The sequence below is a fragment of the Streptomyces sp. NBC_00224 genome, from assembly GCF_041435195.1.
Classification (GTDB): Bacteria; Actinomycetota; Actinomycetes; order Streptomycetales; family Streptomycetaceae; genus Streptomyces.
On sequence record NZ_CP108106.1, the window covers coordinates 1 to 56,861 of the forward strand.

Sequence of the window (56,861 nt, forward strand, 5' to 3'; positions counted from 1 at the left end):
CTACGCAGACATGACGCGCCGCCGCTACGCGGCGGGAAAGATGCCGCGCTCCGCGCGGCTAATTCCGGCTTCGCCGGAATTGCTGCCAACTCCGTTGGCAGCGGCACGAATTGCTCCGCAATTCGGCCTGCGGAATTCGCTCCGCGAATTCCTTTGTCTGGCTGGGGGGTTAGGGGCGGGCCGTTTTCCGGCTCCCTCTGCGTTTTTGATGATCCGTCAAAAACGTGTGATTCAGATCTGCTTTGCTGTTCTGATATCCCGTTCTGCCTCTTCTATTTGGTCAACCAAACTGCCTCGTGTGAGGATTCGCCCGCTCAAGCGGCTACCTCCATGCCCCCTCCCGTGGCCCTGTGGGCCACGCCAACGGCCGCGCGGAGGCTCTGCCGACGCGCAAACCCACGAAGCCCGCCCCGATCCCCGAGGCCGCCGCGCAGCCCATGCCCGCCCCACCCTTTTCTCTCATTCGGGCAGGGAGAGCGGCAGCAGAGGGGATGTCAGCACCCCAACCACGGGTGAATGGGCTTCTGACCTGGGGCAATCGTAGGTGGGTGGTCTGGCGAGGTCAGGAGATCGTTCAGGGGATAGCGCAGGGGATTACGCAGGGGGGTTCCCCCAAGAAGCAAGACACACTATTATATGAAGTCCTGGGGGAGGCGACCCCCTGGGCCGCAGAAGTCCATCGAAGGGGAAGACGTGGAGATCAAGATCTCTGACGGAATCGTCCGCCGGGTGAAGGGCGGTACGGATGCTCCGATGACCGGCCCGGCCATTCAGGCCCGCACGATCGCGAACTTCCTGCCCCTGATCTGCCAGCGGGCAGGAGCGAGCATCGTGCACAACGCCGACGCGAATTACACCGGAATTCGGTTCGAAACCACGGCGGGTGCGGTCGTGCTCGAAATGCCGACCGGCGACCGTCCCTACCGGCTCGTTCACCAGCTGCCGGAGCCCGACGCCATTGGGCGCACCGAAGTGGAGATGCGGCGGTTCCCGCAGATCTACAAGCCGCGTGGGGTCGCGCACATTACGGCTGAATTCCTCACCTCTCGCGGGTTCCTGAAGTAGGCGCAAGCATTCTCCCCCGGGGTTTGGAAGACCTTGCTGTTCGAGCCCCGGGGGGCTCCACGCACCGTGATCGGAAAGGGGACTGATCATGAAGCTCGTGTCGTGTGTGACCGGCGAGGAAATCCCGGCGGGCCGGACCCTTCGTGGACAGGCGGGGGCGGCGGCCGGACAGGCGTGGAAGTTCGAGCGGATCTCTCAGCGGGCCGATGGGACCCACCACGTCCACGTGTCGCGCCCTGGGGGGAAGTTGGGGCGGATCCATCGTGAGTTCCATCCGAGTGCTCTGGGGTGTGAGATCGCGGTGGACATCACGTGGCGCAAGAGCATGGGGCACGCGGCCTACCGGACGTGGTCCAAGGTCGACGACTACCTGTTGGCGGGGATCTTCGCGCTGGTTCCGCTGGCGTTCTTCGAGCATTACCACTGGTCGGAGTTCATCGTCTCCATCTTCTGACCGGTCAGCCACCACGGCGGAGTGGGGCCCGGAACGATTTCGCCTTTCCGGGCTCCCTGTTGGAGGGAAGAGGGATCATGGAAGAGAGCCAGGTGATCGACCGCACCGGCGAGCCGGTGACGCAGGACGAGGCCGAGCAGGCTGAGCACGCACTACGGGAGTGGGCGCGCAGCCGGGGTGTTCCGGGGACGCTGCGGGTGCCGTTGGAGCAGTTCGACGCGATCCTGCCGCTTTTCGTGCTCGGTTGGGCGTCGGCAGTGCGTACGGGGCACACCGCCCCGGCAGTGGCGGGTGTCCCGGTCGACCAGGAGAGCGTACGGCGTGCCTTCCGGCGGCTGAGGTCGGGGCGGGTGGGTGTTCGGCAGTCCGAAGGGCCCACGCTGTGGCAGCAGGTGGACTATCACGGCAGCGTGAGGCGTTGTCACGGCACGTACTGGGTGTGCGCGATCCACACGTACGCAGACCCGTACGGAGGTGTGCCGGAGTTGCGGTACGACCTGTGCGAGGAGGTCGATGTACTCGGGGGTGTGCCCGTGCCGGTGGTGGGGTCGGTGCGTCGTTCGAGCTTGACGCCATTGCCCGTTCACCGCATCCCGGTCTGAGTGTGCTGGTCAGGGGTGGGTTTACCCACCCCTGCAACACACTATTATTGGATTTGTGCGGGGGCCGGTGACCCCGGGCCCCGCACCGCAGAAGCCAACACGAAGGGGAGAACACCGCATGACTCAGCAGTTCGCCGAGCGCGCTATGAGCGTGGCTCCCATGGGCGCCCGCAACGCCGACACGGGCGATCTGGTCCGGATCCTGGAGGACCAGAACCGGCGCAAGCTGGACGTGATCGTGTCCGGGTCCGCGCTGCGGTTCCGTGAGGGCAACGTTCACGTCGACGGCATCGAGTCCCTGATCACCGAGGACGGTGTGACGGACGTCGACGGGATCTACCGGCCCACCGCCGTGGCGGACGAGGGGATCGCGGACAAGCTCCGCATCCCGCTCGCCTACCTGCGCCGCATGCGTACCGAGAACGTCCCGCTGCTGGACGAGAACGTGAACACGTGGCTGCGTGAGGAGCCGGACCGCCGTTACATGCTCCGTGCGTTCCGGGGCGACAATGGCCCCGGCATGGCGCCCAGTGAGGGAGTGGCCCGCGCGCTGCTGTCCGACAGCTACAAGCGGATGGACAACCTCGACATGCTGCTCGCCGCGCTGGACGGGGTCCAGCAGTCCGGCCACCCGACCCGCATCACCGGCTGCGATCTGACGGACCGGCGCATGTACGTGCGCGTCGAGTCCGAAGCGGTCGCCGTCCAGGCCCGCGAGTTGCTGCGCGGCTACCGCTCCCCGTTCGACGAGCGCAGTGGTGACCAGCTGCCGGTGGTCTCGGCCGGTTTCGTGATCACCAACAGTGAGGTCGGTTCCGGGGCGTACACCATCACGCCGCGCGCGGTGATCCAGGTATGCCGCAACGGTCTGACCATGACGCAGGACGTGATGCGCGCCGTGCACCTGGGAGGCAAGCAGGACGAAGGCGTCGTGTCCTGGTCCGGCCAGACTCAGCGCAAGACGCTGGAACTGATCACATCCAAGACCGCCGACGCCGTGCGCACCTTCCTGTCGCGGGAGTACGTCGAGGCCAAGGTCCGGGGAATGGAGGATGCGGCCGGGAAACCGCTGGCCGAGCCGACGAAGACGATCGAGCACGTCACCAAGTCGCTCAGCATCGGTGCTGAGGCCAAGGACAGGATCCTTGCCCACTTCATCCGGGGCGGTCAGGTCACGGCCGGGGGCGTGATGCAGGCCATCACGTCGACCGCACAGACCCTTACCGACGCCGACCAGGCAGCCGCCCTGGAAGCGCTCGCACTGCCCGCGCTCACGGCGGCCGCCGCCCACGGCTGACAGACCCCCGTGCGGGCCGGGCACCTCCCCCAGCCCGGCCCGCACGGGCCTATAGTCCGCCCCGCACCGGTCGGGGCGCCCCAGGCGTCCGGGCGGGCACCGGCCGGCGCCCAGCGCGGAGCGCTCCCCGCCCCTTCCTGAGAGCGCGGAGCGCGCCCCCGTCCCCTGCCGCGTAGCGGCAGCGCAACCCGTCTGCGGAGCAGAGCGCGCGCCCGGAAGACTCCACCGCCCCACGGGCGCGGCCCACCGCCCCCGGTGCTCACCGCCCGTCCCTTCACAAGGAGGACCAGCATGCCCGCACGCCCGGAACTCACCCGTCCCGACGACGCCGCCGCGGCGGCCGCAATGGAACGGTCCCTGACCGCGCTCGCCGCTCTGGTTCTGGCCCTGGGTGACGGCGAACACCAAATCAGTCTCGTGGCCGAACGAACTGACGGGGCGTTCCTGCGGGGTCACGTCGACCTGTCCATCGGCAATCTCTGCACCGATGACATCCCGGTGCGCCTTGCGGTGCTGGACGACGAAGCCTTCTACGCCCTGCGCATCCTGCTCGTGTTCGCGCTGGAGGGCAGCACCGTCCGCAGCGCCGTCCTGGTGGCCACCACCGCCGCTGACCCCCGCCCCCTTGCGTGCGGCTGGACCATCGAGAACGGGTGGCTGCACCCCATCGACACGGCCGAGCTCAAAAAAGCCGTCATCCCCTGCCCCGGCGCTCCCGCCGTGTGGCGAGAGGTCTACGACGCACCGCTCTTGCCCCAGTTCACCGCCTCAGAAGAGGAGGAGGACCGTGGCTGACAGGCCCACCATCACCGTGTACGGCTACCGCACGCGCACCGAGCAGCGCGACGGCATCCGCCGTCGGCGAGCCCAGGCACGCCCCGAATCGCGGGAGTCGGTGTGATCATGCGCTGGCTGATGACCTTGGGTGAGCGCTGCCGCCCCGGCGCCCCCGCCTTCGCCGAGTGTCCCAACCCGCACGAGTCCCGTGCGGTCGCTCTGGTCGACGACGTCGGGCAGCTCTTTCCGGTCCTGCTGGAATGGCAGCGGCTGTTCGGCGCAGAGCTGACAGGCTGGGCTTGCCAGGTTGAGGCGGAAGACATCGAGAACCTTCCGCCGGACGTGGTCGAGAACTGGGGACCCGACCAACTGCGCCTGGACACGATGCCGGGCGGCTACGTGAAGGTGGCCGACTACCGCGACCACCAACCACCGCCCGCCCGCCTCACTCCTGGCTCTTCTCCACTCCGGCGCTGAACCGTGCCTCCCTCAAACCCCAGGTCAAAGGCGGGTTCACACCACCCATGACCACACTATTATGAGTGTTATGGGAGGGGGTGTCCCTCCCACGCACCGCCCCCTCCGGCACCCCGGAAACGACCGAAAGGACCGTGATGATCGAGGAGTTCATGTTCACCGCCAATCCCGGTTCGTTCGGGTACCGGGTCCTCGACCGCCACGACCGCAGCACCAGTTATGGAGTCGTCTGGCGAGATCCCGCCGCATGCAAGTGGGTTGCCGAGTACCCCGCCAGCCATCCGGGCAACGGCGGCGGAATCCCTGGTTTCGCCAGCAGGGAATGGGCCGCGCGCTTCCTGTACCGCTACCACAAGCCCCGGCCCTCCGGCCGCCCCTGACCAGCCATCCGTCCGCCCCACCCCGCTGGTGCAGAAGGGACTTGCCATGGCCACCTTCGGCCACATCACCCCCGAACGCTGCGCCCAGCTCGGCCGCGCTCTCACGTCCGCCGGCCTGTCCTGGCAGGACAACGGCCACCAGGACCGCCCCGAGTTCCTGACCTACACCGCCACCGACCCCCACGGCCGCCGCTGGACCATCAGCCCGGCCACCAGCAACCAGATCACCCCGTCGAAGCCAGCGAGCCTGTGGCAGGCGCGATGCGCCGAGAACAGCCACTCCAGCCCCGTCAGTTCCGCCCGGGCCGTCGCCGAGCACATCCGCTACTTGCCCGCATGACGGGCGCACTGCGCCCCTGGCGCCCAGAGGACTTCGATGATTGGTGCGAGACATGCGGCGCGCCGCCCGGCCAGTTGTGCAAACCACGGTGCAGCACCGGTTACACCGCCGAGGACTTCCGCCGCGACGCCGAGCGTCGGGGCCAGAACGCGGCCGCACCCGCGCGCGCCGATCCCCCTCCACCCCGACCGAAGGAGTGACGTCGTGGCCTCGCCGCAGAACCTGACCACCCAGTCACAGTTTGACGCGTTCGCCGACGAGGTGGCGCGGGAGTTGGGCACGCATTGCCGCACAGCCCCGCCGCCGGTACCGGGAAGGGGTCTGGTCCGCCTCATCGTCGACGGCGACGGCCGCGCCCTGAGTTTGCGCCAGAGCAACCGGCAGCCCGGCCGCCTGACGATCTCTGCGGCCCTGCCGGACGGGTCCCAGGTGAGTCCGCCGTCGATCGGGGTCACGGCCAGCAGCGCCCGTCATGTGGCGCACGAGATCACCCGGCGGCTCTACCCGCTGCACACGCAGGCCGTTGAGCGCGCCGGGGAACTCGCCGCTCTCAGGCAGCGGAGAGCGATGCCCGGCGTACCGTCGCTGACGCCGTGGCCGGTGCACTTCCCGGCGCCGGGGTCACCGAGCGGCATCGGAGCACCAAGATCCTCTGGGAGCACGCGTTCCGCCCGCCCGGGCACAGCGGTCCCGCCTTGCTGGACAGCGTCTTGGTCGTCATCGGGCCCTCGGGCAAGGAGGTGGGCGTCGACGCGTCCGGCCGCCCCGACTGCATGGTCCCCATGCTGGCGGCGTTCGCCGCAGCCGTACGGGCGCGAGACCGCCAGGTCAGTGGCGGGTTCCCCACACCAGAGAACACACTATTATAACTGTTGCGAGGGGGCGTTCATCCCCCTGCGCCGCAGGGCTGCCGCCGCCCTCATGCGACGCGGGCATGCACAGACCGCCGAATCGCGAGCGCTCCGTCGCCCGTCCTCTCCGCCCGCTTCGAGCCCGGGAGTTGCCATGCTCCGCGTACTGCGCCGCCTGGTGCGGCCGTCCCACCTGCGCCTGCCCGTCCGTCCCTTCGGTGCCGGAGTCACCGCGCTCCCGCCCACCGCCCGCGAAGCACTGGGCACCGGTGTCTGCGCCGGGGAGGCCGTGGCCTACAACCGCAGCCGCGTCGCCACCGCGACCGCTCTCACCCTCTATCGCAGCGGCGTCACGCTGCCGATGCCCGACGGTGAACTGGACACCGCCGTGCACGCCCTGGCCTTCCCCTACTCGGTGCCGAGCCCGCAGACGCGTGCCGCGATCCGTGCCGCCCTCGCCGTCCTGGAAGCCGACGACACCCTCACCGTGACCACCGACTGACCAGCAGTCGGCCCGCGCCGTGGGGCTGCTCTCTTCAGGCAGCCCCGCTACGGAAGGAGACTCCTGTGTTCCTCGTGGTACCCGACCCCGCGCACGGACTCGTCGCAGCCCCCCGATGTCCCGATGACCTCACGCCCGACACCGTGGCGATGCTGACCGGCGAGGGATTCGTCTGGAACGGCGAGATCGAGGCGTACGCCCGGCCAACCGGCGACGGCCCCGAGGCCGTGGAGCGCACCGCCGGCGCGCTGCGCGCGCTGGGCCACTTCGTCTACTCCTCCTACACGCCACTGCCCGCCCGCCGAGGACCGCACCACGGCGAGGCCGGGCCGCACACCCCGCTTGTCCGCCCTGTTGCCGCAGAGGGAGTGCCGCCATGCCCCGACGCCGAGCCCAGCCGCCCGTGAGGTACACCGTGGCGGAGCACGGGGGAGTCCACGAGGTCGTGGACACGCTGCACGGGTACGCGCTCAGCAGCCACGCCACCCGCCCGGCAGCGGAGGCCGCTGCGCGGGAGGTGGCTTCCAGTCCGACGGCCGCCGTCGCGGCCGTGGAGGCGCTCGACATGGCTCAGAGCGGTCCGGCGGCCGCCGAGCGGCGGATTCTGCGCCGGTACGGGTATGCCTGGAGCCTGCGCCGGGACGAAATGCTGTCCCTGACGCGGGAGTCCAGCCACCGCCGCCTGGAAGCGCTCGTCCGCGACGGTCATCTGGCCATGGTGTTCAGTCCTGCCTGCCAGCCGTTCTCCACCACACCCGAGCGCTTCGGCCAGTTGTCGCCCCGCTGGGTGCGCGACGCGGACGTGTCCTTCCCGGTCGCCGACCTTGCCCGTCTGGAGCGTGAGCGCCCTGCGCTCAAAGCCCTGCCCGAGCGGGCGTGCTGGGAGCCGTGCGAGCTGCACGGTATCGTGCTGCGGCGGTGTCTGCTGTGCGGGCCGCGCGAGGCCTTCGAGTGCCGGTGGGGCGAGTGCACCGCCAACCGCATCACCGCCTACTGCGAGCGGTGCGCACGGATCGACCCCCGGCGCAGCTTCCCTCTCCCGCCCTATCCGGACCGCGAATAGCGGCAGCTCAGAGGTGGGTTCACACCCCCAAAATACACACTATTATTTTATGTAGTGAGGGTGCGGGCGCACGGACGGCAGGACCGTCCGCCGCGGCCGCACCCCAGGAAGGACACCGCCCGTGAAGCCCGCAGAACTGGACGAACTCCTGACCGCACCGGCCGAGCCGCCCATGCGCGACGCGCTGCGCCGCCTCTCACCCAGGGCTCTGGACGCGCTGATCGTCGAAGCCCTCTTCGCCGCCGAGGAGGGGTGGCGGCAGGTCGTGGTCGACCGCGTCATGGCGCTCGCTGCCCAGCAGCCCGATCAGGGCCGCCCAGTGATCGCCGCCTACATCACAGCGACGGAGCAGCGCACGCCGGAAGGCATGTGCGTCGGCTGGAGCCCGCGCATCGCGGCATTCGCCAGCACCGACGAGGCCCCCGACCTCACGCACAGCACGACCACGGTGACGTTCGTACCGGCGGGCGGGGAGTCCCTGGCCGAAGAGGCGGACGCCGATGCGGAGTTGGCTGAGGCGCTCAGACGGCTGGCGGCCCTGGACCCGCCCGGACACGAGGACGTCCTGCACGTCTACCTGCCCGCCCGGCTGGTCACCCACCTCAAACCCTGACCGCCGGTCCGTGCGGGCGCTTCATGCGCCCGCACGCCGCGCCTTGCCGGTTCCCCTACCCGGCCGGTGCACCAGCGCGCCGAGGAGGTCCCGGCGGCTGAAGACTTGCCGGCCACCACGGGCGCCGACGGACGGGGCCCGCGGGTGCTGTCCGGCCAGCAACTGGGCATTCTCACCCGGGCCATGGACGTGCGGTACGCGCTGCTGCCTTCGGCCGCCCGGCAGCGCCCCGGCTTGGAGGCCGAGACCCGCGCCGCCCACCGCCGCAGTCGGCACCCGAGCCCGGCACCCGAGGAGACCGCCCGCACCCCGCGCCCGAACACGCTCCACACTCCCGGCAGTTGAGTCCGAGGGCGGCAGGCAAATGCGGGATCCCCGCAGGTCAGCGGGTATCTACCCCTTTCAGACTCTCACACTATTATTTTATTAGTGATGCGGGTTGACCCCCGCCGATACGCCGACGCGGCACGCAGAAGGAGCACCCCATGGCTACCGCCGTCCTGACCCCCACCAACCCCACCAAAGAGCACGTCGAACACGAGGAAGACGTCCGGCAGTTCGTCCTCCTCGACCCGGCGCTGCTGGTGCGTGACGAGTGCAACGCGCGCGAGACCGACACCGAGCCGGACGACAAGCTCATCGCCTCGGTCAAGGAACTCGGCGTGGAAGAGCCCGTCAGCGTCCGGCCCCGGCCCGACGGGACCTACAGCGTCTTCAAGGGCTGGCGGCGCGCCCAGGCCGCGCAGGCCGCCAATGCGACCGCCGCACAGGACACCCGCCCCGCCCGCCCCATCAGGGCCTACGTACGCGAGGACCTGGTCGGCCGCGACGGCTGGACGCGGTTCCTGTCCCTGGTGGAGAACGACCACCGCGAGGGCATGAGCGAGCGTGACACCCTGCGGGCCCAGGAACTCTCCCTGATCGACATGAGCGAGGTGGACCAGCGCCGGGCCACCAAGGCCCTGCGCGTCAGCCGTAACGCCGTCCGGCAGGCCAAGGTCGCCCAAGCACTCAACGACGCGACCCTGCGCCGTACGGCGGCCGCAGGCATGGACCTGGAGCAGACCGCCCAGCTCGCCGAGGTCGAACCCGTGCGCGGCGCGGAGAACCGGCTGATGCGGGCACTCCAGCGCGACCAGGACGAGGGGGGCGGCGGTCGCGGCCACTGGGACCAGGAGGTGGCGCTGCTGCGCGCCGAGCAGGCCGACGCCCAGACCCGCGCCAAGGCCGAGGAGGAGCTCAAGGAGGCCAACATCCCGCTGCTGGGCCGGGTGCCGTCCTACGAGAAAGACCCCTCGCGCCCCCTGGCGGAGCTCACCACCGGGCTGGGCAACCCGCTCACCGAGGACAACCACCGCAACTGCCCCGGCCACAGCGCCCGCCTGGACGACGAGCACCGGCCCGTGTGGCACTGCGCCGACCCGGCCGCCTACGGCCACAAAGTCCGCCCGCAGCCCAAGAAACCCCGGACCGAGGCGGACGAGCACAAGGCCGAGGAACGCCGCAGGGTCATCTCGTGCAACCGGGCGTGGAAGGCCGCCGCCGGGCCGCGTCAGCAGTTCATCACCCGGCTCGTGCGCATGAAGGCCCTGCCGGACGCGGCCCGGGTGTTCGCCCAGAACATCCTGCTCACCCTCCCCGGCTTCTACAGCTCCTGGGCCGACAAACGGGAGACCGAGACCGTCGCACGCTTCCTGGGAGTCAAGGAGCCCAAGGCCGACCTCGCCGAGACGGCGGTGCACCTGCCCAAGGCACGCCTGGTGAACGCTGTGTTCGCCCACGTCGCGGCGGCGTGCGAGTACGACATCCGCGAGCCCAAGGCATGGTCGTCCCTCACCGCACCCCAGGCCCGCTACCTGCTGCTCCTGGAATCCCTCGGTCAGGCCGACAACGGCAGCTACCAGCTCTCCGAGGTCGAGCAGCAGGCCCTCACCAGCCACCGGACCGCCGCCGCCTGACCATCCGCCCCTCCCCCTCACCACCCCTGCGGCCGGGCACGGCCCGTGCCCGGCCGGTCGTCCACCTCCGCACAGAGAGGCGAACCAGCATGCCCCCCACGATCGACGACGTCCGTACCTTCATCGGACAGCTGCCCGACGCCGCAGCCGTCGCACAAGTCCAGGAAGCCGCCGCACAGCGACTCCGCGCCATCGACAAGGCCGCCTTCGCCCGCATCCAGTCGGGGCGCCGCGCCCGCATCACCCCCGCACTGCGCTCCAAGCTGCTGCGCGGCAAGACGGGCACCGTGCAGGAACGCAACCGCACCGGCACCCGGGCCGGTTTCCTGCTCGACGAGGAATCCACCCGGCAACTGCGCGCCGACCCGCGCAACAGCCACTACCGCGTCCCCGAGAACGTCCGGCGCTTCCGTCTGCCCGGCAGCGGCGTCCCGCTCTCCTGTCTGGAACTGACCGAGAGCTGACCCCCGGGCCTGCGTCGCGCCGCCCGGCGCGACGCAGGCGCCACCCCGTCCCCACTCCCCAGCCGGGCGTCCCCGCCACCCGGCCCGCGCCCGAAAGAGGCAGCCATGAGCGACTCCCCGCAGGCGGCATCCCCGGTGGACGCCGACGCCCGCGACCAACCCCTCACCCTGGCCGTGCTGCGCCAGCTGCTCCGCAACGACTGGCGCCGCCTGCCCGGCAGCACGCTCGTGGTGCTCTCCGGCGACGCCGAGGGCAACACTTTCTCGCCGTTGGCCAGCTACAGCCACTCCCGGTACGCGCCGACCCTGAGCGGCCTGGTCGGCGACGTCTTCCGCCTGCCCGAGCAGCTGGCCAAGGACCCGGAACTGCGCGAGCTGTTCCCCACCGTCCCCGACAGCGCCGTGCGGGCCCTCGTGCTCTTCCCGCTCGGCTGACCGACCCCCGCACGCGGCGGGGCAGCCCGCCCGGCTGTCCCGCCCTCTCACAAAATCGACGGGTCACCTGCCATGTCCGCTCCCGCACACGCTGCCCCGGACCCGCCCCGCCAGCCGGTGCTGATCATCAGCGACCGACTCGACCACGACCCCATCGGCCTGCTGCCCTGCCCCGTCCCCCTGCACCACTCACCGTCCGCCGTGTTCACCCGCGAGGCCTACCACAAAGCCCCCCTCGTCATCCTGGACGATCGCAGCTACCCCCACTTCTTGCTCCGCCACATGCCCCACCGCCCCGGCCTGATCCTGGCCGCCACCGACCCCGACGACGCCACCGCCTATCCCCGGGCCGCCGCCATCGCCGCCGAAGCCGTCCTGCACGCCGGACAACCTCTCGGCTGGCTGCACCTGCGCCTGCACACCGCCACCGACTTCCGCCACGCCCACTGGGACACCCTGCTCACCACCCCTCCCCCACCACAGAGCAGTTGAAGCGACGCCACGGGCCAGGCGCGCAACCCCATCCCCGCGATTCGAAGGAGCCAGTGATGCCACCGGTCCCCCAACGCTGTGCACGTCGACCGCTGGCCGGCGGGCTGGTCGTGCCCTGGGTGTCCCTGATCCATAACGGCCACGCGGCGTTCGGGAGTCTCGACGCCGAGCGGGCCCGTGCCGCCTTCCTGCACTGCCTGTGCCAGATCTGTGGCCAGTCACTCAACGAGCGGTGCTTCGTGATCGTGCGCCCCGCCGACGTGGCCCAGGGCCATTGCCCGGAACCCGCGCTGCACCCCGAGTGCCTTCCGTACACCGCCGCGCACTGCCCCATGCTCAACGGCACCGCCACCCGCTACCGCCAGCGTCCCGTCCTGGCCAGCCACGCGGCCGGACGGCCCTGCACCGATCCGGCCTGCCCCTGCCCCTCCCTCGCCCCCGACCACGGCGACGCCGCCCGCAACGGCCAACCGGCCGACCGCTACGAGGCCTGGATGATCCACACCCACACCTACCGCCTGGTCTTCCCGCCCGGCCAGATCGACGCGCCCTCGGGCATCAGCCTCGACGTACCCGTCCTGCGCACCCGCGTCCTGCGCACCGCCCCGCTCACGGCCGAACAGGAGCGTCTGATGGCGCTGGTGCACGACCTCCTGGACGGCACACCGTGACCCTTCCCTCCCTGACCATCCCTTCCCAAAGGAGCCTTTCCATGATCACGCCTGACCCGGCCACGCCCGAGGGCGCGGCCGTCATCGACCTGCACGAGCAGATGACCGCGCTCCACGAGCGCGCGGGCGAGTGGCCCGGCGCCGACACCGTCGGCATCCTCGACGCGTGGCTGGCGGGGTTCGACTTCACCAGCCCGCCCGCGCCGTCGCGCACCATCGTCGGCAGCGCCTGGGCGCCGCACCGCGAGGACCGGAACGGGCAGGAGGTGACGCTGTGGGCCGACGAGAACTCCGCGCTGGCCTGCCTGGCGCAGCGTGTGCGCAGCAACTGGGACAACGTGGCCGGGGACGACCGCATCCCGCACTGCCCGCCGATCAGCGACCGTGCGGCCGTCCGCCTGCACTACGGGCCGCGGGCACAACGAGCAGATGAGCGCTACTCGTTGTACGCCGACGACATCGAACTGCCGCTACCGGCTGTCTCCGGCCCCGACGGCTTCCGCTTCCCGGGCGAAGAGATGTGTGCCGAGGCCAACAGTGCGGCCGTCTTCCACCCGATGACGGACCGCGCCGACGAGGGCCTGCCCTGCCTTGAGGTCGCCAAAGTCCTGGTCTTCGCGTACCTGGACGCGGACCGCCGTGCTATGCGGGTCTCGGTGCATCTCGATGCCGCTGACGAGTTGATCGTCCAGCCCAGCGGCACGGTTGCCCTGCTGGTCGAGGTCGGGGACTCCACCGTGTTCTGCGGCGGTGCCGCGCCGACACACGCAGTTCCACCACGGTTGCGGCGATGACTGCGGCGGCTGGTCCGGCGAGGAGGGCCGGCCAAGGGGGATTGACCCCATCCCAACTCACACAATTATTTGGTATCGGAGGTGTTCCCGCATGTCCCCGCCGACCACGCACGTGTCCGGCACCGTCACCAGCGACGTCGAATGCCGCTTCACCGCATCCGGCCTCGCCGTCTGCCGCTTCCAGCTGGCCCAGACCTCACGGCAGTGGGACCCCGCCACGCAGACGTGGCGGGACGGGAACCCGATCACCTACATCTGCACCGCATGGCGGAACCTCGCCCGCAACGCCACCGAATCCCTCACCCGCGGAGTCACCGTCCTGGCCACAGGCCGCATCACCGCGACCAAGGACAACTCCATCCACCTCAGCCTCGACGACCTCGGCATCAGCCTCCGCCAGCGCATCGCCTACACCGAAACCAGCCTGCCCAGCCCGGCCGCCGCCGCCCCCATCACCGCACCCGAAGCGCCCCGACCCGCACCGCCACGGGCTGCTCCCGCTGCGCTCAGCCAGCCGGGCCGCCCTCCCGCCTGGTGGGAGCAGCAGCGGTCTTCCGGCTGGTGCAGCACCACCACCGCGACGGACAACGGCACTTCCCCCCCCCCCCCCCCCCCCCCACGTCGACATCTGACAGCGCTCTCCCGCGCTGAGCTGACCGCCGGCCCTGACTGGCCTCTGCGTGCCGCGCCCGCCACCCAGCATGTGCACACGGACCGCAGTGCCTCGCGGCACGCCGTCCAGGGCACGCACCCCTGCGGCCGCCCTGCCTCCCTCGTCAACAGCCCTCCCCTGCACGGCGGCCCAAGCCCGGGCAGGCAGAGAGGAACCCGCCACGCCTCAGCACGCCGAGTACGTCGAGTTCTTCGACGCCGTCGTCACCGCCCACACCGACGACGAAGACCACGCCCCGCTGCTCCGGATCCCGCGCTCGCGCGGATGGCCCGCGCCGGTGACGTCGCCGACGGCGACCTGACCCTGCCCGCCGTATCCCCGCACGGAGCGGACTACTTCAACGCCTGCTGCTCATCATCCCCGCCCAGACCCGGCCCGGCCCGGCCGCGAAGGAGCCCGTGCCATGCCAAGCACCGCGTACAGCCTCTTCCTGCCCGGCCTGACCGCCGACGACGACCTGGACACCGTCATCAACTGGGGGCTCGGCGCCGACTCCACCGCCTACCTCGCCCGCATGCTCACCGACCCCGCCGCCCACGGCATCGACCTCCAGCGCACCGCCGTCCTCTACATGGCCACGGGCAGCGAGTGGCCCGAAACCCGGCTGCTGTGTACGGAGTTCATGCTCCCACTGCTGCGCCAGCACCGCGTGCGGTTCGTCCAGCTGGCCCGCAACAGACATCTCAAGGCGGACGGGATCACCGTGCTGGACGACTGCCGCCACCCTGAGCAGCTCCACGCCCGTGGAGCGTGGACGCTGTGGGAGGAGATGGAGTCCGTCGGCACCGTTCCCCAGCAGGCCGGGGCGCGCAAGTGCAGCCTCCGGGCCAAGGGCGAGGTCGGTGACCTGTGGCTCGGCCGGGTCTTCGGCGGCCGCCCCTTCCGGCAGATCCTGGGCTTCAACGCCGACGAGCCGGGCCGCCTCTTGAATGACACCACTCACTCGAAGATCCCGGGCCGCACCGGGGTGTTCCCGCTCATCGAATGGGGCTGGGGCAGGCGCGAGGTCGAGGACTACCTCCACCTGCGGTTCGGCGTCCACTGGCCCAAGTCGTACTGCACCTTCTGCTGCTTCCCCGTCTCCATGGGCGCGCTGCCCGCCCACCTGGAGCGCATGCGCACCCACCCGGACATCGCCGGACAGGTGCTGCGCCTGGAGTACACCGCGATGAGCCTCAACCCCAACGCCACGCTCTACGGCAGGACCGGCAGCCTCCTGGACATGCTGGACCCCTCCCAGCTACGGGACCGGGCCTGCCTGGAGGCCTTCGCACGCGAACTCGACACGCCCTGGGCGCTCTACCACGTGCGCCGCCTGTTCCTGCTGACCGCCGACGGCCGACGCCGCCCCGTGATGCGCTCCACCGAACGCGTCGACCTCGGCCACCCCCAGCTACTCGCCCGGCGACTGACCTCCCTCTCCCAGCGGCACCGCGTCGACGTCGAGCACGACCGGCTCTACGGGCGCGCCCGGGCCTGGGTCCGCCCCCGCCAAGACGGCTGGCCGATGGCCGAGGAACTGTTCTGCACCGCCCCGGCCCACGTGATCGACAAGCAGGACGGCGGCTTCGACAAGGCGTGGGACGCCCTGCTTTCGGGCTCCGGCGCGCAGCTCCAGCTGCCCTGACGCAGCCATCCACCTCTCTTTGAAGAGCAGGAACTTCGACGTGATCACCGTGACCGACTTGTTCTGCGGCGCCGGTGGCTCCACTCTCGGGGCCGAGCTGATTGACGGCGTCCGCGTGCGGATGGCGGCCAACCATGCCCGGCACGCCATCGACACCCACCAGCACAACCATCCGCACACCGACCACGACTGCGCCGACATTTCCCAGGTCGTCCCGGCCAAGTACCCGCGCACCGACATCCTGTGGGCGTCACCGGAATGCACCCACCACACCCGGGCCCGGGGCAAAAAGCGCTGCTACGGGGAGTTCAACGACGGGCTGTTCGCCACCGACGGCACGGACGAAGCCGCCATCCGCTCACGGGCCACCATGCACGACGTCGCCCGCTTCGCCGAGCACCACCGCTACCGGGCGATCATCGTCGAGAACGTGCCCGACGCCCGCTGGTGGGGACCCGCAGATGCTCCGGGGTTCGCGTTCGACACCTGGGTGCGCAGCGTCGCCCTGTGGGGCCCGTACCTGTACCGGATCGTCTACCTGGACTCCGCCCATGCCCAGGCCGCCGGTCCCGGCTCCCGCTCCCGCCGCCCGCGGATGTATGTCGTCTTCTGGCGCCAGGGCGACCGCGCGCCCGACTTCGACAAGTGGTTGCGCCCCTACGGGATCTGCCCCGCGCACGGCCGTGTCCATCTGATGCAGTCCTTCAAACGGACGCGGGTGTGCAGCCCGGAGCGCCCCTGGGGCGTCTACGGCGTCAAGACGGGCCAGTATCTCTACCGCTGTCCCCACGTCACCTGCCGCAACCAGGTGGTCGAACCGCCCGTGCGCGGCGCGATCGAGGCCCTGGACCTCACCCTTCCCGCCCAGATGCTCGGGGAGCGGCTCAGGCCTCTGGCGCCCAACACCATGCGGAAGATCAGCGCAGGGTGGGACAGGTACCAGCGGGTGCACGGCCCAGGTGCCTTCATCGAGCCGTACATGGTCGAGCTGCACGGCGGCGGCTCCACGCACCGCCGGGCCAGCGAGCCAATGTCCACGCTGACCGCCGGTGGCATCAACCACGGCGTCGTCTACGCCGATCCGGCCTCCCACGAGCTCCTGCCGTACTACGGCAACAGCACGGCGCAGCCCGTGACCCAGCCGATGCCCACCCTCACCACCCACGACCGCCACGGGCTGATCGGCTACGCCACCAGCCTGGAGGAGTGCCGGTACCGGATGATCCGGGCCCGGGAGGCAGCACGGGCGATGGAGTTCCCCGACACCTTCGTCTTCCTCGGACGGCGCGAGCAGCAGGTCGAGATGATCGGCAACGCCGTCACCTCCAACGCGGGCCGGGACCTGGTCGGCATGGTCGTCGAGGCCCTGACGGGCCAGGACACCGTGGCAGGGGCAGCGGCCCCGCACAGCCAGCCTGTGCAGGAGGCGGCGTAATTGAGGCGGCCCGCGCAGGAACCGCTGCCCATCGCGAACGCGCCGGAGGCAGCACCGGCGTCGTCTTGGTGCCAGCGCTGGCACCGGGGCAGGCATTCGTGGCGGCACGTACGAGAGGGGGCTTCGACCGCCGCGACTACCACGTCGAGGTCATCGCCGAACTGGAGCAGGCTAAGAGGTCCTAACAAAGGCGTTGGACGTGGCGGTGGGTGATGAGGCAGGTGGCGAGTCCGAGGAAGGCTTCGTGGATGTCGTCGCGTCGTTCCCAGCGGATGCGTAGTCGGCGGAAGCCGTGGAGCCAGGCGATGGTCCGTTCCACAACCCACCGGTGGACTCCGAGGCCGGATCCGTGCGGGACGCCGCGGCGGGCGATCACCGGTTTGACACCCATTGCCCAGACGAGACGGCGGTATTTGTCGTGGTCGTAGCCGCGGTCGCCGAGCAGGCTGTCGGGGCGGTTGCGTGGCCGTCCGACGAGGCCGGCAACAGACGGGATCTTCTTCAGCAGGGGTATCAGCTGGGTGATGTCGTTGCGGTTGCCGCCGGTCAGCGAGACGGCGAGTGGGATGCCCTGGCCGTCGACGATGAGGTGGTGTTTGCTGCCCGGACGTGCTCGGTCGACCGGGCTGGGACCGCTTTTGGGCCCCGTCGAGCTGCCCTGACGTGGGAGGAGTCGATCACCGCCCTCGACCAGTCCAGCTTCTTCGCGACCCGCAGCTTCTTCAGCAGCACCAAGTGCAGTTGGTCCCAGACGCCGGCATCGTTCCACGCTGCCAGGCGCCGCCAGCAGGTCATACCGGATCCGAACCCCAGCTCCTGCGGCAGGTACTCCCACTGGATCCCGGTATGCAGCACGAACAGGATCCCGCAGAGTGCCTGCCGGTCCGGTACCCGGGGGCGTCCCTCCACCTGTTTCGGCGCCGGACCCGGAAGCAACGGCTCAATGAGCGACCACAGTTCATCCGACACGATCCAAGGCCGCGACTGACGTTTCCCCACGGCCAGACCAACGACCATCCGAACCAAAAGTCACATGATCAACAACTTCTGTTAGGGCCTCTAAGCTTCGCTTTTATCCCTGAGAGTGGTGGATCGTAGGTCATGCGGTTGTTTTGACTGCTGGATGGCGGGGTGCGGGGCCTCGTCGGCTGCCTGGTGGTCGGCCGGTGGAACGTCCGCAGGGTTGTGGTGGGTTGGTCAGTGTTCCCACTGCTGCCTGAACATGACGAAATCGTCGACGGACCCGGCCAGGTGTGAGCCGATTTGATGGCAGTGGTTTCTCCCAGGGCAGGCGGTGGTCGGTGACCAGGGGGCGGGCGAGGCGGAGTTGGGTGTAGGCGACGAGCACGATCCAGGTCCATCGGTCGGCCTGTTCCGGGGTGCGCGGGCGGGGCAGGGTCCAGTTCAGTGTCTGGCGGGCGAAGCGGAAGGTGTGCTCGATGTCGAAGCGGCGGGTATAGGCCCGCCAGAGCAAATCCGGATCGGGAACCTGGCCGGAGGGTCCCGCCCACCACAGCCACAACGTCTTCGGTGCCCTGGCCCGGCCGGGCAGCCGGTCGACGCTGAGGCGGACCACGGTGCCCGGGACGACAGGGCGAGGGCCACGGCTGCCATGCCCGTCATGCTGCTGGGTCTTGGCGTGCAGGCGGTGCCAGAGCTGCACGGTGACCACGCCGTACTGCTCGTCCGCACATGAGTGGACGGAGTCCGGGGTCGGCCAGGTGGCGGGATCGGCACAGGTGAACTTCGCGCCGTGGCGCCGCGGCCGCCCCGCGACCGTCGTCCTGCGGGGTGGCGGGTCGGCGTAGAAGCACCGGTCGGAGCGGACCCGGACCAGGATCTGAGCCGGACTGCCGGTGAGGTCGAGCGCGAGGCGGACGGAGTCGTACCCGCCATCGAAGACGAACAGCGGGCTCCGAGCGCCCAGTTCGGGACGCCGTTGCAGCAGGCCGCGGATCTGGCGGGCGGCGATGGTGCTGGGGTTCTCGCCCGGGAGCAGGCGCCGGGCATCGACCGGAGCGCTCCACGAGTTCGTGCTCAGCTCCAGGCCGGCCAGCCAGGAATAGGCCCAGCCTGCCACGATCGGCTGGCCCGCCGAGTGCCTGGAGGGGTGGTAGTAGTAACCGCGGCCGGGCGAGCACTCGGCATCACTGCGGACCCACACACTCACATCCACCGCGAACACCGGACACGACACACCAGGCAGCGAGTCGGCCAGCAACTCACGTGCCGCTTCGGGATCCACTCGGCCCTGGGCCAAGGCGGCGTAGGTGCTGCCGTGACCACGTCGGTGCAGCCCGTCCAGCGACAGATACGGCAGCGAGACGACCGGCCCGGCCGCCAGTAGAGCGTCCGTCAGCTCAAACAACGCATCCGCGCGCCGGACCAGACAGGCATACCAACTCCTACGAAAGCGCATCAGGTTGGCTTGCCCCTGGCGGGACATCCCGGGCCCGAGCACACTGACAGCGACGGCCATCGCGTCCTCCCCTGGTCTTCACCTACCTGGAGAGTCCCGCGATGGCCGTTCCATGTCCCACACATCACCCAACCAACCATGCAGGCCCACGGCGCAGGGATAAAAGCGAAGCTAAGGGCCGAATGCGCGGACTCGCTCCGGCTGATGCGCCTGTTCAGCATCACCGATGCAGACCGCCATGCGCTATGTCAGCACCGCCTGCCGGAAGCGCACCGCGAAACTACCCAGGTAGCGGGCCCACCCTGAGCCCGATACCGCTAAAGCCCGTGGCGGGTGTAGCAGCGGATCCGGCATCATCCCCATGTGATCGTGATGCAACCCGTTCTGGAGATCCTTACTGCCGACGACTTCGCGCTTTGGCCGGTTGGTGAGCGCGACTTCTACGGCTACCTCGTACTGGACGGGAAGCTGACTCCGGCGGAGGTCGGCACGGCCGTCATGCGAATCGCCGACTGCAATGACTTCGAGCCGGAGGAGGAGCACGGGCCGTGCCCGACCGACCCGCTCGGCACATTCCTGCACGGACTGCTCACCATGCCTGATCTGTTCGCCGCCGGAGGGTTCCGGGTGACCGACAACGCCACCGTCTTCGTCGAGCCGGGCTGCTGCAACGGCCTGGAGACCTGGCGGGATTGGCTGGAGGTGCTCGACGGCACCGGCTGCTCCTCCTTCGGTCACGATCCGTCCTCGGTGGCCGAACGCGTTGGCGACATCGTCCGGCCGACACTCGACGCCCACGGGACGGACGGCAGCCCAGTGATCGAACTGTCAGTAGACCAGGTACGCAGGCTCGTCTCGGGCGCCCAGCAGGATTTGCAGGACTTCCTCAGCCTTGCCGGAACCTGGGCTGAACAACACCTGCCGGCACACGCTGCCGCCGTCACTGCCGCCCTGGCACGGGCACTGGACCTGGCGCCCCCACAATGACCAGTTTCCTGACCCACCGAGCGCGCGTGCACGACGCCTGCCTTCCCCTCCGCCGCCGGCACAGTGCGCTGCGGACCTGCATCACCCTCTTTGCTCCGTACGGCTTCCGGGCGACCTACCACCACCTCACGCTCAGCGCCGCGATCCCTCGGCGGCTGGAGGCGGACCCGGACGCGCTGGTGCGTGCGGTGGAGGAACTGTATGAGGCGCGGGTGCTGTGGCTCGCGCGGGCGGAGAAGTACGCAGCGCAACGCCGGGCGGAGAAGCGGGCCGGGCGCCGGGCTGTAGTGACCCCGCGACCGTGGTGGCTGCGGAGCTGGTGGGAGGCCCCGAACCGCGCCTGGTACGAAGACCCGTTTCGCCATCCGTCGCTGCGGCTGCCCGAGTACGTCCGGCGACAGAACGCGATTCTGGACGGCGCCGATCTCCCCGGCTGCCCAGCATGCGGCGACGAGAGACCGCTGATGTCGAACTCGACCGGGCACGGCTGGGTGGAACTGTGCCGGGGGTGCGCGTGGGTGCTGGCGCCATGTCCGTGCGGGCAGCGGCACCGGTTCGTCCCGGAGACCCCGTTCAACTGGAACGGGATCTGGCAGCGGGCGCACATGCGCGATGACGGCATGCCTAACCCACACTGGCCTGCGGGCTAGCCAGTTGGATGCGGCACGGGGGGCTTGAGTGTGGCTGATCAGCCGGGTGGCACGCGCTCTTCAAATCATTGCCCGCCGCGCAGGTGATCGTTGCCCGGCACTCCTCGTAGCGAAGGGATATCGCGGACGCTACCGAGAGGGTGCCGGCCGGTCACCACACGTCGATGGACCAGACGTCGCCCCTCTGGTGTCCGTCTGGATCTGGGTCGCCTGACCCGTACGGGTCAGGGTCGGCGACCACGTGGATGCGGGCGGCGGACCCGGATACGCGGTAGCAGTCCATGTCACTCGACGTGTTGTGCTTGTCGAGTTCGATCGTGTGGCCCAGGGCCAGGATGGCGGCCTGCAGTTCCTTGAAGGGGACTCTGGGTGCGAATTCCCCGTACTCCCGCGAGAGCGGGGACGGCACGGTGTTCGGGGACTGGTCGTACAGCAGCCGTTGGATCTTCACGCCGAAGCCGAAGCACGACATCTGCCCTTGCCACCCTGGCTGGTCCGGCGAAAAGTTAATTTCCACGAGCCCGTAGTCCCGCCGCAGTAGGCCACCACCGGGAACATCAAGGCATCTCGCCCCCAGGGCGGCCTCCCAGGCTTCCGGGTCGGCACCGAGGCCAACTCCCAGGACCTCACCGCAAACGGCGACGTGAGCGTAGAAGCCAAAAGCGGACACCCGTCAGCTCCCTCAACTATCCGGACAGGACACCACCTGCTGATCTCGGCACAGGACAGGCGGATCACTTCCCTGCATTCGGTGATCGTACAGAGCGGCCAGTCATGGCAGTCGCCGGGTAAGTTCGTCGCCGTCGTCGAAGTCGAAGTCCCAGGCGGGATGTGTATTTCAGATCAGCCGTGGTCTTCCCATTCCTCCTGGCAGAACCGGGGTTCGCTCACCATGTCCCGTCAGCTAAGCCGGAACCCGCACGTGGGACCGCCGAGCCATCAACAGGCACGCAGGTTTCGGCTTACCAACGTTCAGGATTCCGGAAACCGGCGCGCTTCCGGCCGGACGGCACAGAAGATCCGCCGCCAGGAGCAGGGCCACCAGTACACGGCCGCCAAGCTCACCGCGCTGGGCTTCGCAGCTGCGGCCTGGCGGGGACCCGACCGCGTGGCTGCACGAGGCGCTGGCCGCAACCGGTGCCCGCAGGGTCCGGCACCGCGGTGTTCACCGTTTCTGCGGACAGTTGCTGCGTGTTGCCGCCTGGCCTGTGACGGTATCAGGATGAGAGGGTTGCGGCCGATGGCTGCCGCCCGAGGCACCCTTTCCTGCCGACATTCGCAGCTATACGCTGCGTCTACTCAGGCGCCGGGGAGGAGTTGGGCTTTGGTGGACCAGGGGCAGGCATTCACTGTCTGGTCGTATCGCGGTGCGTATGAAGTTCGATGGATCTCGCTGAAGCGTGCCCTTCCGACGGGGCTGTCCGCATCGGACCGGCTCGTAGTCGACGCCACCGTGCTGGCAGGACACCCGGAAGTTGGAACACTCGCGTCTACCGCCCCCACGCTGCCGGTCGTGGCCGAGGAAGACCTCAAGTCACTCGAAGGCGCCCTGCTGGTCGTGACGTGGCTTCTCGATTCCGGCTTCGACCGCGGCGGCACGCTTTACGTGATCGGCGGTGGAACGGTTCAGGACGCCGCCGCGTTCGCAGCCTCCATCGTCCACCGCGGCGCCCGTTGGGTGTTCGTGCCGACCACTCTCCTGGCCCAGGGCGACAGCTGTATCGGCAGCAAGTCGTCGATCAATCACCGGGGTTACAAGAATCAGCTCGGCACCTTCCACCCGCCGGCCGAGGTCATTGTCGACGACGCGTTCCTGGGCACTCTGGCGCCGCGCGATGTCCAGTCCGGCATTGGCGAGATGCTCCACTACGCCGCTCTAGGAGGCGACACGGTATGGGCGGCCTTCGAGGCGGAACTGTCCGGGGGTTGGGAGCGGCTCAGCACAGCGGACATGTCCGCCCTGGCCAGGCGGGCCATGACGGTCAAGAAGGACTTCGTCGAAACCGATGAATTCGACACCGGACTCCGCAGGAACCTTAACTTCGGGCACACTTTCGGCCACGGGATCGAATACGCATCGAAGGGCCACATTCCCCACGGGATCGCGGTGGCCTACGGCATGGAGTGCGCGAACGCCTACGCCGAGAAGCTCGGCATCCTGGCCCCGGAGGTCCGCGCACGAATCGGCCTGATCATCCGCGGCCTGGTGGACGGGAGCGAACTCCGGGAGGTCAGCGCCTCCCAGATCGTGAGCGGCATGGCGCAGGACAAGAAGCGAGTGGGCGATGAAGCCGAGCTGATCCTCCTGGAGGACCTGGGGCGGCCGGTCAGGGTGAGCGCGCGGCTGGACGGGCACCTCGAACGGTTCCTCGAACACGTCCTTGACACTTGGTGAGCCGAGCGGGCCATGACCGGTACCGCCGGCAGCCGCCGAAACGGAGTGCCCGTGGACCGTTACGCCACTTCTCACGCCTCCTACGCCCGGACCAGGCGTTCACTGGCCCGGGGCGTTTCGTCGGCCATGAAGGCGACACAGGCCCCTGTGCCCATCACCGCCAGCCGGGGCGCGGGCAGCCGCATCTGGGACGTCGACGGAAACGAATACGTGGACTTCACGCTCTCCTTCGGCCCTATGCTCCTCGGCCAGTCCCCGGACGTGGTCAAAGACGCGGTACGAAGCCAGCTGAACCGCGGTATCGGGTTCGGCGCGGGAAACCAGCACGAGGCGCCGTTTGCTGAACTCCTCTGCGAGGTCGTGCCGTCGGCAGAACTCGTGATCTTCAGCAACACAGGCACGGAGGCGGTCCAGGCGGCGCTGCGCGTCGCCCGGGCGGCGACGGGGCGGAGCAGAGTCGTCAAGTTCCGCGGTCACTACCACGGATGGCTCGACTCCATGCATATCGCCATTCCGGGACTGCAAGGGGACGGCCCGGGAACCGCCGGACAGGATCCCCTTGCCGCGCAGCAGGTGACGATCTGCCCGTGGAACGACACCAGGGCACTCGCCGCCGCGCTGGCCGACGACGTGGCCGCCGTCATCATGGAGCCCCTTAACATCAACGGCGGCTGTTTCGCGCCCGAGCCCGGATACCTGGAAGAGGTTCGGCAGCTGACCCGGGAGGCCGGCGCTCTGCTGATCTTCGATGAGGTAATTACCGGTTTTCGAGTGGCGCTGGGCGGGGCGCAGGAACTCCTCGGGGTCGTACCGGACCTGACGGTCCTGGGCAAGGCCCTCGGCTCCGGGTTCCCGATCAGTGCCGTGTGCGGGTCCCGAGACGTCATGTCGGTGGTCGCTACAGGTACCGTTGCGCACATGGGCAACTTCAACGGCAGCCCGCTCGCCGCCGCGGCTGGATTCGCTGGCATCAATCACCTGCGCGAGCACCGTGAAGAGGTCTACCCGAGGCTGGAGTCCGCGATGAAGGTGATCGCCGGAGCGTTCGAGCGAGCCAACTCCGAGCATGGACTACCTGTCCAGTTCAACCACACGGTCGGCGCCGGCTTCGGCTTTGTCGCGGAGCAACCGGTGCGCGAGCACGGCGACCGCCTCCTGTCCGACGCGCAGGCCTACGGCAGGTTCGCAGCCCGTCTGCTCGACAAGGGCGTGTTCGTTCCGGCGCGGGGGCTCTGGTACGTCTCGACGGAGCACTCCGCGGAGGACCTCGCACGCGCCGCCGGCGCCGTACTCGCCGTCGCCGCCGAATTCACCGACATGAGGGGAGACGACCTGTGAAGGCCGTGGTCGCCACAGCGCCCGGGCCCGACCGGGTGGCTCTGCTGGATGTCGAGGAGGTGGCCTGCCGACCCGGGCACGTCATCGTGCGGGTGGAAGCGGTCGGCATCTGCGGGAGCGAGATCCACATCCAGCAGGGCGACGTCTCCTGGGACATGACCTACCCGGTCACCCTCGGCCACGAGTTCTCCGGAGTGGTCGTCGAGGCAGGGGCCGGAGTGACTTCGTTCGCGGTGGGCGACCGCGTCGTCTCCGAGACGGCCGCCGAGATAGACGCCGCGTCCGAATGGGCCCGGACCGGTGTGTACAACCTCGATCCGAACCGTCGCGGTTTCGGCGCACGGGCGGACGGAGGCATGGCCGAACGGGTGGTCGTTCCCGAGCGGTGCCTGCACCGGCTTCCGGACAATGTCTCCTTCAAGCAGGGGGCTCTGACCGAGCCGGTATGCGTGGCCTATCAGGCGACCTGTGTCCGCACGGAGATCCGTCCCGGTGATGCCGTTGCCGTCGTCGGGGCTGGCACTATCGGGCTGCTCAGCGCGTGGCTCGCCACCCTCGGTGGGGCCGGCCCCGTGGTCGTGGTGGGGCTGCCTGGAGACGCCTGGAGAGCCCCGACGATGCAGGCGATGGGGCCGATACGGTTCGCCGCGTCCGTCGAGGAGGCGCGCGCTGCCCTGGAGCGCCGCGGTCGGGCCGGAGCCGACGCTGTCATCGATGCTGCCGGGGCCAGCGAGGCGCTCCGTACCGCTCTGGAACTGGCACGGCCCTTGGGCCAGGTGACGAAGGTGGGGTGGGGGCCGCAACCCTATGCATACTCGCTCGATTCGCTCGTGGCCAAGCAACTCACCCTTCGCGGGAGCTTTTCGCATACATGGACCGTGTGGGAGCGGGTGCTGGCGCTGCTGGCGGACGGCGCCGGCGAGGTGGTCGAGCGGATTGTCGGCTGGGAGGGAACTCTGGACGACTGGGCGACCGGCTTTGGACTCCAGGCCGAAGGAGCTGTGATCAAAGGGATGCTGCTGCCTCGGTCCTGCCCGGCAGGGTGACTGCTGGGCAGGCGCTCAGCGTCCGCCAGCCACGTCCAGAACCGAGCCGACGCAGTACGAGGCGGCGTCGCTGAGCAGCCACAGCACCGCCTCCGCGACCTCGTACGGCGCTGCGGCGCGGCGCAGCGGGATCAGTGGCTCCATAGCGCGGACTCGTGCCGACTGCCCGTTGCGCTCATGGATCTCCGTCAATGTCGTGCCCGGCCGGACCGCGTTCACCCGAATCCCCTCGGCCGCGACCTCGCGGGAGAGGCCAGTCACGAGACTGTCCACGGCGCCTTTGCTGGCCGCGTAGTCGACGTACTCGCCGGCAGAACCGATGCGGCTGGCCGCTGAGGAAACCAGCACGATGGAGCCCCCGGCGTGACCGTCCGCTGTAGACATCCTGCGTACGGCCTCACGGCAACACAGAATAGTGCCGAGCACGTTCACGTCCAGAACGCGCCGAACCCGCTCCGCAGTAAAATCCCGCAGCCGCGACGGCGGGGCGACAACGGCCGCATTCGCGACCAGGCCGCGAACGGGACCGAGAACGTCCGCCGCGCGGAAGAGCGCCAGGACGTCGGGCTCCTGCGCGATGTCCGCCCGCACGGCGACCGCCCGCCCACCGGACTCGCGCACTTCGACCACTAGGGCGTCGGCTCGGTCCTCCGCCTCGACGTAGCTGAAGCAGACGTCCCAGCCGCTCGCCACCGCGCGACGGACGGTCTCCGCGCCGATGCCGCGGCTGCCGCCAGTCACGACCAGGACGCCCCGCTCAGTGGGCACTGATGAACCCCTCGGGCAGGCTCGACGATCCCTCGTACATGAAGGAGCAGTACATGGCGTGCATAACAGCCGAGGCCACGTCTTCCGCGATGCCGGGTTCAGCCGATCCGAGCAGGACCGGATGGTCCGCCAGCCGGGCGGCGGTGCTCCCCGGAGTCCCCACGAGGGCAACGACCGGCATACCGGCTGCCCCGGCTGCGGCGATCGCCTGGTTGACGTTAGCGCTCTCACCGGACACCGTGAACGCGCACAGGACGTCGCCAGCACGCCCGTTGCATTCAAGCAACGCCCTGAGGGCCTCACGGGAGCCGAAATCGTTGACGGCTGCGCTGAGCGCGGCGGCGTCCGCGCTCAGGCACACCGCCCGGAACGGCCTGCCCCCCGAGCGCCGTGTGTTCAACGTCAGTCCGATCGCCAGATGCGAGGCAAGAGCGCCACAACCGCCGTTGCCCACCGTCCATACTGTCGCGTCGCGCTCCCTGGCCTCGGCCAGCACCTCCACGGCCCGCTCGACCGCCGTGACGTCGACAGTCTCCGCCACACGCAGCCACGCATTGATGTATTTCGCCGCGAAACTCACAAGCGCTGCCCCCTGGCCCCCATCCCGGTCGTCCCAGACACCGCAGGACCGGAGACAGCCATGTTAACCACTGATCAGATTCGCGGGCGGGAGTCCTTGAACTGACCGAACATCAAGACCGATCACACAGCCGCCGCGTAGGGTTGGCGGAGCTTCTCGTAAACGGCGCGGAGGAGACCTTCCGGTCCCGGGTGCTACGGAGGAGGACGCGAGATGGCAGCACGCGACATCTACGTTCCGCCTCAGCGCATTGGCATCAGGGCGCTCGACGCTTCCGAGGCGGCGCACGCGAACTCCCTTGCCCGTGCAGCCATCGCCGCATTCAATCTGGATGGCTACACCGTCGCAGAGTTGGTCAGGCATTCAAATGTGACGGCCCGGCTGGTGTCGGCCGCAGGCCCCGCGCTCGCGCTCCGCCTGCGGAGGGGGCCGAGCGTCGACAGCAGGACCGAGTTGGCTTGGCTGAGCGCTGTCCGACGAGGCACCGAGGTGCGGGTTCTGGAGCCCTACGCCGAGGAGTTCGACCGGAACACCCGCACCGTCGCGAACCGCGACGGGACGCCCGTCGAGTGCAGCCTGTTCTTCTGGGCGGACGGGCGACCGCTCGCCGCCGACCTGACCCAGCTCAACTACTGCGAGCTTGGCCGGATGACCGCACAACTCCACGAATTCGCGGCCAGCTGGCAGTCCGCCCCGGGCCTCAAGCCGCTGGTGTGGGACCGAACCATGTACTACGCGGGCACGCAGCTCGTGATCACGGATCCCCGCTACGCCGAGTTCGTCCCGGCTCGGCACGCGAGAGTGGTCGAATCCGTGGTCGGGGAGGCCGATGCCGAGCTGGGCCGACTCACCCGTGCTCCCGACCGCATGTTCCTCCACGGCAACATCGAAATGTGGAACGTGCTGTCCACCGGCCCAGGCGAGCTGAGACTGCTCGACTTCGAGGACGTGATGGTGGGTCCCCCGGTGCTCGATGTCGCGATCACCCTGTTCTACGGCCGTGAACGAACGGACTACACCGCCCTGGTTGAGGCATACGGGGCTGGTTACCGCAGCGTCCGTCCCTGGCCCGTACGCGACTCCCGGCAACTAGCCCTCCTCACCGCCGCCAGGGCGGCGATGCTGCTGAACCACGCGCTGCTGACCGAACGGGACAGGCAGTCGGTGACCGACCGGCTCCTCCCGCTGATCCTCGATGCGGCCCGGTGAAGACCACCTCGAGTGCGCAGACGCCAGGAACGCCCCTCCTATCCCGGTCGCCCAGCCCCTGACGAGTCCTGACGCCGGACTGCCGACCGCCGCACGGTGAGCCAGCATCATCAACTCACCCAAATAGCACTGTGCAAAACAGCCCGCCTCGCGGCGCGAGCCGTGCGGGCATCCCTCTACGCCTCACCGCTCGCCAGCACCGACGGAGTCACCATCATGTTCCCTCGACCCTGCCCGTGTGCTCGCCGCGAGGAAGTCGACTACCTGACAGGCGGTAGCGTCGGACGGAGGGACCTCGCTGTCGGTCATCCTCGCCCAGGCCACGGTCCAGGAGGCAGCATTGGTGAGGTCGAGACGGTGCTCCCAGCGCAGCGATCTCGCGGCACGCCCTCCGTCAAGCCTCAGAACCGGCTCTTCAGGGAAATCGACCTCGTCTCGGCCGTCACTCACGAGAGCGCCGGGACCCCACTCGCGGGCCAGTTCGGCAACGAGTTCACCCGCCGAGCTCGCCATGCTCGGGGGAGCGAAGTTCAGCGCGCGGCCACTGTCGATTTGGCGGAAGAGAAGACGGGACGCAAGCGTGGCCAGCCCCCACACGACGTCGAGCACATGCTGGAAAGGTCGTTCAGCCGCCGGGTCGCGTAGGCGGAATGCCGTCCCCGAACGAAACGCCCGCAGCGCGTTCGGCACGAGCCGGTCCGCTTCGTCGCCGCCGCCGATAACGTTCCCCAGCCGCACCGACGCGATCGACGAATCTGCCGGGACCAGCGCGCGAAACTCGTTGAACAGTGCCTCAGCCATCCACTTCGACGCCGGATACGGCCCTGCTCCGCCGAGCCGTGACCCCTCGGTGAGGGGCGGCGCGCCCGCACCAGCGGGCGCATAGCACTTGTCGGAGGTGACATGCACCAGGGCCCGAACGGCGCCCAGGCGGACGGTCTCAAGGACGGACAGCGATCCGTTGAGGTTCACGTCGAATGTCAGGTGCGGTTCCGTGAACCCGCGGCCGAGAAGGGGCTGAGCAGCCAAGTGGACCACAACGTCGGGCTCGAAGACGCGGGCCGCCGCGACGACCGAGGCGAGGTCGCGGACATCACCCCGGACATCGGTCACTCCTAGAAGCGTGAGCCACTGGGCGCGCGTGGCGCTGGCGGGGTCCTCGGACAGGGAGTAGCCGACCACATCGGCCCCGCACGCGACCAACAGGGAGCAAAGCCACGATCCGATGAAGCCGGAGTGCCCGGTGATAAGGACGGTGCGTCCGCGCAATGCCTCCGGATCGCCTACCACCCCCGGGATCCGTCCGCTGAGCGCGAGTGGCGTTCGTCCAGACGAGAGGGCCGTAGCAGCCAGTCCGCCGTGCCGACGCTCCAGCCGGCGATCCAGGCGAGTTCGCCGAGAACGCCGAGGCGACCACCCTGGCGCATGCGACTGGCCCGGCGCTTGAGCGCATGGACGAGTTTCCGCAGCATGAACCAGTCCCCGCGGGCGAGGTACTTACCGTAATAGCCGCCTTGGCCCCGGCCGTAGGCGAAGCGGACAGCCAGGTAGTTCCGCTCGGTCCGCCAGGCACGGTGGTGGACGAGCGCCGCCGGCTCAAACACGATGGAGTACCCCGCCAGCAACAGGCGATAGCCGTAGTCGTTGTCCTCCGAGGACGGGAACCGGGTGCCGGGGCCGATCCGGGAGTCGAAGGGCCCGATCTCGGTGAAAGTCTCCGCGTACAAGGCGAAGTTGAAGGTTGCCAGCGGATCGATGGTGATCCGGCCGGTGAACTCGGCCGCTTGGTCATCGGTATGCAGCGAGGGCGCGAAAGCACCCTGCTCCTCCGCCGCTCCGGCGAGGACTCGGCCCGTCACCACCGCTCTGGGGCCGGCCTGGAGTAGTGCTCGCACGATCACCTCCAGCCAGTCCTTCGCCACGAGGCAGTCGTCGTCGATGACGACGATGACCGGATGGGAGGCGTATCCGAAAGCCAGGTTGCGGCTCCTGCTGATTCCTCTCGTGTCCGACGTGATGTAGCGGAACACGACTGTGTCCGGCGTCTGCAAGCTTTTCAGGGCCTCGTTCGGTGCGTCGCTTTGATCGACCACGACGATCTCGTCCGGCAGGGTCGAGCCATCAAGCACCGATCGAACTGCGTCGTACAGGAGCCGTGGGCGATTGCGCGAGCTGATTAGCAAGCTCACCAACGGTCGCTCCATCGTTGCCCCCACCTCGTTGGCCGACGGCACAGCGTAACGCTCGTAGGTGCCTGAGTAACGGCGAACGGGTTGAGCCGATGCGGAGGTACTGAGGTCCTAACATCACATGGCGACATATCGGTTGCGTTGGCCTAGAAGGCTCGAGCTGGGGCGGCGGACAGACAACGAGGGGGTGCGGTAACGCGGCGGGGTGGCAGGTCGTCGTGCTGCCGGCCACCGCGTTGCTGGGGTAATGCCCGCTCTGGTCTTGGCCACCGAGGCGACGGCACAGCACGGCACCCGCCGTCGATTGACGCCAAGGTCAGGGACGACGCCGCCGGCTGAGATCGGGGACCGAGGCCTGGGCGGCCACCTGCTGTTCCAGGGCCGCGTTGGTCTCCTTGAGCTTGCTGTTCTCGATCTCCAGGACGTGGACGATCCGAACCAGGAGCTGCGTCTGTCCGCGCAGATCGTCGCGTTCGGCGCGGACGCGGGCCAGGTCCTGTTCCTGCTTGGCCGCGCGGGCTCGCGCCGAGTCGGGCAGCGCTTCGGGGACGGGGGTGCGGGCCTTGACCAGGGCGTAGAACAGGTCCTTGAGGCCGGTGTGCTTGTGGGTGAGCTTGTTGCGGCGCAGTCCGGCCTCGATGGCCAGGGAGACGATGGTCAGTTTGCCGTCGGAATGCAGCGGGGCGCCGATCAGCAGGCGCACCATGGCGTCGGTGATGGCCTGCGCCTCTGCGGCGTCCTCGGTGTCGGCGTGGCCTTGGACGTGGGTGAGGGCCTCGCCGACGAGCTGGGCCAGCGCCGCGCCGTCGTGCGGTCCGGGGGCGGCAGCGGTGGGGGTGTTCATCGTCGCTCCTGGGCGTGGTTGCCGGCGGGCTGCTGCGCGTCGTGGCGGCGGATGATGGCGGTGAGGTGATCCTTGCGCTGCTGTTCGCGGGCGGCGATGGGGTAGGGGTCGAGGCCAGCGTCGGCGTCCGCGTCGATCCGCGCGACCTCGGTGCGCAGGGCGGTGATTTGGCTGTCGGTGCGGCTGATGTTTGCGCACGCCGGGTGGCAGCGGGAGTGGTCGGGGGTGCTGCGACCGCCGTCGCCCGCCCGGTCGCGGTCGGGGTTGCACAGCGCGGTGAACGCGTCGTGGTTGCAGGTCAGGAACGCCTTCGGGTCCTCGTAGACCTGGAGGCGGGGGTTGGCGACCAGCGCGCGCAGTTCGCGTCGTCCGAGGTAGGTCCCGGCGTAGCAGTCGGAGAACTCGGCGGCCGCAGCGCGGTAGCGGTCGGCGGCCGGGCCGCTGACCTTCTCGCCGGCGGCGAGGCGTTCGCTGGCCTCGGTGAGGGTCTCGGCCAGGGCCAGACCCTTCTCCTGGTCCAGTACCTCGAGCATGTCGGCCTTCGAGCGGCCGGCGTAGGACTCCGACATGGCGGTGGCCGCGTGCCCGTACTGCACCGCGAGCGCAATCCGGCCACCGGGCTGGCGGTAGATGAACCAGGCGATGGTGCGGCGGAAGCGGCGCAGGGCGACGGCGCCGTCCGGGTCGTCCGGGATCAGCTCGTGGGGGCGGTCGTGGGCGGCGGCGAGCTGGTTGGCCCAGGCGGTGAAGGCTCGGATCCGTTCCACGGCTGTGTCGGAGGACAGGCCGGTGCGGGGCATGCAGGTGCCCTTGGCGTACCGGTAGAGGGTGCGGGTGAACAGCTGCTCGCCGTCTTCGAGTTCCTCGACGACGGCGATGGCGCGCGCGACGGGCTCCAGCACGATCCACGGGTCCGCTCGCACTTCGCCTTCGCCGATCGCGTTGCCGTCCTCGTCCAGCACGCCCTTGAAGTGCCGGCCGCGGACCTCGAACCGTACGGTGCCGTCATCGCGCTCCACGCGCGTGCAGCAGCCCCGGCGCAGGGCCAAGACTTCCTCGGGCCGCATGCCGGAAAGGTAAGCGCAGCAGATCAGGGCGGCGGTGGACAGGTGCAGCACCAGCACGTCCACGTCATCGAAGCCGATCGCCTCTCGCCACGGGACTGCGCCGATCCGGGCGGCGAGCTGAACGTCGAGGCGCGGTGCGGGGCCGAAGTCGTTCGGGGTCAGCTCGCCGGACAGGATGCCGCGGGCGCGCGCGACCTGGGAGGTGGTCACGCCGAGGGTGCCGGCCAGGAAGGTGTTGGCCATCGGTGGCAACGCACCGCCGTAGCGGGCGCGTACGGCGGTGGCGCCGGGCGCACCGCTGGAGGGCAGCTTCTCGCTGGCCGCGAGCAGGCCGCGCAGGTAGGCCACCGTGGTCTCGGTGCCGCCGAGCGGGGCGCGGGCGGGAATGGCGGCGAGCAGCCGACGGTGCTCGCGGGCGGCGGTCAGGATGTCCGGTGCCAGGTCCAGGACCGTGCGAAGCGCCCACACCAGCAGTGGGGCCATGACTGCCGGGTGCACGATCGCGACGCTGTTCTCGCCGTCCGGGGTGTCGTCATTGGTGCCGAGGAAGTCGGACATGACCGCGCCCGGGTCCTCCCAAGGCGGCATGACCAGGCGGTCGCTCTCGGGCAGGTAGGGGGCGTATGCCCATAGCCGTGAGATCACCCAAAGGGCCTTGGCGTCGGTGCGCCACCGGCGGCCGAGCGGGCGCAGCTGCTCGGCGTAGGCCTCCAGGTCGCCGGTCGTGACCTGTGCGAGTTCGGTGATGCCGCGCCCGTCGAGCCAGGAGGCGAGACGGATCCAGATCTGGAAGTTGTGGCGCAGGGTGCCCGGTTGGGTGGTGGAGCGCGAGGCCCGCTGCTGGAGCAGCACCGCCGGGGTTGGGACGTTCAGCTCGGCGAAGGCCGCGCGCATCACGCCGGGCCGCAGCCCGGCGGGGCAGCGGCTCCAGTCGATGACCAGTGAGCGGTTCGACTCCCTGGGGCTGATCAGCGCCAGGCGCCAGGCCAGATCGCGAAAGCGCGGCAGCTGCTCGGGGTCGAAGCCGGGCCGCAGCCGGTTGAACGGCAAGACGAAGGCGTCCGGGGCCGGGTCGACGACCTCCGGGCCAGCGGGCAGGGGCGAGGAAGCGTTCACGGGTCGAGCCTCCGTTCCAGCATCGCGTGGATCAGCTCCCGCTCGCTGTCGGCCACGGCGGCGACCAGCTGGGGCCGCGCGTCGGTGGTGGTGTAGGTGGTGAGGAAGTCGCCAATCCGCGCGTGGTGTGTCGCCCAGTCCGCGGCCCACACCGTCGGCGTCACGGCCGAGCGCAGGGACTCCAGCGCCTGGTGCAGGTAGGCGATGCGGGGCAGGTCGCGGCCGGTGGCCACCGCGTTGCGGCAGGCGAAACACAGCAGGAACGACACCGCGCACGGCATCCCGGCCGTGGTGTGGTCGGAGTTGAGGAAGTCCGCGCATGAGGCGACCGGGGTGCGCAGCCGGCCGGCCAGGATCCGGCGCGCCACCTCCAGGTCGATCCCGGCCTCCTTGGCCACGAGCTCGGCGCTCACCTCGCCAGCGGCGTCGACCTCCTCGACCAGGCGCATGGCGACCGTCTGCCGGGCGGAGGCCAGAGCCTGGGCCAGTCCGAGCTCCACCGCGCCGCGCGAGGCGGTACGGACGTCCTCGTCCTCCAGCTGGTAATCCCGCTCGTGGGTGGCCTGGGTGTTGTTGCGGGCACGGCCGTGGTGCGCCTGCGCGCTGTGGCGCAGCGCCTGGGCGTGCACCCGAGCGGGCAGGTCGACGCCGCCGTCGCGGACCTGCTGCTGCCAGCGCCGGATCGCGCCCTCCAGGGCCTTGCCGACCTCGTGGTCCCGCAGATTCTCAGCTCCACCCAAGCCGCGGTGGCCGACCAGCAGCTTCGTCGCGGGCCGGCCCAGCGCCTCCAGGGTGACCCGGGCCGGCGCGGTCAGCTCCAACACGTGCCGCAGGGCCCGGCCGCTGGACCCCTCCCCGACGTCGACGAGCATGTTGCTCGCGTGCCGGCGCCGTCCGCGCCGGGCCTTATCCGTGTCGACCTGGTGCACGGCGGGGTCTTCGCGGTCCGCGTTCGGCCACCAAGTAGGCACATCCATCTTCTTGAGCACCGACTGGTTCCACGCCCCGTGCGCGATCAGCAGCACGGCCGCCGCCCCGATCTCCGCCGGCGTCGGAAAGAGTCGGCTCAGCGAGGCGGCGTTGCCCTCGAAGCCGCACGCGCGATCCGCGTACGCGGTCACCGCGCGGTCGGCACTGTTGGGGTAGCGCGGAAGGTCGCCGGTGCGGGCCAGCACGTCCAGCACCTCCCCGAGGGGCCAGTCGCCGTCCCAGCGCTCGATCGCCCCGGCCCGCCACCGCTGGAGGACCGCGGTGTTCGCCGCGATCCGCAACCGCCCTGCACGTACCGTCGCGGCGGCCGCGTCCCTGATCCGGCGCAGTTCCTCCCTGGTGTGCGCCTGCTTGCGCGGCCGTCCTCGCCGGGCCGGCGGCCGGCGCCGCGGCGTCTGCAGGAACACCCGGGTCGCCTCTGGCACCCCGGGCGCCCGCCGGACGACCGCGGCCAAGACCCGGCGGACGTGGATGTCACCGGTCCACTGCTTCCACCACTCGACCGTGATCTGACTGGTCGCGGCGACGGGTGGCTCGGCCGCCGCCGCGTCCTTGAACAGCAGCCTCAGCGTGCTGGCGTTCGTCTGGTAGGTGTCCTGGCTGCCCCAGCCCCGTCCCTGCCCGGCCAGCCCGGCCACCAGCGCCTGCCGGAAGTCGACGGGGCCGGGGCTGTCCCGGAAGTCCCACACACCCAGCGGCTTCCCGGCACCGCTGACGGGGCGGATGACCAGGCCGTCCGCATCCAGCACCGGCGCCTTGCGGTAGTCCGTCGGCGGCAGCGCCGCCCGGCGCCCCCGCCCGCTCACGCCACGTCCAAGATCAGACCCGTACGGGCCGCCAGCTCCGCGATCCTCTCCGCGTTCACGGGATTGTCGTCGTCGCCGAGCAGCGACTCCAGCTGCAGCCCACGCACCGGCTCCAGGTACACGTCCCGCGTCACCTGCTCGCTGCGGTGCCCGAGCATGTCCTTGACCATCAGCCAGACCTGCCCGTACACCTCCTCGTAGTGCAGGCGCTCGGCGGGCGTCAGCCCGAGCCGACGGTCCAGCGCGTTGTGCAGCGCGATCAGCGTCCGCAGAGCCATGGAGTGCCGCAGCATCTTCGGCGTCGCGAAAACGTCGAGCCCCGCGGCCGCGCACCGGTCGCTCGCCCGCTCGAAGACCTTCGTCCAACTCGTGTACCGCAGCGGCAGCCCGCTCTCGGTCAGCCACAGCATCGCCGGCTCCAAGCCGTCCTCACCCTCGACGAACAACCGCATCCGCTCAGCGGCCGTCAGCCGCCCCAGCGCGCTCTCGCCCGCACGCCCGTCCCGCCCCTTCCACTGCACACGGCCCGCCCGGCTGACCCCCTGGATGATGCGCAGGCCGGGCAACCGGTCGTAGACGCCACGCCGCCGGGCGCGGGCCACCGCCAAGGCGCGCGTGCTCACCCGGTAGCCCTCGACACGCTGAAGCGCCGGATGACCGACGTAGAAGGTGTAGCCGGCCCGCTTGGCCACGGCCTGGCCCACCCGCCCCGCGTAGTAGTTCCGTCGCCCAAGCGCCGGGAGCTCGCAGAGCAGCACGGTGCCTCCCTCGCGGCGCCGCAGGCCGCTGGAGTACATCAGGTCGGCGTACGCCGTATCCCGGCCAGCCGACCGACCGCGCCACGCCTCGTCCTCCAGGCCGTCCGGCAGCATGCCACCGAGCCCGACGTTGCGCCACAGCCGAAAGGCCCGAGGCGACAACCACTTCACGTCCGAGGTCTTCACGTCCGACGGCGAGGCGAGCGTCACCGGGTTCGACGGAACGAGACCGCGCTGGGCCGCGATGCCGTACAGCAGCTTCAACGCCGCCTGCTCCTTCGCCCACGTGCCGCCGTCGACCGGCGCCGGATTCGCCGCCCCTCGTCGACGCCAGTCCTCCCAGTCCTCGACGTCATCCTCCGACGCCTCGTCCCAGTCCAGCCCGCGCTGCCACAGGAACGTGAAGAACAGCCGGTAAAGCGGGGCGTACGTGACCTGCGTTCCCTGCGCCTTGGCCGAGAACGCCGAGCGGCGCAGGCACTCACTAAGAGGTGCTAACAAAGGCGTTGGACGTGGCGGTGGGTGATCAGGCAGGCGGCGAGGCTGAGGAAGGCTTCGTGGATGTCGTCGCGGCGTTCCCAGCGGATCCGTAGGCGGCGGTAGCCGTGCAGCCAGGAGATCGTGCGCTCAACGACCCAGCGGAAAACACCCAGGCCGCTGCCGTGCGGCTCACCTCGTCTGGCGATCACGGGCCGGATGCCGCGTGCCCACAGCAGACGACGGTACTTGTCGTGGTCGTAGCCGCGGTCGGCGAACAGCATGTCGGGCCGGTGCCGGGGACGTCCGACCGTGCCGGCCACAGACGGGATCTTGTCGAGCAGGGGCAGCAACTGCGTGACATCGTTGCGATTTCCACCGGTCAGCGAGACCGCGAGCGGGATGCCCTGGCCGTCGACGATGAGGTGGTGTTTACTGCCCGGCCGTGCCCGGTCGACCGGGCTGGGACCGCTTTTGGGCCCCGCCGAGCCGCCCGGACATGGGAGGAATCGATCACCGCCCGCGACCAGTCCAGCTGGTTCTTCGACCGCAACTCCCGCAGCAGTACTGCGTGCAGACGGTCCCAGACACCAGCCTCGTTCCACGCGGCCAGGCGCCGCCAGCAGGTCATGCCCGAACCGAAACCCAGCTCCTGGGGCAGGTACTCCCACTGGATCCCGGTGTGCAGGACGAAAAGGATCCCGCACAACGCCTGCCGGTCCGGCACCCGAGGCCTGCCCTCGACCTGCTTGGGACCTGGCACGGGCAGCAACGGCTCGACGAGCGACCACAGTTCGTCCGACACCACCCACGGCCGCGACCGACGGTTCACCATGACCAAACCAACGAGCCGACAAGCCAACAGTCACATGATCAACGGCCTTTTGTTAGGGCCAGTAAGTCGAGGATCCACCCGGCCATCCGGCGAGACGAGGATCGGCTGCCGCTCGCGCAGCCCGAGCACCCGCTCCCGCGCCTCCAAGTCCTCCCAGCCAGGGACGGGTCGGCCTCCGACAGGATCGCCCCCGTCACCAACCCAGAAAAGCCCCCATTCGTACGCCACTTGACTCCCTCAGCCGCAACACGACATGAGGCAACACAGCGTATGTCCACAGAACACCGCTTCGTGTTCCGGCTCGGCCGGGCCCGCCGCGAACGGGAGGAGATCGGCATCGGTCTGCCCGTCGTGCGGCCGTACCCCAAGCGGGCCGACTCCCAACCACCAGCAATGTGAGCCGCCGCCCTTCCCCTCCCCTCTCACCAGCCACCCATGGCCACCATGGAGCCGACATGCCTGCGCGCCCCGTCAACCACCCCTCCAGCACACCCGATCTCTCGTCCTATGACCTGCTCGCTCCCCAGCTGTCCGGCGGCAAGGACAGCGCGGCCATGATGGCCGTGTTCATGGACGCCGCCCAGGCCGCCGGGGTGGAAACCCGGGTGATCTCCTACCACTCCAGCCTCGGCGCCCTGGAATGGCCCCCCGTCGTCTTCGACGGCACCCGCTACCCGGGCGTGTCCGAGCTCGCCGCCCTGCACAGCGCCGCCTTCGGGCTACCTCCCGACCGGCACCTGGAGGTCACCCGCACGATGGCCGGCCCCGACGGCACGCGGATGCCGCGCGCACTGCTGACCGAGATCGCGGCGTACGGGCGCTTCCCACGCCTGGGCAGCCCGTACTGCCGCAAGAGCGCCAAGGAGAGCGTGGTCTCCAGCGCCTGGACACCGATCGTCCGCCGCCTGCGGCGCGAGCTCGGCCGACCGGTGCGGATTCTCAAGGTCATGGGGCTGCGCAGCGACGAGGGGCCCGACCGAAGGAAGCGTGCGGCCTGGCGCACCGTGCAGGCCAACGGCGCACGCGTCGTGGACGAGTGGCTGCCCATCAAGGACTGGCCGACCGCCGCGGTCAAGGCCTGGCACAGCGACGCGAACGTGCCCTATAGCTGGACCTACGACTCGGTGCCCGGCGCGGGCGACTGGTCCGGCACCTCCCGCTGCTCCTGCTCACTCTGCGTCTTCGCTGCCCGCCGCGACGTGCTGCTGGCTGTCGCCCGGCGGCCGCGGCTGGCCGACCTGTACGCCGAAGTCGAGCAAGCACGGGGGGACAGCTTCCGGCCCGACTGGCGCATCACCGACCTCATCCGCCACGCCCGAACCTGCGAGGCCCCCGAACCCGGCGTCGTCTGCCCGGACGACGGACCAGAGTTCACCTCCCTCCAGCAGCAGGTCCGCACCGCACTCAACAGCACGCCCCGCAAACAGCCCGACCTGGCCCGGCACACCCAGCACACGCCATGCGACGGCTGCTCCCCCAGGCGACCTCCCGCAATCCCCCGCACTCCGGGGTGAAAGGCATACTGCTGTCGATGACGACGACCACGCAGCGCATTCTCGACCTCGCCGCAGCCGCACCGGCCCGCCACGGCGAGGACCTGGAGCTGCTCCTGCGCGAAGCGAGCGGGCTGTACGAGCAGGGCTTCGCCGACCTGCGCGACCGCTTGACGGCCCGCTTCGCCAAGACGCCCGGCCGTGATCTGCTGGCAACCGCGACGGCGGCTGGCATGCCGTGCGACGCGGACCAGGACCGCGACGAGCTGATCCTGCTGCTCGCCCTGGCCGAGTGGGCGATGACGCCGGCGGCCCTGGCCTATACGCAGATGGCCGAAGACGCGGCCCGCCGCGGTGTGTGCCTGATCCCCGAGCCATAGCGCCCTCCCGAGGCTGCCTGGGAAAACCTGGGCAGCGCACTGGACCCCCACCTTCACTCCTGCCATTATGTGAGTTGTGAGCCGGACGGGCCGGCCCGCCTCCGACCGGACGGAAGCCGTGCCATGACCTCGCGCCGCGCGCCTCGCCTGGCCGACGCTGCCGAGATCGCGGCCGAACAGGGCCTCACCCCCGCACGGATCAGCAGCCTCTACAACGACCGCGCTGAAAACGGCTTCCCCGAGATCGCCGGCATGCGCGGGCGCGCCCGCCTTTGGGACCACGCACAGGTCACCGACTGGTTCACCAAGCGGCCGCAGGCACGACTGCGCAAGCACACCCCGCCCGCCCATGACCCGCAGGACCTGCTGAACGCCGCCGATTCCTCAAGGTTCCTGGGCTACAAGAACCCCAACCAGGTCACCACCTTCGTCCGCGACCACCCCGGCTACTTCCCCGACCCGGACGTCGTCGAAGAACTCGGCACCCCCGAACACCCCTACCTCCGACAGTGGTGGCGCGTGCAGACCCTCCTGGACTGGATGGCCACCCGGCCCGGCCGCGGCAAGCGCACCGGCGCCCAGCGCACCGCACCCGCACTGCCCGACGTCCCCCGCGACGGCGACCCCAACGAGCTCCTGGGAGCGACGCAAGCCGCGGCACTGCTGGGATTCAAGAGCGTCAACTCCTTCTCCAGCAGCCTCTCCCAGGGCAACCTGCCCCTGCTGGAAACCCCCGACGCGATCACCGACAAGGGCGGGCGCCGTCAGTGGAAACGCAAGCGGCTCCTCGCGCAGGACGCCCAGCGACGGGGCAGAACCCAGCAGTGAGCACATCTGTGCCCACTCCCCCCTAGACGCGGCACCCGGTTACGGGCCGTTGGTCCCTTGCGGGCCGGATGCCGCACGATGGCCGGCACGGCGCGGCTCGCCACCACGCCCCGCAGCAGCCCCGGCTGCTGCGGACCGGCCATCCCCCTCGCTGACGGTGGATTTCAGTCAGTGGGCCGTGCTTCCGCTCAGCTCACCGCCGTGGCCCGGCTAGCGTGGGGTGTGCCGGGTGCGGACGTTCCCCCGTCGCCCGCACCCGGCGTCCGGTGCCCACACCGGCCTCTTTGATCTCGGATGCCGAACGTGCGTCAGGCCTGTCAGGCGAGTGCCCCCCAGGTGTCCGCGCCTGCCGGATATCTGGCGTTATGCAGACGAGTGGGGCACGTACGGGATGAGCCAGCCGCCCACCTTTGCGGATCCGAGAAGAAGTTCCGCGACCTCATGGAATCCGCACGAGCTCCGGCACCCGCCAGCAGCGACATGGCGCCACTGCTGGCGAGGCATTAGGTCATCGGGCGCTTGCGCGCTCCAGCGCGGCGGCAGCCGCACGGGCGATGTCCGGACTGGCGAGGATCGCCGCGGTCACGTCGTCGGCTGTGGGCCCGGCCGCCTGGGCCGGCAGGACGACGCACGTCCGGCTCTCCAGCTCATCGAGGAAGGCGATGCACTCATCGAATTCGACAATGCCCTCCGTCAGGTCAGGGTCAGTCGGTTCATCGGATTCGGCAGCGTCCTGCGTCAGGTTGCGGGCAGTCAGTTCGACGCACAGACCGGTGAGCGCTGTACGCAGGCTCGACAGGACTGTTTTCATCTCCTGCGGCTTCCTGGCGGTGGCCAGGCTCGGGTACTTCTTCGTCGGCTGGTACGCCTCGCTCAGGCGCCGTGCGACGACTTGGACGCAGGAGGCCGTCTCGTAGAGCAACTCGTCGGGGTTGCCGAGGGCGAAGAGGGGGCTGTAGGCACGGCCATCCGCGTCCTTCGCCATCTGATTGCCGATGCCCAGGGCCCGCATTCCGTGGACCTGGGCCAGCAGGTTGACCGCGTGGACCAGCGTGCGGCTCGCGTCCGTGATGGACTGGACCATGCGGCGCACGGTGCCCTGGCGCTCTTTGGCGGTGGTCTCCTTCTCCTCTGCCGTCAGGGCCTGGTGCTCGGCCCCCAGACTCTCGAAGGCCGCCACGAGTCCCATCGCGACGGTACGGAGGTGATCACCTTCGGCGCAGGGCTGCTCGGTCATCGCAGGCCTTCCGGTTCGTTGATGCGACGCAAGCTCGCCGTGCCGCACGCGGTGACGCGCCAGATGGTCGCGCCGTCGCATACAACGGGTCAAAGGCCGAAGGGACACGCGGCACGGGAGGCTGCGCCCCCCGAGTTACCTTTCTCGTGGCTCCGCAATGCCGACGTCCCCTTCGCGATGCTCCGCGACGGGACCTTATACAAGCCGGAACCGGCTGCGGCCAGGTGAGGAGTCCAGACCGCTCGGTCAGTCCTCCGGCCGAAGCCGCTGACGAGCGGCCTTAGGTCGCTGGTCATAGTCAGGCGCGAACAGATCAGGAAGCGCCAGGGGTGCGATGATTCGTTCGTGGTGACAGATGACGAGTGGGCTCGGATTCGGAAGAACCTGCGCTTCGGACAGGTCTTCGAGGGAACGGTGGTGAAGGTTCCCCGACCTGGTGCGATCGGGATCTTCGTGGATATCGGCCTGAGCGTCGGAGGCTTCGTCGACGTCTTGCTGCTACCGGAGGAGAGCGAGGCATGGCCGGTGGAAGGCACCGTTGCCGATTTCGAAATCTGGTGGGCTGACAGCCGTCAACAGATCCGGCTGAAGCCGACCGATGCCCGGTATCTGCGGAACGACTTCACGAATTTCGTCGAAGGGTGGCGTCCCAGTTGGTCATCCGACGTAGGCCAGCCCGTTCGCGATCCGGGACCTCCGACCCTCGACGAGCTGCAGTCCGCGTTTTCGCTCTGACAGGCCGCGGCCAGTTGACCTCCCCACAGGTCAAGCAGAGCGTGACACACAGCCTCTTCTAGCCGCCGTCCCCGGTCAGGGACGGCCAGCGAAGGCGGGCAGAGGCTCACTCGGGGCTCGCAGCCACGTGTGCTGGCCGTGGCAGTCAACGGTCAGGCCGAGCTGGCCGAGGCCCGGCTCGCCGTGGTCGCGCCACCAGGCATGAGCGCGCTCGGCCTCATCCCACAGCCGGCGGTCGCCGTACTGGTAGACCGTGGACGGTGCTTCGTCGCCGTCGTCGCGGAAGAGGACACAGGCCCACGACCGGTCCGCGCCGAGTCCGCACAGCCATACCGGACGGCGGCCGTCTTGCGGTGAGTCGAAGAGGACCGTGCAGGAGGGGATGAGGAGGCCGAGGACGAACCGGCCGATGTCCCACTCTGCTCCGAAGCTCTCGTTCAGCGTGAGCGTGGTGGTGCTCTGTTCTGCCTTCTCCCGGGATTCGGCGGTGACATAGTCCCCGTAGGCGGGTTCGGTCTGGCGCTGGGCTCGCAGGCTCATGAACTGCACCAGGCCGGTGAACAGCCCGCTCGCGCTCTGGCCGTCCTGGGAGAGGGTTAGCTGGGCGGTGGCCTCCAGGCGGGTGAAGGGGGTGCCCCAGGGCACCACGATCCGCCCGCCCGGCCGGCACTGCTCCAGCCAGGCGGCCGGGACGGTCCGTACACCGCAGGTGGCGACGATCCGGTCATACGGTGCCCCGGGCCGGTATCCGGCAAAGCCGTCCCCGCGCACCACGCTCACCCCACCCAGACCATGCCGCTCCAACGACATGCGGGCCATGTCGGCGAGAGCCGGGTCCACCTCAATCGTGGTCACCGCCCCGGCGCCGAGCCGTTGCGCCAGGAGTGCGGCATTCCAGCCCGTGCCGGTACCGACCTCCAGGACTCGCTGGCCGGGCCGCACATCGAGATCCTTCAGCATCGCGGCGACGACGGAGGGGGCGGACGCCGATGACGACGCCGTCCTCCCCTGCTCCAGCCCCTGGTGTGTGCCGTCGTCCCACTGCGTCACCAGCGGGTCAGCGGAGTCGGCCGCAGCAGTCCACCGTGCCGGCTCCACGCTCCGGTCGACCGCCGTGACCGTGCCCGTGGCCACGTGGTGCTGCCACACCACATCGGGCAGGAACCCCTCCCGCGGCAGTTCCTCGAACACCGGTCGCCATCCTGGCGACAGCGCACCATCCCCGGCGAGGCGTGCAACCAGCTCCCGCCAGCTCACTTGCCGTGTTTCCCGCCGCCACCCGGGGCACCACCATCCGTGGTGGGCGGCTCTTGCGGCGGGGTCCACGGCTGCCCCGGCAGCTTGTCGCCCTGACCGTCGTCCGGCTTCTCGTGATCGCCCACAGCAACTCCCCATGCCGACCTACAAGGCCCGTCACCATATTGGCAGGCGACTGCTCGGGACAGACCACGTTCAGGCCATGACCGCGAGCCTGGCCAGCGGCTGACCATGGATTGGCACCCGTCGCTAGAGCTCGTAGTCCTGCGCCAGCTCCTCCCAGCGAATGCTGCGCAGCACAAGGTCGGCGTCCTCGCCCGACGGAACCTCCAAGCTGGACTGGAACCAGACCATGGTGAGAGCGGAACGGTGCAGCACCGGGTCGAGTTCAGGGGCGACCGCTGTCGAGCGGAAGGCCCCGATGCAGGCCACGGAAGGCAGTACCTCAACGGGGCCGAAGGCCCTGGCGGTCTCGTCCGGGTACTCGCGGGAGGGGGCAACCAGATGGACCGGTGTGGAGGGAAACGCCCGCTCAGCCTGCCACTGGAGGCCTCTGACCTTCATGTCATTGATGGGCTTGCACGGGTAGCCCTCCAGCAACCCTCCGTACGTCGAGGACATGCCCAGCTCGGTGAGCTCGATTGAGCGTCCGGACGAGAGGGCTATGTGGCTCAGCGACATTGGTAGTTGGAGGCGCGGTGCTCCTTGCGGGCCCGTTTCCTCCGTCCCCTTTCAATCCGTGCGTGCGGTTTTCCCGCACACGGCTTACCGATGATCTTCTTGGTTGTGTTACGCGGTCTTCGGGTATCGGACCGTGCCGCGAAGGCGGTACAGCCCATGCCCGCGGAACCAGTCCCCAGTCCATTGCCTGATCTGTCCGGCGCGGAGGTTGCGACCTCTCTTCTTGACCATCAGGCCGAGAAGCCGCTTCTCCACGTAGGCGTCAACCTGGCGGAACTTGGTGGCTGCGTTGCCGGTCCGGAAGTAGCCGCCCCAGCCGCGCAGGACGGGGTTGATGTCCGCGATCACGTCACGGATGTCCGTCCCGCATCGGTTGCGGCCGGTTCGGTCCCGGACCTTCTCCCGGATGCGTTTCATCGCCCGCTGGGACGGCCATCGGTGCAGGTAGTAGCGCCGAACACGCTTCTGCTCCCACAGCTTTCCCGACATGCGGGCGCGAAAATGACATCCGAGGAAGTCGAAACCTTCCCGGCCCTCCCTGAGATCGATCACCTGGGTCTTGTCCGGATGCAGTTGCAGTCCGAGACCGCTTAAGATCTCGCGGGCCGTCTCCAGCGCCGCCTTGGGGGCGCCTGCCTCCATCGGGTTTGGGGATCTCCACGCGCCTGGCCGGCGCGGGGCGATAGGAGCCGTTTTGCAGGGCGTCACGGAGTTCGTCGAGGAACCGGTGTACTCCGTATCGCTCCACTTCCTCCAGGGTTACCCGATCCACCCCGGCGGCCCCACGGTTCTCACGCACACGCACCCATGCCCGCCACAGGACGTCACCCCGGTGGATACGGTCGAACAAGGCATGGAAGCGTCTGCCCGGAGACTGCTTTGCAGCAGCCCATAGCTTGCGTTGAAGTTCTCGCACGTTGTCTCGGACGGGTCCTCGTGCACACTGCGGGTGCCCGTCGTCGGGGTGGTTGGACCGGGCGGTCCCGGTCATGCCCTTGCGCTTACCCTCTTCGCCAGCGCGATCAAAGTGAGGGCCCTTCCCTCCCGGCGCGTTATGTTGCACGCCGATCGGCGGTACTACGACCCCCTCGGACTCCCGCTGCACTCCGGAGAACTTCACCATCGGCTTATATCTCCGGTCTCTGCCCTGACGACGGGCGCGCACAGACGGGTCTCTCCTGTTCCCCACCAGGCCATGAACACGTGCCACTCCCCTTACCCCGGGAGAACCCGACGGGCTGACCCCGGAACAGGGCCCGCCGGACATGGCCTTCGCCGTGACATGAGCGGCTCGGCTTCTCCATCGTGAGTGTGACGAGGCTGCAGGATTCGCTTGACGCTGCGGCCCGTGTTCTTGCTCCCTCCGAAGAGGCTCTTGACACCCCGCTCGGCCCGCCGGATCTCTCCGACGAGCTGGGGCCTGCTACCGGGCGCTCCGGTGCCTACCCGGGCGGGACTCGCACCCGCAGGTCTGATGGAGCTTTCAGGACGCACCATGCCGACACCCTACGTGCAAGATTCACTTCCGATACACGGCCCAGGAGTTCGACCAGTCCTCGAACATCCATGCCTCCCGAGCGACGCTCCTGCGGAATCCGGCCGGCGCCTTCACCCCTGCGCCGAAGCCCAGAAGTCAGCCCAGAGCCGGGAGCCTTCGGTGACCGACTCGACACCGGGCACGCCGTCGTCGTTGAGATCCTGCCAGCGGCGGGCTTCGGCGTCGGCCAGGAGATGCGCGGCCTGGGGTGAGGCGGCGGCGAACGCCGGGATGCGCTGGGCCTGGTGGCGAGCTTGTTCGGGGCTGTGGCCGCCGTCGGAGATGAGCCGCATGGCCCACAGCGCGCCATCCACCCACGGCGGCCCGACCGCTGCCCATGACCAGTCGATCAGGTGGGCGCGGTCGGTGCTGTCTACCGTGGTACTCCTGAGCCTGTGGAGGTCTGCGCAGCCAGGACGCGGCAGCGACGGCGCAACGCAGACCGGCCAGAGCCGACCATCTGCCGTGGTGGGGGTCATGGTGCGCCCCACCATGACCCCCACCACGCCCCTGTGAGGCTCGGCCCCATCCGGACTGCGCAACGGCGACGGCGCTTGGCACGTGTGACCGAATGCGCAGTCGGAGCCACGGTCCGCCCAGCAACTGCGCACGGCTCTCTTCTCGCATCACTGCCGCCACAGCACTTGTTGCCCCCGCCGGACGAAGCCCGCGCGGCGTGGTGGGGGCATGGGTGGGCCCCCATGAGCCCCACCACGGCTTTTGTGTCCTGTTCGTGACTGTGGTGGGGGTCTGGTGGTGGGTGGTGTGGTGGGGGTCGGCAGGTTTTCTCGAGGTCAGTAATCACCCATTCTGACCTGGGAGTTCGAACATGTCCTCTGGCATGCAGCAGGCCCCGCTGAGCGCGGCTGCTGCTCCGATGGCGGGGGGCGCGCGGCTGGAGGCGATGCGGCGGCGTGTCCGCCTCTCGCGCCTCGCCCTGTGGGGCGTTATAGCCTCCGGTCCCGTCGCCCTGGCGGTCGCCGTCGCCTCCAGCGCACCCACGGTGAAGACGGCCACCCCGGCGAGCCCCGCGCCGTCGCGCAGCACGACGACCGCCGCTTACGCGGCCCCAGCGGGCTTTGCGCAGCTGTTCGTCGGCGCGTGGCTGCGCAGCACGACGAGTGATCCGTCGAGTGCACAGGCGCGGCTTGCGCAGTCCATGGCGCCCGGCGTCGACTTGCCCGAGTCGGCGGGTGCGCAGTCGGCGCCCGCGTCGGTGACCGCGCTGCGCAGTGCGCAGCGCGCCAGGGGCATGTGGTCGGTGACGGTGGCCGCGCAGTACGCCGACGGCACGGTGCGCTACTACGCGGTCCCGGTTGCCGCCGATGCCTCAGGCTCCTCGTTCGCCGTGACCGGTGCGCCGGGTGTGGTGGCCGGACCGGGCCGGGCCGCGATGGCGAAGTCGCCGTACGGCGTGTCAGTCCCGGCCGGTGATCTGACTTCCGCCATCGGGCAGTTCCTCGGCGCCTACCTCACCGGGGCCGGCGAGGTCGAGCGTTACCTCGCACCGGGCGTGAAGTTGAGCGCTGTCTCCCCTGCCCCGTTCCAAGGGGCAACGGTGCAGCGGATATCCGCCGCCGAGACGGTAGCGGCAGCTGAGCGTGTTCCGGCGGACGGCACCACGGTCCGGGTCCTGGCGGCGGTGGAGGCCCGCGACCGCGTCGGCCGCTGGCCGCTGGCGTACGAACTGGCCCTCAAGGCCCGCTCTGGCCGCTGGGAGATCACGGCATTGGACTCCGGGACCGCCCAGGACGGGGGTGCCCGGTGAACACGGTGCACAGTCTGATGCTCGCGGGAGAGCTCAACGATCTCGGTGACAGCTGGATCAACATGTTCAAGGAGTGGGCGACCAAGGGCCTGCAGGCCGGCCTGGTCTGCCTGGTGGTCGTCATCATGATCCAGAAATTCAGTCTCAAGGCCGGGATCGGCGCCCTGCTGCTGATGATCATCGCGCTCGGGCTGTACAACTCGCGCGACAGCCTGGCGAAGATGTTCGAGGACGAGGTGAACAACCCCTCCAAGGGCGCCCCCTTCCCCGGCCTCGTCCAACAGGTCGACCCCACAGCGTCCCGCGCACATGCGCCGAGCGACGGAGGCTCGTTGTGAGCGCGACCGCCGGGCGGGTGGGTCGCTTCTACACCACGGCACGCCGCCACCCCTGGGTGCTGGGCAAGGTCGCCGACTGGCGAATCCCCCTCGGGCCGTACACCCCGGCGCAGATCACGGTCGCCGTCGGCGGCGGCCTGCTCCTGGTCAAGACCATCAGCTGGTGGTCGTGGATGGGGCCGGTGCCGATTGCGGCCTGGGTCCTGGCCGTCTGGACCGTACGCCGGCCGAAGATGAGGGGGCGCGCCCCGCTCCAGGCCGCCGTGGGATGGATGCTGCTCGGCTGGCAGCCGCGGGGCGGGCGGATCGGCGGGCGGGCCGCCCGCGACCGCGTGCCACGAGCGCTGCTCGGCGGCTTCAGCATCGAGGCCGGGTGCGCCCCGGTCGCATCGGCCGCGTCGCTGGGGGCGGCTCCGCCGTCCGCGCGGGCGCCCCGCCGGAGCAGGTCCGCACAACCTCCGTCTTCGCCCCACTCTCCGGTCCGGACCGCTTCTGCGGGTTCTCCAGCTCCGGTGCGGCCGGTGTCGGCTGTGCAGCAGTTGCTCGCACTCTCCGAGAGCGGGGGTGTGCGGTGAGGGTGCCGATCCGTCACATCGCCGGGCACCTGGTGTGGTCGACACAGGGCAGCGTCTGGGCCCTCTACCGCCTGCGCCCCGGTCCCGACACGCAAGGCCAGCACGCCGAGAGCGTCCAGGGCACCTACGTTCCCGCCGCGGTCCGCGACGAACAGCTGGCCCACGTCACCCACTTGGTCCGCTCGCTGTCCGGCAGCCCGCGTCTGTTCGGGCTGTGCGCTCAGGTGGACCCGGGGGAGGTCGCCCACAAGATGATCGAGGGCATCGAACCCTCCGGGCAAGGCCCCGATGCCGGGCCGCATCCGTGGGTGGAGACCATCGAGGCCACGCTGGACCTGCTGGACCAGGAGGAGATGCACCGCCGCACCCTGTGGCTGGCCGTGCCCCTGCGCACCGACGCCGCCCGGCTGCAGGTGTCGGCGCAGCTGGGCGCGGTGTGGGCGGAGATTTCTCCGAAGCTGGGCCTGCGCCCGGTGCCGGTGGCGCGGCGCGAGGTGATGGCGTATCGCGAGCAGGCCTCCCGGGTGGAGTCAGCGCTCGCCGGTGGGATCGCGTTGCGTCCGGCCCGTCCGGCGGAGGTCGTGTGGATGATCCAGCACGCCCTGCACCGCGGCCTGCCGGAGCCGCTGCTGGCCGAGGCCGAGAGCAGCGATCTGTGCAACGGGCAGATCCGCGATGGCGTGCTGCGGTCGCCCAGTTATGCCGACCTTGGCCAGGTCCGCCTGCACGAGGGCGGCATCGACCCGGTGCTCGACGACGCCAGCAAGCTCACGAACGCGGGCGGCCAGGTCACCCGCTCTGGCCGTGGGTCCTGGTGGCGGCTGAAGACGAGTTCGCCGCTGAGGCGGCGGTGGCTGCAGGTCGAGTCCGAGACGGGGGTGGGCTATCAGGCGCACCTCGCGCTGGCCGAGTGCCCGCCCGCGGTCAGCCAGGGTGCCGCGGATCTGTTCGCCCAGCTGGAGAGCCTCGACTTCCCTATCGACTACACCGTCGACCTCACGCTCGTGTCCGCGGAGAAGGCGCGTCAGCAGGTGCGCCGTAAGAAGACGGAGTTGATCGACCAGGCCGAGCAGTACGACGTCCGCCCGACCGGCATGCCCGCTTCCCTGCCGGATGCGGCCCGCGACCTGGGTGAGCTCGATGCGCGTCTGTCCCGCACGTCGGTCGAGGTGGAGGTGCAGTCGGTCACCGTGCTGAGCGTGTGGGGGCCCACCGCCGCCGTCTGCGACGCCCGCGCGCGAGCCCTGGCTGCCCTGCTCGGGGGTGCCGACTACCGGGCCGTGCGCCCAGCCGGCCTGCAAGAAGCCCTGTTCACGCTCGGCCTGCCGGGCACCGCCCGGCCGGGCCTGGTACGGGAGTTCACCCAGCACCAGGTCTCGGAGGACTGGGCCTTGAACGGGGCCCTCACTGTGAGCGAGGTCGGCGACCCGAACGGGATGTTCCTCGGCATCGACCTGGACTGCGGCACCACCCGCCCCGTCATGATCAATGTGGCGGATGCGCCCAAGGTCGACGCGTCCGCCTCGATGGGCATCGTCGGGGACCTGGGCGCGGGCAAGTCCGTGCTGCAGAAACTGATCGCGGAGGCGGTGTGGGCGCGCGGTGGCTGCGCCATCTGCATCGACCGCACCCCCGTACGCGAGTGGGCTACCTTCGCGCGCACCGCCACCGACGGCCGTGCCCAGATCATCGACGCCGCCGAAGCAGAGGTGTCCATCGACCCGCTGCGGATCTTCGGCGGGCCCGAGGGCCGCCACTACGCCTTGTCCTACCTCACTCTCCAGCTCGGCATCGGTCCCATGAGCACCAGCGGTGAAGTCCTCCACCACGCCGTCGAGCAGGCCGCCGCCAGCGACACCCCCTGCATGCAGCAGGTCGTGGGCGTCCTGGAACAGATGGCCACCACGGGGTCCGGTAAGCGGCAGGACGCGGCCGCCACGCTCGCCGGGCTGATCCGGGTCGTCGCCACCAACCCGCTGGCGCGGATGGTCTTCGATCCGACGTTGGCGCCGGTGCGCCTGGACGCGTCCAGCACCACCGACATGATCGTGATCACTACGGCCGGTCTGACGCTTCCCCCCAAGGCGGCGTTCGACAAGCCCGAGGTTCTGCACCAGCAGCCGCTGGAGGCGCTGATCGGCCGCGCGGTGCTCTACCTGATCGCAGCCCTCGCCCGCCAGACCGCGTTCGCGGACCCTGATCGGTTCACCGCGGTGGTGCTGGACGAGCTGTACTGGCTCACCTCCTCCGCCGAAGGCACCGCCCTGGTGCACGAGATCCTCCACGACGGCCGCAAACACGGCGCCGGCCTGCTCGGCGCCTCCCACGACGCCCTCGAACTGGGCCCCGACCGTGGCCTGATGGCCTACCGGGCTCTCGCCCGCACCGCGGATCGCGAGCGGGCCCGCCGGGGCCTCGAGTTCGTTGGGCTCGACCCCAACGACGATGCGCTGCTGCGGCTGGTCACCACCGGCCTGTCCCCCGTCGGCCATCAGGGCCGCGAAGGCGAGTTCCTGCTGGCCTGCCCAAGGCAGAACACCGGCCGCGTCAAAGCCGTCATTCCCCGCATCGCCCGCATCACCTCCTCCATCACCACCACACCCGGCGACCACCGCCCGGGGCCTGCCGCGCCGTCAACGCCGCAGCCACCCGACCCCCAGGCGACCGGCCCCCATCCGAAGGCGGCCTTCCAATGATCGCGTCGCCCTGGAGCCGCATCCGGGAGGGCGCAGTGGCCGCGAGTGTGGCCTTCGCTCTGATCACCATCGCCTGTGGTGTCATCGCCCTCACGGTCGCAGGGGGCGTGCCAGCGGGATGGTGGCCCCGCACCGGGCGGGCCTTTGACCCCGCCCCGGATCTTGTTCAGCAAGGCCCGTGTGCGGTGAACGTCGGCCTGGCCGACGCGTTGGACTCGGCCGGTGTGGGTGTGGCGGGTGTGGGTGTGATCGGCCTGGTGGTGTGGCAGGTGGGGTGCCTGCCTGGGCCGGGGCGGGGCTGAGATGCTGCGTCCCCACCGTGCGACGTGGCGTTCACTCGGCTTCGTCGTGCTGCTCACCTGGGTGTTCGTCGTGGTGAACACCCAGGTCGTCTACGCCGCCAGCAGCAATGCTGAGACCGGGGATCTGCTCGCGCCGCTGAACATCGCCTCGTCCGAGGGGGTGCCGATCGACGGGTACGAGCTGAACGCCTCCGGCGGCTCCATCGTCGCCTTCAAGAGCCAGGCCCTCGCCTTCGCCCTGTCCGGTCTGTTCACCCTGGTCCGGCTGCTGGTCGGCCTCGCCGGATGGGCAGTCGAGGTGGCCTTCCGCTTCCCGCTGCTCAAGATCCTCACCCGCCCCGCGCAGAAGGCGGCCGACACCTACGACAACGTCGTGGTCGACACCCTGGGGTTGAAGGGGCTGCTGCTGGCGTGGGCATTCGTCTTCGCCGCCTTCATGCTGGTGCGCGGCCGGGTCGGCCGGGGGCTGGGGGAAATCTTCCTCACCCTGCTGATCGGGGCGATCGCCGCCTCTGCGCTCATCCGCCCCGACACCCTGCTCGCCGAGTCCGGGCCGCTGGGGCAGGCCCAGCAGGTCGGTGCCGAGGTCGCCCAGCAGAGCGTCGGCGCCTATGACTGGGGCGGCAAGCTCGCCAGCCGCGGCCCCTGCGATGCCATGACGGGCAACGGCGAACGAACCTGCCTCGCCCAACCAGGGCACGAGCCTGCCGCTGCCGTGGCGGTGGCCCGCCCGCTCCAGGACTCGCTCACCAACGCTCTGATCGTCAAGCCCTTCATGCTGCTGCAGTACGGGCGCATCCTCGACCCCGGCAAGGCATCCGACCGTGCCGCGTATGCGGTGCATCTGAAGTGGGTCACCGGCGGCTACAAGCCCAGGGACGATGTGCCGGGCGGGCCGTGCAGCCTGATCAAGGGCCCCGCCAAGCAGTACTGCCTGGCCGGACAAGGCGGCGCGGCACCCGACCGCCGCGACGTCCTGCCGTCCCTGACCGCGGCCGGTGACCTACTCGATTCGCCCCATCCGGTGCTGGGCGAGGACGACCAGGAGTTCGCCGCCTTCCTCACGGATCTCAAGAAGACGGGGCCGGTCGGCAAGGCCTGCGCCGCCTACGCGGAACGGCCCACCTGGTGGCGGGTCGGCGGCGCCGGGCTCCTCCTGGTCGCCGCACTGTTCATCTGCGGCATGCTCCTGTCCTCCGCGGTCGTGCTGCTGGGCACGCAGGGCGTGTGCGTGGCGGCCGCGGCCGCCGGCGGCATCACCTTCGTCGCGGGCATGCTCCCGGGACCGGCCCGGCAGTCGGTGTGGAAGTGGCTGTCCCTGTGGGGCATCGCGATCGTCGCGGTGGTCGGGATCTGCGCGTTCATCCCGTTCTTCGGGATCGCCATAGATGCCACCGTCACGAACGGCCCGGACCTGATGGTGGAGCGGATCCTGCTCATCGACGTCCTGGCCATCGCCGGTACGGCCGGGCACCGCCGCCTGCTTGGCGGCATCAGCTCGTTCGGGCGGCGGATGGCGATGCGGATGCGCTACGCCAAGATCGGCGGCACCCACCTGCCGGGCGACACCTCCGAACTCGGGGCCGCGCTCGCCATGAACTCCCCCGCAGCGCTGGGCGGATACGGCGGTGGGCTGCGCCTGTTCACCGGCACCGGCGGCCGGTACGGGATGCTCGGCACCCGCCAGCGCCTGCTGGGCGCGCTGAGCTCCCTGGCCGACGGGACGGGGATGCCGGTGGACACCGGCGCGATGCTGGCCGACGCCAGTGCCGAAGTCGGACGCGGACTCGCCCCCCTCACCGCGGCCGCCGCAATCGGCGGGCTCGGGGCGCGGCTCGGCGTCAGGGGCGGGCACTGGCTGCTGATCGGACGACGGCCGGACAAGGAGCAGCTGGCCAAGTGGCGCAAACCCACCGCCGACACGGACACCAACGGTGGCGGACCGTCGGGTGGCGGGAGCGATGGCTCGGGCGGCACCGGTCCGCGTCGGCCCGGTGGGCCACCGGACCGCTACCGCGACGCCGACGGCCAGATCATCGACCGCAACAGCGACACGGTGCTGCACGACCAGCACACCGACCGCACCCTGCTCTCCACCCGGGCACACAACCGGCTGGTCCGCTACCGCGGTTACCGCATCCTGCACCGTGGCGGCCGGACCGCTTACGGGGCGACCGTCGGGCTCCCGGCCAACGTCCGCCGGACCCGCGCGGGCGACACCGTCGCCTCGCGCTACACCCGCGACGCCCGCCAGCAGGTGCGGGTGTGGGGCAACACCTGGCGCGAGGACGGCCGCGCCTGGCACGACACCGCACGGCACGCCTCCCATGACGTGCGGGAGAACACCGACCGCGGCGGCCCCGGCCCGTTCCCCAGCCGCCGCCTACCGACCACAGGCACATCGACAGTCACCTCCCGCCCGGTAACCCCGGCTCGGCCAGCGTCCCCCGGACGTCCTGCGGGCCCTCCGGCCCCCGCCGGACGGACCGCCCAAGCAACGGGTGCCCCCTCTACAACCACGCCCCCGGCACAGCCGTCGCACCCGGACGGTCCTGGGCGCCGCGCTCGCCCCGATCTTCACCAGGCCGTGCTTCCCGGCGGCGGGAGCGCCCGCGGGCAGGCGCGCCAGGAGGCGCGGGCCCGGATGCAGGAGTTGATGCGCAGGACCGCCCCCGAAGCCGAACGCCTGCGCCAGCAACGGGCCCGCCGGCGGAACAAGGGCGGCGAGCAAGAATGACGCGTTCTGGACGCCGCGTCCGGCGGTGGAGATGCCTGCTGGCGCTGCTGGTGTTCGCCGCCACGTGCTGCGCGGCCCCCGTATCCAACGCGATCAGCGCATACGTAACGCTCAGAACACGGGCGCAGGACGACGGTGGCCTCGTTGAGGGCGGCAGCGCGGCGGACATCCCGGCCCGGATGCTCACCGCCTACAAGAACGCTGCCGAGCACGTCGGCGCGTACGTACCGAAGTGCCGGGGGATGCGCTGGCCCGTCCTGGCGGGGATCTCGAAGGTCGAGTCCAACCACGCCGTCGGCCGGACCATCGCCGCCAACGGCGACATCCGCCCCCGGATCTATGGGGTCTTGCTCAACGGCTCCGGGCAGGGCGGCAACACCACGACAGTTACCGACACCGACGGCGGCAAGTGGGACGGCACCTCTCAAGGTGAACGTGCGGTCGGTCCTTTCCAGTTCCTGCCCTCCACTTGGGAGTCGACAGGCAAGGACGCCAACGATGACGGAATAGCCGATCCGCACAACGCGGACGACGCCGCCCTCGGCGCCGCTCTCTACCTCTGTGGGAACGGCCGTGATCTGGCGCAGCGTTCACAGCTCGAAGCGGCGATCTGGCAGTACAACCACTCCACCGCGTACGTGGCGGAGGTGCTGGGCTGGATCGACCAGTACACGGCGGCGGCCGCCGCCGGCCCGGCGACGAACCACTTGACCGGCACGGTCCGCACCGTCATCCAGGCCGCCCTCGCCCAGAAGGGGGTGCCGTACTCCTGGGGCGGCGGCGATGCCAGCGGCCCCACCTACGGGATCTGCTGCACCCCCAGCGGCAAGAGCGGCACCAGCATTAAGGGCTTCGACTGCTCCGGGCTCACCGCGTACGCGTACGCCAAGGCCGGGGTGCGCCTGCCGCGCACCGCAGCCGAACAGGCTGGGGTGGGAAAGCGGATCCCGGCCGGCCTCGGCACCAGCGCTCTGCGCCCCGGGGACCTGACCTTCTACGCCTACGCTCCCGGGCGCGACGCGACGATCTACCACGTCGGGATCTATGTGGGCGGCGGGCAGATGGTCAACGCCGCCCGCCCAGGGACTGTCGTGCGCCTCGACGCCGTCACCGCCATGTCCGGCTACGCGGGGGGAGCCAGGCTGCTGTGACCACCACACCGCGCTCCCCACGTCTGCTGTTGCTGAGCACCGTCATGTTGGCCGTCGGCGGAGTTGCCCTGCTGGGCGTGCCCGACCGGCAGGAGCCTTCATCCCCGACGCCAGCGCCGACCGAGCACCCCACCACCCGTCAGCCACCGGTCCACAGTGCTTCTCCCTCGACCCCACTGGCCCCCGACACGTCTGGCGCCGCGACGCCACCCCAGTCGTCGCCCACGGCCACCACCTCCGCTCTGCCCCCGCGCGGCGACGGCCTGGGCGGCGACGCGGTCATTCAACGGAGCCTGGAGGCGGCCTGGCCCGCCGACCTTGCGCCCGCTGATGAGCGGGTATTGCTCGACGCCGGCCGCGCGCTACTGCGGGCGGATGCCACCGGCGTCGGCCGCGCGCAGTGGCCCACCGTCTTCCCCACCTCGGGCCAGGCGCTGGCCCCGGCGTTCTCTGCCGCGCGTTGGCGCGTCCAGGCCGCGGTCGCCCGCCGGGAGGGGGCTGCTGACCGGGCGGTGGTGCATCTGGTGTGGGCGGGCGCTGATCGGGGCGGCGCCTACGCGGAAGGCCGCATCACCGACTGGCACTTCGCCCGCACCCTGTCGAAGAAGGAGGGCATCACGTGGATACCGCGGCCCCGTACGTGACCGGACCGGCAGGCGAGGCGGCGTCCGCGCCGTTCCTCGGGCTCGTGCTGGGCGTCGTGCATGCCGTGGGCTGGGTGATCACTTATTGGTGGGTGGTGGCCGCGGCCGCCATCAGCCTGTGGGTGGCGGGTGAGGTGGTGGTGCGCCGTCTGGCGCGTAAGGCCTCGGCGCAGCGGATGGCGCTGGAGCTCGTGCCGTCGCGGCATTTCGATCCTGGTATCGAGGAGATTTTCCGCCGGGGTGTCCAGCTCGCCCGGGCCTCGACCTCCATGCCGTGGTGGGCGCCGCGGCGCTCAAAGACGGTGCAGATCCGGCTGCGCGCAGACGGCTCCAGCCCGCTGCGCTACCGGATCGAAGGACCGGCAGGCGGTGAACGCCTGTTGTCGATCACCCCGTTCGGCCCCGGGGTGACAGTGAACAGGGCCGGCTCGCTGACGGACAAGCCGCGCACCCATGTGGTGCGGGCGGAGTTCATCCTGCGCGGCAGGCCCACCGCGCCGCTGCGCGAAGTACCCCTCTCCCCCGACCCGCTCCAGCCGCTCGTCGATGCTGTGTCCGACCTGCGGGCCGACCTGGGTGACCTGGCCGAGATACGGCTCGACATCCAGCGCGCCCCCAAAACGTCGCTGCGCGCGCGACGTCTGCAACTGATGACGCAGGCGCGCCGCATGGAACGGCGCGAGGCCCAGCGGGCCGCCCGGTGGATACGGCAGGACGCCTTGGGGATCGAGGACTCGCTGGCCTGGCAGGTGCAGCAGCTGGTGACCGGAAAGAACAGCGGTGGCGGGCGGCGGCTGGTGATGCCGCCGGTCCCCCGCCGCATCGATCCGGCCGACGCGCTGGGCAAACTCGCCGACGACGACCACCTGGTGCGGGTGCAGTTGCTGGTGATGTGCGCCTCCCACACCAAAGGCCGGGCCGAGGCCCGGCTCGCTCAGCTCCAGGCGGCGCTGGATGTGTTCGGCGGCGGGTCACGGTGGGCGATGCGCGGGCTGCGGGTGGGTCCCTGGCGGATCGGCGCGGACCGCTGGCCCAGCCGCCGCGCCTTCGAACGCCGC

57 protein-coding genes and 3 pseudogenes (1 of these 60 running past the window's edge) are annotated in these 56,861 nt (G+C 70.0%); 41 read left to right on the plus strand and 19 right to left on the minus strand.

The window, feature by feature from the left end; genetic code table 11:
• Positions 1-693: 693 nt before the first annotated feature.
• The 20 genes and pseudogenes from OG965_RS00005 to OG965_RS00100 form a co-directional block, all read left to right on the plus strand.
• A complete protein-coding gene (locus tag OG965_RS00005) occupies positions 694-1,065 on the plus strand; it encodes a hypothetical protein (protein ID WP_371647758.1) in 372 nt (123 codons plus the stop codon).
• Positions 1,066-1,153: 88 nt separating this feature from the next.
• Positions 1,154-1,519 carry a hypothetical protein gene (locus OG965_RS00010; RefSeq protein ID WP_371647759.1) on the plus strand — a complete coding sequence of 122 codons (366 nt, stop codon included), beginning with the start codon at positions 1,154-1,156 and terminating at the stop codon, positions 1,517-1,519.
• Between the two features lie 77 nt (positions 1,520-1,596).
• On the plus strand, positions 1,597-2,121 hold the full coding sequence (locus tag OG965_RS00015; protein WP_371647761.1) for a hypothetical protein: 525 nt from the start codon (positions 1,597-1,599) through the stop codon (positions 2,119-2,121).
• 118 nt (positions 2,122-2,239) lie between these two features.
• On the plus strand, positions 2,240-3,418 hold the full coding sequence (locus OG965_RS00020; RefSeq protein ID WP_371647763.1) for a DUF932 domain-containing protein: 1,179 nt from the start codon (positions 2,240-2,242) through the stop codon (positions 3,416-3,418).
• A 291-nt stretch (positions 3,419-3,709) separates the two neighbouring features.
• Positions 3,710-4,213 carry a hypothetical protein gene (locus OG965_RS00025; RefSeq protein WP_371647765.1) on the plus strand — a complete coding sequence of 168 codons (504 nt, stop codon included), beginning with the start codon at positions 3,710-3,712 and terminating at the stop codon, positions 4,211-4,213.
• A gap of 108 nt (positions 4,214-4,321) precedes the next feature.
• A complete protein-coding gene (locus tag OG965_RS00030; protein WP_371647767.1) occupies positions 4,322-4,672 on the plus strand; it encodes a hypothetical protein in 351 nt (116 codons plus the stop codon).
• A 137-nt stretch (positions 4,673-4,809) separates the two neighbouring features.
• A complete protein-coding gene (locus OG965_RS00035) occupies positions 4,810-5,052 on the plus strand; it encodes a hypothetical protein (RefSeq protein WP_371647769.1) in 243 nt (80 codons plus the stop codon).
• A gap of 46 nt (positions 5,053-5,098) precedes the next feature.
• Positions 5,099-5,392 carry a hypothetical protein gene (locus OG965_RS00040; RefSeq protein ID WP_371647771.1) on the plus strand — a complete coding sequence of 98 codons (294 nt, stop codon included), beginning with the start codon at positions 5,099-5,101 and terminating at the stop codon, positions 5,390-5,392.
• Positions 5,393-6,397: 1,005 nt separating this feature from the next.
• Positions 6,398-6,745 (plus strand): hypothetical protein, encoded by a 348-nt coding sequence (locus OG965_RS00045; RefSeq protein ID WP_371647773.1) that lies wholly within the window; start codon positions 6,398-6,400, stop codon positions 6,743-6,745.
• Positions 6,746-6,810: 65 nt separating this feature from the next.
• Positions 6,811-7,152 carry a hypothetical protein gene (locus tag OG965_RS00050; RefSeq protein ID WP_371647775.1) on the plus strand — a complete coding sequence of 114 codons (342 nt, stop codon included), beginning with the start codon at positions 6,811-6,813 and terminating at the stop codon, positions 7,150-7,152.
• Complete coding sequence (locus OG965_RS00055; protein WP_371647777.1) at positions 7,122-7,808, plus strand: hypothetical protein; 687 nt, start codon at positions 7,122-7,124, stop codon at positions 7,806-7,808. The genes OG965_RS00050 and OG965_RS00055 overlap by 31 nt, the downstream gene beginning before the upstream one ends.
• Positions 7,809-7,929: 121 nt before the next feature.
• Positions 7,930-8,421, plus strand: coding sequence for a hypothetical protein (locus OG965_RS00060; protein WP_371647779.1), 492 nt, complete (start codon positions 7,930-7,932; stop codon positions 8,419-8,421).
• A gap of 105 nt (positions 8,422-8,526) precedes the next feature.
• Complete coding sequence (locus tag OG965_RS00065; protein WP_371647781.1) at positions 8,527-8,766, plus strand: hypothetical protein; 240 nt, start codon at positions 8,527-8,529, stop codon at positions 8,764-8,766.
• Between the two features lie 140 nt (positions 8,767-8,906).
• Positions 8,907-10,379 (plus strand): ParB/RepB/Spo0J family partition protein, encoded by a 1,473-nt coding sequence (locus OG965_RS00070; protein WP_371647783.1) that lies wholly within the window; start codon positions 8,907-8,909, stop codon positions 10,377-10,379.
• An 89-nt stretch (positions 10,380-10,468) separates the two neighbouring features.
• Positions 10,469-10,843, plus strand: a complete 375-nt coding sequence (locus tag OG965_RS00075; protein WP_371647784.1) for a hypothetical protein — start codon at positions 10,469-10,471, stop codon at positions 10,841-10,843.
• A 105-nt stretch (positions 10,844-10,948) separates the two neighbouring features.
• Positions 10,949-11,278 (plus strand): hypothetical protein, encoded by a 330-nt coding sequence (locus OG965_RS00080; protein ID WP_371647786.1) that lies wholly within the window; start codon positions 10,949-10,951, stop codon positions 11,276-11,278.
• Positions 11,279-11,350: 72 nt separating this feature from the next.
• Positions 11,351-11,770: a hypothetical protein gene (locus OG965_RS00085; protein WP_371647788.1), complete on the plus strand. Its 420-nt coding sequence runs from the start codon at positions 11,351-11,353 to the stop codon at positions 11,768-11,770.
• Positions 11,771-11,826: 56 nt separating this feature from the next.
• Positions 11,827-12,441, plus strand: a complete 615-nt coding sequence (locus OG965_RS00090; protein WP_371647790.1) for a cell envelope biogenesis protein OmpA — start codon at positions 11,827-11,829, stop codon at positions 12,439-12,441.
• 41 nt (positions 12,442-12,482) lie between these two features.
• Positions 12,483-13,235, plus strand: a complete 753-nt coding sequence (locus tag OG965_RS00095) for a hypothetical protein (RefSeq protein ID WP_371647792.1) — start codon at positions 12,483-12,485, stop codon at positions 13,233-13,235.
• Positions 13,236-13,326: 91 nt separating this feature from the next.
• Positions 13,327-13,569 (plus strand): annotated as a pseudogene (locus tag OG965_RS00100) (single-stranded DNA-binding protein); the annotation flags it as partial.
• 504 nt (positions 13,570-14,073) lie between these two features.
• On the opposite strand, the gene OG965_RS00105 reads toward OG965_RS00100, so the two are convergent.
• On the minus strand, positions 14,074-14,232 hold the full coding sequence (locus tag OG965_RS00105) for a hypothetical protein (protein ID WP_371647794.1): 159 nt from the start codon (positions 14,230-14,232) through the stop codon (positions 14,074-14,076).
• A gap of 79 nt (positions 14,233-14,311) precedes the next feature.
• On the opposite strand from OG965_RS00105, the gene OG965_RS00110 reads away from it, so the two are divergent.
• Together OG965_RS00110 and OG965_RS00115 are read left to right on the plus strand one after the other, a co-directional pair.
• Positions 14,312-15,535 (plus strand): hypothetical protein, encoded by a 1,224-nt coding sequence (locus OG965_RS00110; RefSeq protein WP_371647796.1) that lies wholly within the window; start codon positions 14,312-14,314, stop codon positions 15,533-15,535.
• A 40-nt stretch (positions 15,536-15,575) separates the two neighbouring features.
• Complete coding sequence (locus tag OG965_RS00115; protein WP_371647798.1) at positions 15,576-16,970, plus strand: DNA cytosine methyltransferase; 1,395 nt, start codon at positions 15,576-15,578, stop codon at positions 16,968-16,970.
• Between the two features lie 268 nt (positions 16,971-17,238).
• Here the strand turns inward: OG965_RS00115 and OG965_RS00120 are convergent.
• Positions 17,239-17,987, minus strand: a pseudogene (locus OG965_RS00120) (IS5 family transposase); the annotation flags it as partial.
• 82 nt (positions 17,988-18,069) lie between these two features.
• Entirely contained in the window at positions 18,070-19,449 is a 1,380-nt protein-coding gene (locus OG965_RS00125) for an NF041680 family putative transposase (protein WP_371647800.1), read from the minus strand.
• 312 nt (positions 19,450-19,761) lie between these two features.
• Between OG965_RS00125 and OG965_RS00130 the strand changes: the two genes are divergently transcribed.
• Complete coding sequence (locus OG965_RS00130; protein ID WP_371656802.1) at positions 19,762-20,376, plus strand: hypothetical protein; 615 nt, start codon at positions 19,762-19,764, stop codon at positions 20,374-20,376.
• Between the two features lie 26 nt (positions 20,377-20,402).
• The gene (locus tag OG965_RS00135) at positions 20,403-21,026 is read left to right on the plus strand and encodes a hypothetical protein (RefSeq protein ID WP_371647802.1); all 624 of its coding nucleotides are present in this window, start codon (positions 20,403-20,405) and stop codon (positions 21,024-21,026) included.
• 151 nt (positions 21,027-21,177) lie between these two features.
• On the opposite strand, the gene OG965_RS00140 is transcribed toward OG965_RS00135, so the two are convergent.
• A complete protein-coding gene (locus OG965_RS00140) occupies positions 21,178-21,498 on the minus strand; it encodes a hypothetical protein (RefSeq protein WP_371647804.1) in 321 nt (106 codons plus the stop codon).
• 855 nt (positions 21,499-22,353) lie between these two features.
• Here OG965_RS00140 and OG965_RS00145 point away from each other — a divergent pair.
• The 3 genes from OG965_RS00145 (at position 22,354) to OG965_RS00155 (ending at position 25,805) form a co-directional block, all read left to right on the plus strand.
• On the plus strand, positions 22,354-23,421 hold the full coding sequence (locus OG965_RS00145) for a hypothetical protein (RefSeq protein WP_371647806.1): 1,068 nt from the start codon (positions 22,354-22,356) through the stop codon (positions 23,419-23,421).
• Between the two features lie 126 nt (positions 23,422-23,547).
• On the plus strand, positions 23,548-24,759 hold the full coding sequence (locus tag OG965_RS00150; RefSeq protein WP_371656803.1) for an aspartate aminotransferase family protein: 1,212 nt from the start codon (positions 23,548-23,550) through the stop codon (positions 24,757-24,759).
• Positions 24,756-25,805 (plus strand): alcohol dehydrogenase catalytic domain-containing protein, encoded by a 1,050-nt coding sequence (locus OG965_RS00155; protein ID WP_371647808.1) that lies wholly within the window; start codon positions 24,756-24,758, stop codon positions 25,803-25,805. The genes OG965_RS00150 and OG965_RS00155 overlap by 4 nt, the downstream gene beginning before the upstream one ends.
• 15 nt (positions 25,806-25,820) lie before the next feature.
• Here OG965_RS00155 and OG965_RS00160 read toward each other — a convergent pair whose 3' ends face one another.
• Both OG965_RS00160 and OG965_RS00165 read right to left on the minus strand, forming a co-directional pair.
• A complete protein-coding gene (locus OG965_RS00160; protein WP_371647810.1) occupies positions 25,821-26,573 on the minus strand; it encodes an SDR family oxidoreductase in 753 nt (250 codons plus the stop codon).
• Positions 26,563-27,153 (minus strand): SIS domain-containing protein, encoded by a 591-nt coding sequence (locus OG965_RS00165; RefSeq protein ID WP_371647812.1) that lies wholly within the window; start codon positions 27,151-27,153, stop codon positions 26,563-26,565. The genes OG965_RS00160 and OG965_RS00165 overlap by 11 nt, the downstream gene beginning before the upstream one ends.
• A gap of 213 nt (positions 27,154-27,366) precedes the next feature.
• Here OG965_RS00165 and OG965_RS00170 point away from each other — a divergent pair, with 213 nt between their 5' ends.
• Entirely contained in the window at positions 27,367-28,362 is a 996-nt protein-coding gene (locus OG965_RS00170) for a phosphotransferase enzyme family protein (protein ID WP_371647814.1), read from the plus strand.
• A gap of 183 nt (positions 28,363-28,545) precedes the next feature.
• Here OG965_RS00170 and OG965_RS00175 read toward each other — a convergent pair whose 3' ends face one another.
• From OG965_RS00175 to OG965_RS00205, 7 genes and pseudogenes are all read right to left on the minus strand, one after another.
• On the minus strand, positions 28,546-29,652 hold the full coding sequence (locus OG965_RS00175) for an NAD-dependent epimerase/dehydratase family protein (protein WP_371647816.1): 1,107 nt from the start codon (positions 29,650-29,652) through the stop codon (positions 28,546-28,548).
• Positions 29,646-30,551, minus strand: coding sequence for a glycosyltransferase family 2 protein (locus OG965_RS00180; RefSeq protein WP_371647818.1), 906 nt, complete (start codon positions 30,549-30,551; stop codon positions 29,646-29,648). The genes OG965_RS00175 and OG965_RS00180 overlap by 7 nt, the downstream gene beginning before the upstream one ends.
• Before the next feature lie 316 nt (positions 30,552-30,867).
• Positions 30,868-31,395: a hypothetical protein gene (locus OG965_RS00185; RefSeq protein ID WP_371647820.1), complete on the minus strand. Its 528-nt coding sequence runs from the start codon at positions 31,393-31,395 to the stop codon at positions 30,868-30,870.
• Positions 31,392-33,578, minus strand: coding sequence for a hypothetical protein (locus OG965_RS00190; RefSeq protein ID WP_371647822.1), 2,187 nt, complete (start codon positions 33,576-33,578; stop codon positions 31,392-31,394). The genes OG965_RS00185 and OG965_RS00190 overlap by 4 nt, the downstream gene beginning before the upstream one ends.
• A complete protein-coding gene (locus tag OG965_RS00195; RefSeq protein WP_371647824.1) occupies positions 33,575-35,374 on the minus strand; it encodes a hypothetical protein in 1,800 nt (599 codons plus the stop codon). The genes OG965_RS00190 and OG965_RS00195 overlap by 4 nt, the downstream gene beginning before the upstream one ends.
• Entirely contained in the window at positions 35,371-36,633 is a 1,263-nt protein-coding gene (locus OG965_RS00200) for an integrase (RefSeq protein WP_371647826.1), read from the minus strand. Before OG965_RS00200 ends, OG965_RS00195 begins: the two co-directional genes overlap by 4 nt.
• A pseudogene (locus tag OG965_RS00205) lies at positions 36,627-37,444 on the minus strand (IS5 family transposase). The gene OG965_RS00200 and the pseudogene OG965_RS00205 overlap by 7 nt, the downstream one beginning before the upstream one ends.
• Before the next feature lie 270 nt (positions 37,445-37,714).
• On the opposite strand from OG965_RS00205, the gene OG965_RS00210 reads away from it, so the two are divergent.
• The 4 genes from OG965_RS00210 (at position 37,715) to OG965_RS00225 (ending at position 40,145) form a co-directional block, all read left to right on the plus strand.
• On the plus strand, positions 37,715-37,843 hold the full coding sequence (locus OG965_RS00210; protein ID WP_371647828.1) for a hypothetical protein: 129 nt from the start codon (positions 37,715-37,717) through the stop codon (positions 37,841-37,843).
• Positions 37,844-37,899: 56 nt separating this feature from the next.
• Positions 37,900-38,958, plus strand: a complete 1,059-nt coding sequence (locus tag OG965_RS00215; RefSeq protein ID WP_371647830.1) for a phosphoadenosine phosphosulfate reductase — start codon at positions 37,900-37,902, stop codon at positions 38,956-38,958.
• Between the two features lie 17 nt (positions 38,959-38,975).
• Entirely contained in the window at positions 38,976-39,317 is a 342-nt protein-coding gene (locus OG965_RS00220; RefSeq protein ID WP_371647832.1) for a hypothetical protein, read from the plus strand.
• A 123-nt stretch (positions 39,318-39,440) separates the two neighbouring features.
• Positions 39,441-40,145 (plus strand): hypothetical protein, encoded by a 705-nt coding sequence (locus OG965_RS00225; protein WP_371647834.1) that lies wholly within the window; start codon positions 39,441-39,443, stop codon positions 40,143-40,145.
• Between the two features lie 508 nt (positions 40,146-40,653).
• Here the strand turns inward: OG965_RS00225 and OG965_RS00230 are convergent.
• A complete protein-coding gene (locus OG965_RS00230) occupies positions 40,654-41,382 on the minus strand; it encodes a hypothetical protein (RefSeq protein WP_371647836.1) in 729 nt (242 codons plus the stop codon).
• A gap of 345 nt (positions 41,383-41,727) precedes the next feature.
• Between OG965_RS00230 and OG965_RS00235 the strand changes: the two genes are divergently transcribed.
• A complete protein-coding gene (locus OG965_RS00235) occupies positions 41,728-42,117 on the plus strand; it encodes a hypothetical protein (RefSeq protein WP_371647838.1) in 390 nt (129 codons plus the stop codon).
• 75 nt (positions 42,118-42,192) lie between these two features.
• Here the strand turns inward: OG965_RS00235 and OG965_RS00240 are convergent, their stop codons facing one another.
• The 5 genes from OG965_RS00240 to OG965_RS00260 all read right to left on the minus strand — a co-directional run bounded on the left by OG965_RS00240 (position 42,193) and on the right by OG965_RS00260 (position 46,071).
• On the minus strand, positions 42,193-43,308 hold the full coding sequence (locus OG965_RS00240) for a methyltransferase domain-containing protein (protein WP_371647840.1): 1,116 nt from the start codon (positions 43,306-43,308) through the stop codon (positions 42,193-42,195).
• 62 nt (positions 43,309-43,370) lie between these two features.
• Positions 43,371-43,499, minus strand: coding sequence for a hypothetical protein (locus tag OG965_RS00245; protein ID WP_371647842.1), 129 nt, complete (start codon positions 43,497-43,499; stop codon positions 43,371-43,373).
• A 124-nt stretch (positions 43,500-43,623) separates the two neighbouring features.
• A complete protein-coding gene (locus OG965_RS00250; protein WP_371647844.1) occupies positions 43,624-44,055 on the minus strand; it encodes a hypothetical protein in 432 nt (143 codons plus the stop codon).
• 108 nt (positions 44,056-44,163) lie between these two features.
• Positions 44,164-44,697 (minus strand): group II intron maturase-specific domain-containing protein, encoded by a 534-nt coding sequence (locus OG965_RS00255; protein WP_371647846.1) that lies wholly within the window; start codon positions 44,695-44,697, stop codon positions 44,164-44,166.
• 966 nt (positions 44,698-45,663) lie between these two features.
• Complete coding sequence (locus tag OG965_RS00260) at positions 45,664-46,071, minus strand: hypothetical protein (RefSeq protein WP_371647847.1); 408 nt, start codon at positions 46,069-46,071, stop codon at positions 45,664-45,666.
• A 350-nt stretch (positions 46,072-46,421) separates the two neighbouring features.
• On the opposite strand from OG965_RS00260, the gene OG965_RS00265 reads away from it, so the two are divergent.
• The 8 genes from OG965_RS00265 to OG965_RS00300 all read left to right on the plus strand — a co-directional run.
• Positions 46,422-47,360 carry a conjugal transfer protein gene (locus OG965_RS00265; protein WP_371647849.1) on the plus strand — a complete coding sequence of 313 codons (939 nt, stop codon included), beginning with the start codon at positions 46,422-46,424 and terminating at the stop codon, positions 47,358-47,360.
• Positions 47,357-47,698 (plus strand): hypothetical protein, encoded by a 342-nt coding sequence (locus tag OG965_RS00270; protein WP_371647851.1) that lies wholly within the window; start codon positions 47,357-47,359, stop codon positions 47,696-47,698. The genes OG965_RS00265 and OG965_RS00270 overlap by 4 nt, the downstream gene beginning before the upstream one ends.
• Positions 47,695-48,273: a hypothetical protein gene (locus OG965_RS00275; RefSeq protein ID WP_371647853.1), complete on the plus strand. Its 579-nt coding sequence runs from the start codon at positions 47,695-47,697 to the stop codon at positions 48,271-48,273. The genes OG965_RS00270 and OG965_RS00275 overlap by 4 nt, the downstream gene beginning before the upstream one ends.
• A complete protein-coding gene (locus OG965_RS00280; RefSeq protein ID WP_371647855.1) occupies positions 48,270-50,969 on the plus strand; it encodes an ATP-binding protein in 2,700 nt (899 codons plus the stop codon). The genes OG965_RS00275 and OG965_RS00280 overlap by 4 nt, the downstream gene beginning before the upstream one ends.
• Positions 50,970-51,272: 303 nt before the next feature.
• Positions 51,273-54,008 carry a hypothetical protein gene (locus OG965_RS00285; RefSeq protein WP_371647857.1) on the plus strand — a complete coding sequence of 912 codons (2,736 nt, stop codon included), beginning with the start codon at positions 51,273-51,275 and terminating at the stop codon, positions 54,006-54,008.
• Positions 54,005-55,159 carry a C40 family peptidase gene (locus OG965_RS00290; RefSeq protein ID WP_371647859.1) on the plus strand — a complete coding sequence of 385 codons (1,155 nt, stop codon included), beginning with the start codon at positions 54,005-54,007 and terminating at the stop codon, positions 55,157-55,159. Before OG965_RS00285 ends, OG965_RS00290 begins: the two co-directional genes overlap by 4 nt.
• On the plus strand, positions 55,156-55,803 hold the full coding sequence (locus OG965_RS00295) for a hypothetical protein (protein WP_371647861.1): 648 nt from the start codon (positions 55,156-55,158) through the stop codon (positions 55,801-55,803). The genes OG965_RS00290 and OG965_RS00295 overlap by 4 nt, the downstream gene beginning before the upstream one ends.
• On the plus strand, positions 55,779-56,861 hold the 5' end (the start) of the coding sequence (locus OG965_RS00300) for an ATP/GTP-binding protein (RefSeq protein WP_371647863.1). 1,548 nt of this gene lie beyond the right edge of the window; only the first 1,083 of its 2,631 coding nucleotides appear in the window; it begins with the start codon at positions 55,779-55,781; its stop codon lies off the right edge, out of view. Before OG965_RS00295 ends, OG965_RS00300 begins: the two co-directional genes overlap by 25 nt.

Bases quoted from the DNA above. Each gene is read 5' to 3' on its own strand.
- OG965_RS00010 (WP_371647759.1), top strand. From the start codon at position 1,154: ATGAAGCTCGTGTCGTGTGTGACCGGCGAGGAAATCCCGGCGGGCCGG.
- OG965_RS00015 (WP_371647761.1), top strand. From the start codon at position 1,597: ATGGAAGAGAGCCAGGTGATCGACCGCACCGGCGAGCCGGTGACGCAG.
- OG965_RS00020 (WP_371647763.1), top strand. From the start codon at position 2,240: ATGACTCAGCAGTTCGCCGAGCGCGCTATGAGCGTGGCTCCCATGGGC.
- OG965_RS00025 (WP_371647765.1), top strand. From the start codon at position 3,710: ATGCCCGCACGCCCGGAACTCACCCGTCCCGACGACGCCGCCGCGGCG.
- OG965_RS00030 (WP_371647767.1), top strand. From the start codon at position 4,322: ATGCGCTGGCTGATGACCTTGGGTGAGCGCTGCCGCCCCGGCGCCCCC.
- OG965_RS00035 (WP_371647769.1), top strand. From the start codon at position 4,810: ATGATCGAGGAGTTCATGTTCACCGCCAATCCCGGTTCGTTCGGGTAC.
- OG965_RS00040 (WP_371647771.1), top strand. From the start codon at position 5,099: ATGGCCACCTTCGGCCACATCACCCCCGAACGCTGCGCCCAGCTCGGC.
- OG965_RS00045 (WP_371647773.1), top strand. From the start codon at position 6,398: ATGCTCCGCGTACTGCGCCGCCTGGTGCGGCCGTCCCACCTGCGCCTG.
- OG965_RS00055 (WP_371647777.1), top strand. From the start codon at position 7,122: ATGCCCCGACGCCGAGCCCAGCCGCCCGTGAGGTACACCGTGGCGGAG.
- OG965_RS00070 (WP_371647783.1), top strand. From the start codon at position 8,907: ATGGCTACCGCCGTCCTGACCCCCACCAACCCCACCAAAGAGCACGTC.
- OG965_RS00075 (WP_371647784.1), top strand. From the start codon at position 10,469: ATGCCCCCCACGATCGACGACGTCCGTACCTTCATCGGACAGCTGCCC.
- OG965_RS00080 (WP_371647786.1), top strand. From the start codon at position 10,949: ATGAGCGACTCCCCGCAGGCGGCATCCCCGGTGGACGCCGACGCCCGC.
- OG965_RS00085 (WP_371647788.1), top strand. From the start codon at position 11,351: ATGTCCGCTCCCGCACACGCTGCCCCGGACCCGCCCCGCCAGCCGGTG.
- OG965_RS00090 (WP_371647790.1), top strand. From the start codon at position 11,827: ATGCCACCGGTCCCCCAACGCTGTGCACGTCGACCGCTGGCCGGCGGG.
- OG965_RS00095 (WP_371647792.1), top strand. From the start codon at position 12,483: ATGATCACGCCTGACCCGGCCACGCCCGAGGGCGCGGCCGTCATCGAC.
- OG965_RS00110 (WP_371647796.1), top strand. From the start codon at position 14,312: ATGCCAAGCACCGCGTACAGCCTCTTCCTGCCCGGCCTGACCGCCGAC.
- OG965_RS00125 (WP_371647800.1), bottom strand. From the start codon at position 19,449: ATGGCCGTCGCTGTCAGTGTGCTCGGGCCCGGGATGTCCCGCCAGGGG.
- OG965_RS00130 (WP_371656802.1), top strand. From the start codon at position 19,762: ATGCAACCCGTTCTGGAGATCCTTACTGCCGACGACTTCGCGCTTTGG.
- OG965_RS00140 (WP_371647804.1), bottom strand. From the start codon at position 21,498: ATGTCGTGCTTCGGCTTCGGCGTGAAGATCCAACGGCTGCTGTACGAC.
- OG965_RS00150 (WP_371656803.1), top strand. From the start codon at position 23,548: ATGAAGGCGACACAGGCCCCTGTGCCCATCACCGCCAGCCGGGGCGCG.
- OG965_RS00170 (WP_371647814.1), top strand. From the start codon at position 27,367: ATGGCAGCACGCGACATCTACGTTCCGCCTCAGCGCATTGGCATCAGG.
- OG965_RS00185 (WP_371647820.1), bottom strand. From the start codon at position 31,395: ATGAACACCCCCACCGCTGCCGCCCCCGGACCGCACGACGGCGCGGCG.
- OG965_RS00210 (WP_371647828.1), top strand. From the start codon at position 37,715: ATGTCCACAGAACACCGCTTCGTGTTCCGGCTCGGCCGGGCCCGCCGC.
- OG965_RS00215 (WP_371647830.1), top strand. From the start codon at position 37,900: ATGCCTGCGCGCCCCGTCAACCACCCCTCCAGCACACCCGATCTCTCG.
- OG965_RS00220 (WP_371647832.1), top strand. From the start codon at position 38,976: ATGACGACGACCACGCAGCGCATTCTCGACCTCGCCGCAGCCGCACCG.
- OG965_RS00225 (WP_371647834.1), top strand. From the start codon at position 39,441: ATGACCTCGCGCCGCGCGCCTCGCCTGGCCGACGCTGCCGAGATCGCG.
- OG965_RS00230 (WP_371647836.1), bottom strand. From the start codon at position 41,382: ATGACCGAGCAGCCCTGCGCCGAAGGTGATCACCTCCGTACCGTCGCG.
- OG965_RS00250 (WP_371647844.1), bottom strand. From the start codon at position 44,055: ATGTCGCTGAGCCACATAGCCCTCTCGTCCGGACGCTCAATCGAGCTC.
- OG965_RS00255 (WP_371647846.1), bottom strand. From the start codon at position 44,697: ATGGAGGCAGGCGCCCCCAAGGCGGCGCTGGAGACGGCCCGCGAGATC.
- OG965_RS00260 (WP_371647847.1), bottom strand. From the start codon at position 46,071: ATGACCCCCACCACGGCAGATGGTCGGCTCTGGCCGGTCTGCGTTGCG.
- OG965_RS00265 (WP_371647849.1), top strand. From the start codon at position 46,422: ATGTCCTCTGGCATGCAGCAGGCCCCGCTGAGCGCGGCTGCTGCTCCG.
- OG965_RS00285 (WP_371647857.1), top strand. From the start codon at position 51,273: ATGCTGCGTCCCCACCGTGCGACGTGGCGTTCACTCGGCTTCGTCGTG.
- OG965_RS00290 (WP_371647859.1), top strand. From the start codon at position 54,005: ATGACGCGTTCTGGACGCCGCGTCCGGCGGTGGAGATGCCTGCTGGCG.